Annotated in this window: 48 protein-coding genes (2 of these 48 cut by a window edge); 41 read left to right on the plus strand and 7 right to left on the minus strand. The window is 44.0% G+C overall.

All coding sequences use genetic code 11. The annotated features are described in order from the left end of the window. Positions 1-573 carry the 5' portion of a LysR family transcriptional regulator gene (locus tag ACVFI8_RS19275; protein WP_248711974.1) on the minus strand. Its footprint begins 354 nt before the window's first position, so 573 of the gene's 927 nt are visible here — the first part of the coding sequence; it begins with the start codon at positions 571-573; its stop codon lies beyond the left edge, outside the window. Between the two features lie 334 nt (positions 574-907). Between ACVFI8_RS19275 and ACVFI8_RS19280 the strand changes: the two genes are divergently transcribed. The 3 genes from ACVFI8_RS19280 to ACVFI8_RS19290 all read left to right on the plus strand — a co-directional run bounded on the left by ACVFI8_RS19280 (position 908) and on the right by ACVFI8_RS19290 (position 4,532). Beyond that, the gene (locus ACVFI8_RS19280; RefSeq protein WP_457872367.1) at positions 908-2,878 is read left to right on the plus strand and encodes an alkyl sulfatase dimerization domain-containing protein; all 1,971 of its coding nucleotides are present in this window, start codon (positions 908-910) and stop codon (positions 2,876-2,878) included. 181 nt (positions 2,879-3,059) lie between these two features. Continuing rightward, positions 3,060-3,557 carry a hypothetical protein gene (locus ACVFI8_RS19285; RefSeq protein ID WP_248711972.1) on the plus strand — a complete coding sequence of 166 codons (498 nt, stop codon included), beginning with the start codon at positions 3,060-3,062 and terminating at the stop codon, positions 3,555-3,557. Between the two features lie 294 nt (positions 3,558-3,851). Next, on the plus strand, positions 3,852-4,532 hold the full coding sequence (locus ACVFI8_RS19290; RefSeq protein WP_457872369.1) for a glutathione S-transferase: 681 nt from the start codon (positions 3,852-3,854) through the stop codon (positions 4,530-4,532). Between the two features lie 104 nt (positions 4,533-4,636). Here the strand turns inward: ACVFI8_RS19290 and ACVFI8_RS19295 are convergent, their stop codons facing one another. Next, entirely contained in the window at positions 4,637-6,247 is a 1,611-nt protein-coding gene (locus ACVFI8_RS19295; RefSeq protein WP_457872370.1) for an ABC-F family ATPase, read from the minus strand. A 547-nt stretch (positions 6,248-6,794) separates the two neighbouring features. Between ACVFI8_RS19295 and ACVFI8_RS19300 the strand changes: the two genes are divergently transcribed. The 7 genes from ACVFI8_RS19300 to ACVFI8_RS19330 all read left to right on the plus strand — a co-directional run bounded on the left by ACVFI8_RS19300 (position 6,795) and on the right by ACVFI8_RS19330 (position 11,067). Beyond that, the gene (locus ACVFI8_RS19300; protein WP_457872372.1) at positions 6,795-7,286 is read left to right on the plus strand and encodes an RDD family protein; all 492 of its coding nucleotides are present in this window, start codon (positions 6,795-6,797) and stop codon (positions 7,284-7,286) included. Between the two features lie 2 nt (positions 7,287-7,288). Further along, entirely contained in the window at positions 7,289-7,612 is a 324-nt protein-coding gene (locus ACVFI8_RS19305) for a hypothetical protein (RefSeq protein ID WP_248711968.1), read from the plus strand. Between the two features lie 137 nt (positions 7,613-7,749). Then, complete coding sequence (locus ACVFI8_RS19310; protein WP_248711967.1) at positions 7,750-8,436, plus strand: DUF4336 domain-containing protein; 687 nt, start codon at positions 7,750-7,752, stop codon at positions 8,434-8,436. Positions 8,437-8,462: 26 nt separating this feature from the next. Continuing rightward, entirely contained in the window at positions 8,463-8,777 is a 315-nt protein-coding gene (locus ACVFI8_RS19315; protein ID WP_248711966.1) for a cupin domain-containing protein, read from the plus strand. Between the two features lie 116 nt (positions 8,778-8,893). Continuing rightward, positions 8,894-9,265 carry a SpoIIAA family protein gene (locus ACVFI8_RS19320; RefSeq protein WP_248711965.1) on the plus strand — a complete coding sequence of 124 codons (372 nt, stop codon included), beginning with the start codon at positions 8,894-8,896 and terminating at the stop codon, positions 9,263-9,265. 83 nt (positions 9,266-9,348) lie between these two features. Next, positions 9,349-9,774: a hypothetical protein gene (locus tag ACVFI8_RS19325; RefSeq protein WP_248711964.1), complete on the plus strand. Its 426-nt coding sequence runs from the start codon at positions 9,349-9,351 to the stop codon at positions 9,772-9,774. 216 nt (positions 9,775-9,990) lie between these two features. Then, the gene (locus ACVFI8_RS19330; protein ID WP_248711963.1) at positions 9,991-11,067 is read left to right on the plus strand and encodes a GGDEF domain-containing protein; all 1,077 of its coding nucleotides are present in this window, start codon (positions 9,991-9,993) and stop codon (positions 11,065-11,067) included. Positions 11,068-11,106: 39 nt separating this feature from the next. Here ACVFI8_RS19330 and ACVFI8_RS19335 read toward each other — a convergent pair whose 3' ends face one another. Further along, positions 11,107-11,412, minus strand: a complete 306-nt coding sequence (locus ACVFI8_RS19335) for a chaperone modulator CbpM (RefSeq protein ID WP_248711962.1) — start codon at positions 11,410-11,412, stop codon at positions 11,107-11,109. Continuing rightward, complete coding sequence (locus ACVFI8_RS19340; RefSeq protein WP_457872376.1) at positions 11,409-12,359, minus strand: DnaJ C-terminal domain-containing protein; 951 nt, start codon at positions 12,357-12,359, stop codon at positions 11,409-11,411. Before ACVFI8_RS19340 ends, ACVFI8_RS19335 begins: the two co-directional genes overlap by 4 nt. Positions 12,360-12,877: 518 nt before the next feature. Between ACVFI8_RS19340 and ACVFI8_RS19345 the strand changes: the two genes are divergently transcribed. The 21 genes from ACVFI8_RS19345 (at position 12,878) to ACVFI8_RS19445 (ending at position 42,530) form a co-directional block, all read left to right on the plus strand. Beyond that, on the plus strand, positions 12,878-13,507 hold the full coding sequence (locus ACVFI8_RS19345) for a LysE family translocator (protein WP_248711960.1): 630 nt from the start codon (positions 12,878-12,880) through the stop codon (positions 13,505-13,507). Positions 13,508-13,539: 32 nt separating this feature from the next. Beyond that, entirely contained in the window at positions 13,540-14,712 is a 1,173-nt protein-coding gene (locus tag ACVFI8_RS19350; protein ID WP_457873836.1) for an MFS transporter, read from the plus strand. 264 nt (positions 14,713-14,976) lie between these two features. Next, a complete protein-coding gene (locus tag ACVFI8_RS19355) occupies positions 14,977-15,981 on the plus strand; it encodes a diguanylate cyclase (RefSeq protein WP_248711959.1) in 1,005 nt (334 codons plus the stop codon). A gap of 287 nt (positions 15,982-16,268) precedes the next feature. Next, on the plus strand, positions 16,269-18,326 hold the full coding sequence (locus ACVFI8_RS19360) for a methyl-accepting chemotaxis protein (protein WP_457872377.1): 2,058 nt from the start codon (positions 16,269-16,271) through the stop codon (positions 18,324-18,326). A gap of 130 nt (positions 18,327-18,456) precedes the next feature. Beyond that, positions 18,457-18,627, plus strand: coding sequence for a hypothetical protein (locus ACVFI8_RS19365; RefSeq protein ID WP_248711957.1), 171 nt, complete (start codon positions 18,457-18,459; stop codon positions 18,625-18,627). Positions 18,628-18,837: 210 nt separating this feature from the next. Then, positions 18,838-19,536, plus strand: coding sequence for a VC0807 family protein (locus ACVFI8_RS19370; RefSeq protein WP_248711956.1), 699 nt, complete (start codon positions 18,838-18,840; stop codon positions 19,534-19,536). Positions 19,537-19,896: 360 nt separating this feature from the next. After that, the gene (locus tag ACVFI8_RS19375; RefSeq protein WP_457872380.1) at positions 19,897-20,646 is read left to right on the plus strand and encodes a substrate-binding periplasmic protein; all 750 of its coding nucleotides are present in this window, start codon (positions 19,897-19,899) and stop codon (positions 20,644-20,646) included. Positions 20,647-20,872: 226 nt separating this feature from the next. Next, complete coding sequence (locus tag ACVFI8_RS19380) at positions 20,873-22,303, plus strand: Wzz/FepE/Etk N-terminal domain-containing protein (protein ID WP_457872382.1); 1,431 nt, start codon at positions 20,873-20,875, stop codon at positions 22,301-22,303. A 13-nt stretch (positions 22,304-22,316) separates the two neighbouring features. Then, positions 22,317-23,399, plus strand: a complete 1,083-nt coding sequence (locus ACVFI8_RS19385) for a glycosyltransferase (RefSeq protein WP_248711953.1) — start codon at positions 22,317-22,319, stop codon at positions 23,397-23,399. Positions 23,400-23,418: 19 nt separating this feature from the next. Then, complete coding sequence (locus ACVFI8_RS19390; RefSeq protein WP_457872384.1) at positions 23,419-25,230, plus strand: sugar transferase; 1,812 nt, start codon at positions 23,419-23,421, stop codon at positions 25,228-25,230. Between the two features lie 387 nt (positions 25,231-25,617). Further along, positions 25,618-28,683: an ammonium transporter gene (gene amt / locus ACVFI8_RS19395; RefSeq protein WP_457872385.1), complete on the plus strand. Its 3,066-nt coding sequence runs from the start codon at positions 25,618-25,620 to the stop codon at positions 28,681-28,683. 256 nt (positions 28,684-28,939) lie between these two features. Further along, positions 28,940-29,302, plus strand: coding sequence for an STAS domain-containing protein (locus ACVFI8_RS19400; protein WP_248711950.1), 363 nt, complete (start codon positions 28,940-28,942; stop codon positions 29,300-29,302). Positions 29,303-29,323: 21 nt separating this feature from the next. Next, positions 29,324-30,148 carry an OmpA family protein gene (locus ACVFI8_RS19405; protein WP_457872386.1) on the plus strand — a complete coding sequence of 275 codons (825 nt, stop codon included), beginning with the start codon at positions 29,324-29,326 and terminating at the stop codon, positions 30,146-30,148. A gap of 10 nt (positions 30,149-30,158) precedes the next feature. Next, on the plus strand, positions 30,159-32,294 hold the full coding sequence (locus ACVFI8_RS19410; RefSeq protein WP_457872387.1) for an SLBB domain-containing protein: 2,136 nt from the start codon (positions 30,159-30,161) through the stop codon (positions 32,292-32,294). After that, a complete protein-coding gene (locus ACVFI8_RS19415) occupies positions 32,291-32,989 on the plus strand; it encodes a hypothetical protein (RefSeq protein ID WP_457872388.1) in 699 nt (232 codons plus the stop codon). The genes ACVFI8_RS19410 and ACVFI8_RS19415 overlap by 4 nt, the downstream gene beginning before the upstream one ends. A 43-nt stretch (positions 32,990-33,032) precedes the next feature. Beyond that, on the plus strand, positions 33,033-33,932 hold the full coding sequence (locus tag ACVFI8_RS19420) for a phosphate/phosphite/phosphonate ABC transporter substrate-binding protein (RefSeq protein ID WP_457872389.1): 900 nt from the start codon (positions 33,033-33,035) through the stop codon (positions 33,930-33,932). Positions 33,933-33,963: 31 nt separating this feature from the next. After that, positions 33,964-37,071, plus strand: coding sequence for a PAS domain S-box protein (locus ACVFI8_RS19425; RefSeq protein ID WP_457872391.1), 3,108 nt, complete (start codon positions 33,964-33,966; stop codon positions 37,069-37,071). 14 nt (positions 37,072-37,085) lie between these two features. Further along, positions 37,086-38,516: a sigma-54-dependent transcriptional regulator gene (locus tag ACVFI8_RS19430; protein ID WP_457872392.1), complete on the plus strand. Its 1,431-nt coding sequence runs from the start codon at positions 37,086-37,088 to the stop codon at positions 38,514-38,516. Positions 38,517-38,800: 284 nt separating this feature from the next. Then, entirely contained in the window at positions 38,801-40,921 is a 2,121-nt protein-coding gene (locus tag ACVFI8_RS19435; protein WP_248711943.1) for an LruC domain-containing protein, read from the plus strand. A gap of 4 nt (positions 40,922-40,925) precedes the next feature. Next, the gene (locus tag ACVFI8_RS19440; protein WP_457872393.1) at positions 40,926-41,462 is read left to right on the plus strand and encodes a hypothetical protein; all 537 of its coding nucleotides are present in this window, start codon (positions 40,926-40,928) and stop codon (positions 41,460-41,462) included. A gap of 15 nt (positions 41,463-41,477) precedes the next feature. Further along, positions 41,478-42,530 (plus strand): glycosyltransferase family 4 protein, encoded by a 1,053-nt coding sequence (locus ACVFI8_RS19445; RefSeq protein ID WP_457872394.1) that lies wholly within the window; start codon positions 41,478-41,480, stop codon positions 42,528-42,530. A 147-nt stretch (positions 42,531-42,677) separates the two neighbouring features. On the opposite strand, the gene ACVFI8_RS19450 is transcribed toward ACVFI8_RS19445, so the two are convergent. Further along, on the minus strand, positions 42,678-43,637 hold the full coding sequence (locus ACVFI8_RS19450; protein ID WP_248711940.1) for a GGDEF domain-containing protein: 960 nt from the start codon (positions 43,635-43,637) through the stop codon (positions 42,678-42,680). Then, the gene (locus ACVFI8_RS19455) at positions 43,618-44,679 is read right to left on the minus strand and encodes a response regulator (RefSeq protein WP_248711939.1); all 1,062 of its coding nucleotides are present in this window, start codon (positions 44,677-44,679) and stop codon (positions 43,618-43,620) included. The genes ACVFI8_RS19450 and ACVFI8_RS19455 overlap by 20 nt, the downstream gene beginning before the upstream one ends. A 291-nt stretch (positions 44,680-44,970) precedes the next feature. Here ACVFI8_RS19455 and ACVFI8_RS19460 point away from each other — a divergent pair, with 291 nt between their 5' ends. Continuing rightward, on the plus strand, positions 44,971-45,543 hold the full coding sequence (locus ACVFI8_RS19460) for a DUF922 domain-containing protein (RefSeq protein ID WP_248711938.1): 573 nt from the start codon (positions 44,971-44,973) through the stop codon (positions 45,541-45,543). Here the strand turns inward: ACVFI8_RS19460 and mnmC are convergent. Next, complete coding sequence (gene mnmC / locus ACVFI8_RS19465) at positions 45,529-47,556, minus strand: bifunctional tRNA (5-methylaminomethyl-2-thiouridine)(34)-methyltransferase MnmD/FAD-dependent 5-carboxymethylaminomethyl-2-thiouridine(34) oxidoreductase MnmC (protein ID WP_457872395.1); 2,028 nt, start codon at positions 47,554-47,556, stop codon at positions 45,529-45,531. The two genes, ACVFI8_RS19460 and mnmC, sit on opposite strands and share 15 nt — an antisense overlap. A gap of 114 nt (positions 47,557-47,670) precedes the next feature. Here mnmC and fabB point away from each other — a divergent pair, with 114 nt between their 5' ends. The 9 genes from fabB to ACVFI8_RS19510 all read left to right on the plus strand — a co-directional run. Further along, positions 47,671-48,888, plus strand: coding sequence for a beta-ketoacyl-ACP synthase I (fabB, locus tag ACVFI8_RS19470; RefSeq protein ID WP_248711936.1), 1,218 nt, complete (start codon positions 47,671-47,673; stop codon positions 48,886-48,888). Positions 48,889-49,000: 112 nt separating this feature from the next. Beyond that, positions 49,001-50,125, plus strand: a complete 1,125-nt coding sequence (locus tag ACVFI8_RS19475; RefSeq protein WP_457872396.1) for a 4-phosphoerythronate dehydrogenase — start codon at positions 49,001-49,003, stop codon at positions 50,123-50,125. Beyond that, positions 50,125-51,153 carry an Asd/ArgC dimerization domain-containing protein gene (locus ACVFI8_RS19480; protein ID WP_457872397.1) on the plus strand — a complete coding sequence of 343 codons (1,029 nt, stop codon included), beginning with the start codon at positions 50,125-50,127 and terminating at the stop codon, positions 51,151-51,153. Before ACVFI8_RS19475 ends, ACVFI8_RS19480 begins: the two co-directional genes overlap by 1 nt. Positions 51,154-51,338: 185 nt before the next feature. Continuing rightward, complete coding sequence (locus ACVFI8_RS19485; RefSeq protein ID WP_457872398.1) at positions 51,339-53,600, plus strand: FimV/HubP family polar landmark protein; 2,262 nt, start codon at positions 51,339-51,341, stop codon at positions 53,598-53,600. A gap of 147 nt (positions 53,601-53,747) precedes the next feature. Beyond that, positions 53,748-54,536 carry a tRNA pseudouridine(38-40) synthase TruA gene (gene truA / locus ACVFI8_RS19490; protein WP_248711932.1) on the plus strand — a complete coding sequence of 263 codons (789 nt, stop codon included), beginning with the start codon at positions 53,748-53,750 and terminating at the stop codon, positions 54,534-54,536. Positions 54,537-54,669: 133 nt separating this feature from the next. Beyond that, a complete protein-coding gene (gene accD, locus ACVFI8_RS19495) occupies positions 54,670-55,602 on the plus strand; it encodes an acetyl-CoA carboxylase, carboxyltransferase subunit beta (protein WP_248711931.1) in 933 nt (310 codons plus the stop codon). Between the two features lies 1 nt (position 55,603). Next, complete coding sequence (gene folC, locus ACVFI8_RS19500) at positions 55,604-56,866, plus strand: bifunctional tetrahydrofolate synthase/dihydrofolate synthase (protein WP_457872400.1); 1,263 nt, start codon at positions 55,604-55,606, stop codon at positions 56,864-56,866. Positions 56,867-56,879: 13 nt separating this feature from the next. After that, positions 56,880-57,407 carry an SPOR domain-containing protein gene (locus ACVFI8_RS19505; protein WP_457872401.1) on the plus strand — a complete coding sequence of 176 codons (528 nt, stop codon included), beginning with the start codon at positions 56,880-56,882 and terminating at the stop codon, positions 57,405-57,407. 75 nt (positions 57,408-57,482) lie between these two features. Then, positions 57,483-57,671, plus strand: partial view of a CvpA family protein gene (locus tag ACVFI8_RS19510; protein WP_248711928.1) — the 5' portion only. Its footprint extends 303 nt past the window's final position; 189 of the gene's 492 nt are visible here — the first part of the coding sequence; the start codon lies at positions 57,483-57,485; the stop codon falls past the right edge of the window.

A 57,671-nucleotide genomic window follows, 5' to 3' on the forward strand; every position in this document is an offset into this window, starting at 1 on the left:
CATGTACTGAGACTCACTGAGCTTACCCTCAATTCTAGGGTGGCCCTTACGGCAAACAATCACAAAATCCCCTTCAAATAACTGCAGAGACTCAATGTTGGGATGGCTGGGAGGGAAAATATCAATCATTACGTCAAACTGTTGGGTAAGCAATCCATCGTACATTTTCTCATCGTCATCGGGTTGGTCGAAAATCTCTAAACGGATGTCTTTGTTCTTTTTGTTGGCAAATTGATTGAGTAAAATCCATTGCAGGTGCTCTGGAGCCGTCATCACAAATTGGCGTTTAGATACTGCTGGGTCAAAATCGCCAATAGCCTGAAACACCTGATTGAGCTGCTGAATGGGGTGTTGAATCTGTGCATATAAGCTAGAGGCGTAAGCCGTTGGCACGACTCCTCGACCACTTCGAATAAACAAATCTTGGCCTATTTGTTTTTTCAATCGGCTTAAGGCGGTACTGATCGTAGATTGGTTGGTACTTAAGTGTTTAGCCGCTTTACTTAAGCTACCTTGTTCCATCACGGCAGCAAATATCGCCAGTAAATTAAAATTGGGTATATCGTTGTTCATCGCTAACTGCTCTTAGTGTACCAATGTTGTGTGAACTTAAAAGCTACTCTAATCATCGTAAAAACGATGTTTAAAACTATTCTCACCTTTTTTACTCAGCTCTACAACAAACCATAATTGATTAGCTTTTGAATGAACAATGCTGATTAAGTTAATTATAGCAGGGTGAGAAGGGCAGTGCTGCAATAGAAATAGAAATATAGATAGATATATAACTCATCGTAATTACGATGAATTGAATTCGTTTTAGCCTGTGGTTCCGTTGGTTATAGATGTCTACTATTAGCCCCATTAAAAAATTCTATTGTTTGCAACAAAATATAAGGTCGTCACCATGACTAGTTCGTTCAAGATAATGGCTCTGCCAATAGCCATAGCGAGTACGCTATTTGCGTCAAGTGTTGCTGCCGCAACGCCAGTTACAGAAGCAGCATCAACAGTTGGTCAAGAGCTGCAAACTAGCTCTGCTGCTCAGTACCAAAATATCGATCTTAATGCTCGCTATAAGAGTGAGACGTTATTCGAACATGAATCTAATTTGTTCTGGGGCAAGGGCGAGCGCATTAAAGTGCTGTCTACAACCGGTGAATCTTTGGCGTACACCGCAGAGTCAGAACACGTGCATCCAAGCCTGACTAAACATGGCCGTAAAATGGACCAAGCGATTATCCAAGTCGATCATAATGTGTACCTAGGTTACGGCTTTGGCCTAGATACACCGGTTATGATCGAAGGTGATGATGGCATTATTATTGTTGATCCAGGCGAGTCGGTTCAAATGGCTGAGTCGGTAAAGGCGCAATTCCGCAAGATTACTGATAAGCCGGTTAAAGCTATTATTTATTCGCATAACCACATCGACCACATTTCAGGTGTGCGAGCATGGGCAACCGATGCTGAAGTTGAGTCTGGCGATGTTAAAATTATCGCTCAAGAAGGCTTAACTGCGGCAGTCGCTAACTGGTCTTCTAACCTTGGTACATTGTTTGGGCACCGTACTTCTTATACTGGCGCTAAGCACGTTGAGGAAGGCGAACACGGTACAGTAAACGATGGTTTGGGTCCTCGCTTCATGCAAGGAGATATTTCGTTCATTGAGCCAAACGTAGTACTTAAAGACCGATTAGATATCACCATTGCAGGCGTTAAACTAGAAATTGTTAATGTGCCGTCTGAAACCAAAGATGAAGTAGTGGTTTACTTGCCAGAGCAGAAGATTTTACATGCCGCAGAAGTACTGCAAGGCGAAAACTTCCCTAATCTTCATACTATCCGTGGTACTAAGTTCCGTGATCCTGCGATGTGGTTCAAGGGTATCGATGTTATGCGTGAATTTGATACTGAAATAATGATTAACTCTCATGGCCGTCCGGTAGAAGGTAAAGAAGCCGTCGCTGGCATATTAACCGCTTACCGAGATGCGATTCAGTACACTCATGACCAAACGATTCGTTTCATGAATAAAGGCATGACCCCAGATGAGTTAGTCGAAGTGGTTAAGCTACCTAAGCACTTAGCAGAGCACCCGTGGTTAGGTGAGCATTACGGTACAGTGGCTCATGCTGTTCGTCAGATTTATGTGGGTTACAACGGTTTCTTTGAAGCTGATCCATGGCAGTTAGAGCCAATGGCTTACCAGCAACGCGCTAAAGCATTCGTGGAAATTATGGGTGGCCGCGACAATATTATTCAGACTGCTAAGGCCGCAATCGACGCTGAGAACTACACCTTTGCTGCTGAGATTTTGTCTTATCCAATTACCGTGAATAAAAACGACACAGAAGTTCGTCAACTGAAAGCGTCTGCTTATAAAGCGTGGGCTGCAGATCAAGTAAACATCAACTGGCGTAACTGGGGTCTAAACGCAGCTGCAGAGTTAGAAGGTACTCGTGACTTCTCAAACATGATTAGCTTTGCATCGGTAGATGTACTAACGGCACTGCCAAGCCAGCAAATCTTTGACATGATGACATCTACGCTTATCGCTGAGAACACCTTAGACGTGCAAATGGCAATGACCTACAAGTTTGCAGATACTAAGGAGTCATTTACTATTGAAATTCGTAATGGTATTGCTCAATTGCATGACACTGCAATAAAAGGCGCTGATGTTGAAATTAACACTAGCCGTGCAGTGCTAAACCAAATCTTGATGGCGGGTCCAAACGCGCAACAAGTTATAGGTAAAAATCTACAGACTGGAGACTTTGTATTTAGCAATGGTGACATTCAAGGTTTTAGTCTGTTCATGAGCTATTTTGATAAACCAACGGCACCAAAAGATCTCATGCTTATCGTTCGCTAAATGTCTGTTAGCGATGATTAATTTTAATTGATTAAGCATTGTTAAGTGAAGTTTAAGGCAATAAAGGGGACCAACATGGTCCCTTTTTCTGAGCTTGCAGAGCTTCTTCGACACATCGCTGTTTTACTCTACTTGTAACGTTAACCAAATCCATTAACACCATGCCGCTGAGGTAATAATTATGAAATTACAACACTTACTGCTTATTCTTATGATCGCTTCACCCAATGCTAATGCTTGTGGTATGCATCAGGGCACGGGGTTTAGTTTTGTCTCGGAGCCGGGCTCTTTAGAGGTGTTCGGCAATGTTGTTGATATACGAAAATTTAATGTTTTAGGGAATGTGAATAAGGCTGAAAATGTGGAGTTGTTGTCTTTTAAAAAAGCGCTCAATAAGCCCCATGAAAATAAACAGAACTTTAGTATCTTTGAAGCGACAAAAGGGCACTACAGTGACGTTACAGTTGGAAATGGAGTGCTTATTTCAGCGCGCGAGTCATCGATTACCGAGCAAGATTTATTGTTGATAACAGATTTGGACGTATTGGATGCCTTAGCTTCCAATGTATTGTCATGGCGGCAGGCAAAACACTTTGGCCTAGTAAAAATTAACGGCAGTAGTGATGAAGCCGACGCTTTAGAGCTGTGGTTGACGGCGCTATTTCCAGACTCAGAATAAGTGAGCTGTTTAGGCTGAGCAGTTTGATTACGTGAGCTTCAAGCATACCTTTCACAGTTTATTGGCGGGTCATTTCACTCTGTTTGTTGGTGCCGCTTAGGTTCTTTCTGAATAGCCCTATACTGACGGGTTATTCTAATGGCTGTGTTTATTGAGCTGAGCGCTGTGGAGAGTCAACAATGCGCGGATAAGGCTAAACTGTTAGCATAGGTATTAATAATGCCGTTGAGTTTTATACATGCTATCTGAATAGATGCGTTTACTCAGCGTAAGCGACCTTTTAAGTATTTAATCATGACTCTACCGATTCTATATTCTTTGCAAAATTGCCCTTATGCCATGCGAGCAAGGTTAGCTATTTTGTTGGCTAAACAAGCGGTGTTACTACGGCCAATTGTAATGAAGAATAAACCAGATGAAATGTTAGCTGTGTCGCCCAAAGGCACGGTGCCAGTATTAGTGCTTGAGTCGACCAGCGAATCGCTTGATACTCCGTCGCAGGTTATAGATGAGAGCCTCGACATCATGTTGTGGGCGCTAAGGCGCAATGACCCTGAAAATTTGTTGTATGCCCAGCAAACTGATGCTCTGCCAGAAATGCTTAATTTAATTGCCTATAATGACCAATATTTCAAACCTGATTTAGAGAACTATAAAGACGCAAAACGTTATCATCACCAAGATTTGGAAGCCTGCAGGTTGCGGTGCGAACCGTTCATTCAGCAGCTAGACCAGCGTTTAAGCCAGCAGGACTTTTTAATGGGCCAGCACCCCAGTTTGCTTGACTACGCTTTATTACCGTTTGTTCGGCAGTTTTCTAAAGTGAATCGCCAGCTTTACTTACAAGGTCCGTATACCCATTTACAAGCTTGGTTAAACCGCCACCTACAGAGCCGTTTGTTCTCTAAGGCAATGTTTAAGCACCCTTTGTGGTTAGATACTCAGCAAGCGATAGTATTTGGTGAGTCTTATTAACTGCCACATTAGCCGTTTTGCTGACCATGAATAACAAAAAAGCTCAAGCGAAATGCTTGAGCTTTTTTGTTAGTAGAGCGCGCTACCATTAAGCCAAATAAGGTTTAACCATTGGCGACTTTTAGCTGTTGTTCTTGGCTGGCCAAGTACTCTTCGTAAGTACCCTGAAAATCAACCACTTGCTGATCTTTTATTTCTACTACGCGGGTAGCCAATGATGATACAAACTCACGATCGTGGCTAACAAAAATAAGCGTACCGTCGTAAAGCTCTAGGGCACTGTTAAGGGCTTCAATCGCTTCCATGTCTAAGTGGTTGGTCGGCTCGTCCATCACTAGTACATTGCGGTTTTGTAGCATTAATTTACCAAACAACAAGCGGTTTTTTTCTCCACCTGAGCATACCTTGGCCTTTTTATTAAAATCGTCGGCGGTAAACAGTAGGCGTCCTAACAAACCACGCACCATTAAATCGTCGTGTTTAGCGCTGCGCCATTGTGACATCCAATCAAACAAGTTTAAATTGTTATCAAAATCGCTAGTACTGTCTTGAGGGCAGTAACCAATATCAGCATTTTCTGACCATTTTACTGTGCCGTTGTTAGCTTGAAGTTGCTCGATTAAACAACGTAAAAAAGTGGTTTTGCCCGCACCGTTTTCACCAATTACTGCTAGTTTGGCACCCGCTTCCAAAATAATATTGCCGTTGTTAAATAGGGTTTCATCTTCAAAGCCATGGCCTAGGTTTTCGGTCACTAAGGCTTGGCGATGTAGTTTTTTATCTTGGCTTAGGCTAATTGATGGGGTTCTGCGGCTAGACGATTTAACTTCGTCTAACGTGATTTTCTCCATGCGTTTAGCCCGCGAGGTAGCTTGTTTCGCTTTAGATGCGTTAGCAGAAAAGCGGTTTACAAAGGCTTGTAGTTCATCGATTTCTGCACTCTTTTTAGCGTTCTCGCTGTGCAATTGCTCTCTAATTAATGATGAAGCCTCAATAAATTTTTCGTAGTTACCTGGGTAGACGCGCAACTCGCCGTAGTCAATGTCGGCCATGTGGGTACATACTGAATTTAAAAAGTGACGGTCATGCGAGATTATAATCATAGTGCATTTACGTTGGTTAAGCACCGTGCCTAGCCATTCAATGGTATGAATATCCAAGTTGTTAGTAGGTTCGTCGAGTAGCAAAATGTCTGGGTTAGCAAACAAAGCTTGGGCTAACAGTACGCGCAGTTTCCAACCTGGTGCTACTTGAGCCATTAAACCGTAGTGAAACTCTTCGGCAATACCCGCTTCTAGTAAGATTTCGCCAGCACGGCTTTCAGCGCTGTAACCGTCCATTTCTGCAAACTCAGTTTCTAAGTTGGCTACTTTCATACCGTCTTCTTCTGACATTTCAGGCAGGGCATAAATGCGGTCACGCTCTTGCTTCACTTTCCACAGGGCTGTGTCGCCCATAATTACCGTATCAACGACCGAGTACTCTTCAAAAGCAAACTGGTCTTGGCTTAGTGTGCCTACTGTTTCACCTGGAGTGATAGACACGTTGCCTGAGCTGGGTGCCAGTTCGCCACTAAGGATTTTCATAAAGGTTGATTTACCGCAACCGTTAGCGCCAATTAAGCCGTAACGGTTTCCGTTACCAAACTTGGCTGAAATATTTTCGAACAAAGGCGTAGCGCCAAACTGCATGGTGATGTTTGCGGTAGAAATCAAAAGGTAATCCTGAGATGGTCAATGAAGCCGTGAAGCAAGCACGCAAAGGTATGCGTATAAGGGGGCGCACTATAAAGAAAAGTGTGACCAATGTCGAGTTAAGTTGTACGTTGTTTGAACACTATTTAGCTTTAGTTTCACTATAACAAACAGTTAGTGAAGGATGTTGTACGCCTTTGCTGCCTTCGCTCGGCCGATGGTTTGATAGTGAGTAGGGCGGGCTAATCAACAAGCAGCTGAAATCCCCATCTTGCGATACCTTCTTGTTATTCTGACTTATTTGTCACTTTTAGCGCCAATCAGCTGATTTTCATGGGGCTCAATGTTAATCTTTATCGCTTATTTGAAAGGGATTTTTTTACAAGCGAGGATATTACGCCGCTTTGATTAAGGATAAGTCATGGAGTTCTTGCCGCTAAAAGTAAACAACGATCAAGTTTACGCTGGGTTTTGGAAACGTTTGGTCGCTGCGATTATTGACACCCTTGTTTTCGTTCCATTTCTGGTGATTTTTCATTTTACCTAAGGGATTTCGCTTACGAGTGCCTTGATAACATTGATTATTTCAAGCCTACTTTTTTCAGTGTATTCGATTATTTTTCACTACAAATTTGCTGCAACTCTTGGGAAAATTGCCGTTGGCATCAAAATTACGTTACCCGATGGTGGAAAGATTGGTTTTAAGCAGGTTTTGCTAAGATCTTCTGTGGATTTGCTGTTTGCTTTTTTGATCGTAGTCGCTCATATCGTCGCGCTAACGAAGGTTAACCCAGATATCTATTTGAATGCTGGTTGGATGGAGCGTAATGAGTATATTCTCCTTTCATTTCCCGCATGGCATGGGGCGGTGTCTCTAGCCAGCGAGGGCTGGATATGGTGTGAGTTTTTGGTTTTACTGTGTAATAAACGTAAACGTGCGCTTCATGATTTTATTGCAGGTACCATCGTTATTAAGCAAGAATATACACAACAAGCAACAGTATCGGCTTGTGCCGGTAATGCGGCATTATCACCAGTTAGCGTTCACGCACATGAGTAACTATGAATATAAAAGCCTACATTGATTATTTTAGCGAAATTTCGCATTTAAAAAGAGAACAGCAATTTGATCTACTTGAGCAAGCTCATGATGACGCTTGCTCAGGCTTTAAAATTCTTACTTTCACTAATATAGCCGTATTAATACGTATGATTTTCATATTGTTTTTGCCGGTGGCTAGCTATTTGTTGTTCAGTTATCCAGTGTGGGTGCTGATGGTGACCATTTTCTTAGGGGTACTGATTTCTAGGGTGGCGGTTAGCGAAATTAGCAGTCACTTACTGTTAAAAAGCTTAAAAAAGGTATTACGAGAAAACCCTTTATAGCACCGCGTTAGTGGTTACAGCGCAGTTGTAGTTCACGAGCTAAAATAGCAAGGTAAGGAACAGGGAAAAGCTAGGCCAAACGGGGCGTTAAGCCCTTTCAATGCGCATTGCTAGTGAGAACTTATTGAGGATTTAAAATGGACTGTCTTGCCGATAAGGTATGGATTTTTAATGGTAAAGCGGTGCCGTTTTTGGGCTTACCTTACACCACCAGAATGACAGTGATTCGCTTAGCTAATGGTGACTTATGGGTGCACAGTCCAATTGAACTGACTGAGGATGTTCAAACGCAAGTCGAGCAACTGGGTAGGGTCAGCCATCTTATTGCACCCAATCACTTACATCATTTATTTTTGGCCGACTGGCAAGCCGCCTATCCAAATGCGAAGAGCTATGGAACACCTGAGCTGATCAAAAAACGCAGTGATTTAGTGTTTGATGCCTCTTTTAACGAACAGCCATTGTGGCCTTGGTCGGAAGAGTTAGATCAAGTGCTGTTTACCGGATCACCCTTTATGGAAGAATGCGTGTTTTTTCACCGAGCATCGGGTGCGTTGATAGTGACCGACTTAATTGAAAATTTCTCTGGCGACAACTTTAGTTACTGGCAGCGAGTGCTCGCTAAAGCAACAGGGATATTAGCGCCAAACGGTAAAATGCCGATAGATTGGCGCTTAAGTTTTATGTTTGGAAAGACTACAGCGCGCAAGCACTTATCAGTGATATTCGGCTGGAAACCTACCGTTATTGTGATGGCTCACGGGGTGATAGTAGATCGCGAAGCAATGACTTTCTTAACGCGTTCATTCTCTTGGCTTATTTAGCAGGTCTAATTTAAGAGGCTACTGCCATGTTGAATCTTTTTGCCAACCTTCCTGATGACGTGAGTTGCGAACATTTTAGTGACTTGCTTAGTGGTGAAAATGTTCGAGTAGAGCGCATTGTGTCCTACGGACAGCGTTCACCAGCTCAAGGATGGTATGACCAAGCTGAGAATGAGTGGGTGGTGGTATTAGAGGGTAATGCCATCTTGGTATTTGAAGATGGCACAGCGTTACACTTAGCTAAAGGTGACTATGTCACGATCCCTGCACATACTAAACATAAAGTGGCTAAAACAGCGCAACATGGCGCCACTATTTGGTTAGCGATTTTCTACTGTTAAGTGTTTTAACTCAATCAACTTTCAAACATTCATAACTCTGATCTAGCGCACTATTAGGCTGGGCATTTACGGCTATCTTTACATCATAAATAGTACTTATGCCTTGGAGAATAGTGATGTTTACAGTAACAAGGGTGGCAGATAATCGCTTAGATATAGAGTTCGGCGGCAAGCTAGACAGTAAAGAAATGAAAGCTGCTTTAGATGAACTAAGCATTCAGGCGCAAGGCATTGAAAAGGGTCTAATGCTATATCGCATAAAAGAATTTGCGGTGCCTACTCTAAGCGCACTAGCCGTTGAGTTTTCTCGTATTCCTGAGATGTTTAAGATGATTCGTCAATTTGATCGTGCAGCAGTGTTGTGCGACAAACAATGGGTGCAAACTATCAGCGAGTTAGAAGGTAAGTTGATACCTGGTTTAACCATTAAGGCCTTTGATATGAATCAAGTGGCGTTCGCAGAGCAATGGTTAGTCGGCGATAACTAAACCACTTTACAAGCTTTACTACATAATTCGGTGATTAGCTGCTAGGGTGAAGAAAAGAGTGAAACACTCAATAAGGTAGAGCAATGCGAATTTATTTATCTAAGGTACGCGGTGTGACCTTGGTGGGGGCTTTTCTTTGCAGTGTTTCAATCACTACTGCATTTGCCAACGATGTCACCATTGTGGCCGCCGAATTTACTCAAGATGGCCAGCGTAGCTGGAAGGTAGATGTATCGCTATTACATCAGGATAGTGGCTGGGATCACTATGCAAATATGTGGCGGGTGGTGGATACCAAAGGCACAGTATTGGCCGAACGAGAGTTGCTGCACCCGCATGTTAACGAGCAGCCATTCACTCGCAGTTTAAATAATGTGCCACACCCTGCGCAGGGTTCAATGGTATTCATCGAAGCCCGCGATAAAGTACACGGTTGGTCACCGCAACGATTTGAGGTGGATCTAAGCCAAGCCCAACAGGGACACTTGCGTGTAGAAATGCCCAAGTAGCCAATAATTTATTTTTCTAATTAATTACTCAGTCGCTGCGGTAGTACTTGCTTGTAATTATCTAAAAATCAAAACTTAACGCACTTTACTGACTTTTAACGTAATTATTGGCGACATTGACTGCTTATTCACAGCTCATAAAAACACGACATCAAACATTTTGTCGCCTATTTCTATGTTACGCTGATGGCGCAAAGGGACGTTCAGAAGATTAATATGGATATTAGAACACTTATAAATGTGGGGGCCCAAGGGCGATCATTTTCAGCTGTTAGCCGGATAAAACTCACCAATATTATTAGCTTATTGACGACCGTTATTTCGGGTCTGTATTCAATAAACTATTGGTTATTGCTGGATAATCCCCAGGTTGCTTTAATTAACTTTGGCTTCACCTTGGCCTATTTAACTACCTTAGCTTTTATGCGTAAAGGGCATGTGTCGGGGGCGAAAACTTGGTTCTTTTCGGTATTGATGGTGCATTTATTAATATGCACTAACGTGTATGTTACCAACGCCAGTGGTTTTCATCTTTACTATTTTCTAGTACCAACGGGGGCGTTTTTGTTATTTGAACTTAACCAGCGTCGCGAAATGTTGGCTTTAAGTGCCGCTTCAGTCGGACTATTTTTATACTGTGAAAATACCGTAAACCTAAACCCACTCATCGTATTGGATGAGGCCACTAATCATTTGTTGTATCAGTCGGTTATATTGGTGAATATGATTGAAGTGGTATTCGTATTAACCATCTTCGCGCGACAAATAGAAGCCAACGAGAAAAAACTCACTCAACAGGCCGCAACTGATTCTTTAACCGGTTTGGCTAATCGTCATTGCTTCTTCTCTAAAGGCAACAATATGCTAGAGCAAGCGCAAAAATTACGCCTTGATTTTAGCTTAGTATTACTCGATTTTGACTATTTTAAAAATATCAATGATCGCTACGGACATGTAGTCGGAGATTTGTGCTTAGTCGAAATTAGTAAAGAGATTAAGGCGATTTGTCGGGAGCAAGATTTATTCGCTCGTATCGGTGGAGAAGAATTTGTTATCGCCATGCCCAACACCCATTTAGAGCAAGCTAAAAACGTCGCAGAACGTATGCGAGAGCAGGTATCACAGCATCTAATTCCGATTGTTGGCGAGCGTTCATTTACCTGCACTGCTAGCTTTGGAGTGGCGTCGGCACACCATGAGCAAACACTTAAAGATCTGTTACAGCAAGCTGATAAAGCACTCTACTTAGCAAAGGATCAAGGGCGAAACTGCGTGCAGTTGTATTCCGCTTAGTGTTGGCGGTTTGGTTTATAGCTTTAATGAAGGCCTGCACTATGGCTTTATAAGTCGCGCGAGTTGCCGCTGATAGCTTAGATTTTGTTTAGCTAACGCTTCATTTTCTTTCATTAAATTTACCGCCAAGGCAACGGCTACCCAGTCTACTTCAAGGTCGTGATAGATACGCACGGCCTTTTTAATCCAGTGCACACTGTTGGCGTCAAATACCCAAGCATCTAGCGTATTACCTTGTATTGGTTGAACAATGCCGTATTCAACAAGCTTAATCACCTGGTCACTTTCTAGGCCGTCTACTTGGCAAAGCTCTCTAAAAGAAATATGTAATAAGGTGTTACTCATGAAGAGACCTCCCACTCGGAACGTGGATTGAAATCACTGTTTTTCGCGAGCTCTTGCCATAGATGGCTTTGTTGATTGGCTTCGGAAGGCATCGTTATTTTGACCACTGCGAACAAATCGCCATTAATGTTTTTGGTTTTTAAGCCTTTGCCTTTTATGCGCAGCTTACTACCTGCTTGGGTATTCGGCGGGATAGATAAATGGATTCTTCCTTCTAAGGTTGGCAGGGTGACTTTAGTCCCTAGGGCTGCCTCCCAAGGGGCTAGCGGTAGTGAAACTAGCAAATTATGACCTTGCACATCAAATAAGGGGTGCGGCACTAGGCGAATATGCAGATATAAATCGCCTGCCTTACCGCCGGTGGGGCTAGGCTTGCCTTGACCTACAACGCGGATCCTCTCTCCATCACTTACCCCCAAGGGGATCGTTACCTTTAGGTGTTTATCAATGTGCTCAAGTTGACCATTTCGAATATGCGGCAACTGGTACTCAACCGTTTTTTTGTGCTGTTGAATGGTTTCTTCCAAAAATACTGGAAGTTCAATCTCTACATCTTGACCGCGTTGATGCCCAGACGGGGCTCTTGTATGTTGACGAGAATGGGAAGATTGCTGGCCAAATATCGAGTTGAAAAAATCTGAGAAATCGCCGTCAAACTGCTGCTCATTAGCGTGTGCTTGTTGATTGGTTTGCCAACCAGGGGGAGGGGTAAACTCTTGCTCTGAACGTTGACCATATTTACGCAACTCGTCGTATTCAGCCCGGCGTTCGGGATTTTTTAGTACTTTATACGCCTCGGCGGATTCTTTAAATTTGGCTTCGCTTCCCTCCACCGCGCTCATGTCGGGGTGGTGTTTTAACGCCAGCTTTCGATAGGCGGCTTTAATTTGTTTGCTATCCGCATCAGCTGTTACGCCCAGAATTTTATAATAATCTTTAAATTCCATGCTGTGATCCTTGGTTCACGGGCTGAGGGCGGAGCTGTTATCTGTTAGTTCCTAAGCGCCTATTTACGTAGCTTGGGTTTAATTAGTCGCTAGTTTAAGTGTAGGTGCTTAAGGCTTTTTCTGGAGGCTTTATATGCTCAAATCGCGATATAGTGGCATACAGTATTCGTATTTTTCTAAAGCTTTTCGGGTATTCCAACCAGTGTGGAAGTTAGGCAGGGTGCTGCGGTGTAATACTTCAGGCCCCTGTCGTTGGCGCCTGAGAGTCCATTGAGAGAGCCGTTTTCTTATTATCATTGCTGTCCCAGCGTTTTGATAAACAAACTATCTGGTTTAGAGGGCGTATCTGTAGACAAAATAAGTGCTGCGGCATACCTCTATTTAAGTGTAAAAACGGGTATTGTAAAATATCGCTAGCTAAAAATGTTGCTCTGGCATTTTTTCTTAGTTTGTTTATAAATCGTCATGTTAATCTTGTTGCTTGAGCGAATGGGCGAGAACGCTAACGGAGTCGTGTAATGTTAGGGATAAACGAGTTTTGGTTGTTTGTGGTATCAGGAATATTACTAAACTTAATACCTGGCCCAGATTCATTATATATTGCGGCGCGCAGCGCTAGTCAGGGGTTTAAAGCTGGTTCGGTAGCCGCTTTGGGTATTGGGGCGGGTACATTTGTGCATATTAGCGCGGCCGCCTTTGGTTTGTCGGCCATTCTTGCTAGTTCAGCTATGGCTTTCACCGTTGTTAAAGTGTTGGGGTGTATCTACTTACTGTATATGGGGTTTGCTATGGCTTTGAGTCACAAGCCACATCAGCTGCCAACTAAACTCTCGGCGAGTAAGTACTCAAAAATCTTTCGCCAAGGCTTTCTTACCAACAGTTTAAACCCTAAAGTCGCGCTGTTTTTTTTAGCGTTTGTTCCTCAATTTATCGATGCTGCAGAGCCAAATAAAGCCTTAGCATTTGTCGTTTTAGGTTTAGTGTTTAATCTAAACGCGATGATTTGGGGGCATATTTTAGCTTGGTTAAGTGCGTCTATATCCCAGCGATTACACACCAGCAGGCGAGCCAAAACTTGGTTAAACCGAATATTAGGTGGGGTGTTTGCTGGTTTTGGCGTTCGTTTAGCGTTTTCTGAGCTTAGTTAAGCACGCTTCTTTATTAGATACCAAGGATTATGATGCAACGTTCTAAGAAGCAACTTTTGTTGATGATGGCATTTTTGATGCCATTTAGTTTTTCTATTTGGATGGTCTTACTCAATAACTTTGCTATTGAAGTTGCCCAATTTACTGGTCGTGAAATTGGCATCTTGCAAAGCCTGCGTGAAATCCCAGGCTTTTTGGCTTTTACCGCCATTTTTGTATTGTTGATATTAAAAGAGCAGACCTTTGCCTTACTCAGTTTATTGGTATTAGCCATTGGTATTACCCTGACTGGTTTTTTCCCTAGCGTTTACGGTTTGTATTTTACAACGGTGCTAATGTCGATAGGTTTTCATTATTTCGAAACGGTAAACCAATCGCTCACTTTACAGTGGATCCCTAAAGACGAAACGCCTGCTTTTATGGGGAAAGCACTTGCAGTAAAAGGCGCAGCGGCAGTATTGGCCTATAGCTTGTTATGGTCATTGCTAGAATATGGTCGTTTCGAGTATGTGTCGTTGTATGCGATGTTTGGGGGTATGACGATATTAGCCGTATTGTTTATTGCGCTGCGTTTTCCGCATTACACCGCTGAACATGAACAACATAAACGGTTGATTTTGCGCCAGCGTTACTGGCTTTTTTATACTTTAGTATTTTTAAGTGGCGCTCGTAGACAAATCTTCGTGGTATTTGCTGGCTTTTTGATGGTCGAAAAATTTGGTTATTCGGTGTCTGATATCGCTTTGCTCTATTTAGCTAACCAAGTATTAAACATCTTGTTTGCCGGAAAGATAGGTCAGATGATTGGGCGTATTGGCGAGCGCCGCGCCTTGATGATTGAATACACAGGCTTAGTGTTTGTGTTTGCAGGGTATGCCTTAGTTGAGCAGGCAGAGTGGGCGGCCGGTTTATACATTGTTGACCATTTGTTCTTCGCTATGGCTATCGCCATAAAAAGCTATTTCCAGAAAATTGCTGACCCAGCCGATATTGCCAGTTCTGCGGGGGTTAGTTTTACCATTAATCATATTGCGGCGGTGATATTGCCGGCACTATTGGGCTTGGTTTGGTTGTATTCGCCGTCTTTGGTCTTTTGGCTGGGGGCGGTTATCGCGGTAGCGTCTTTAGCATTTTCTTTTTTGGTGCCTCGTCATCCGGAGCAACACCAAGAAACGACATTAGCCACCAAAACTATACTAGGCTAAAGGCGTTTACATACTTATGACGGGTATAGTGGTTAAGTGAATAAATAAGCGTAAATTTAACAGTATCAGTTTGTTATGGACTATAGCGGTGTTGCTACGTTTGGGTGACGTTATTGTTTTTTAGTTTTGTTTAACTATGCTGTAAAGCACAGTTTGTTATCAATGCTCTACTATAATTTAGTTTCACAGCAGGATAACTGTTACCCCATTAAGACAAGGCTGTCTTACTTGCTGGTAGTTTGAACGTAAAGAAGGATCTAGGTGATGCACCAAAGTTTACTCGGGCGTGTGGAGAAAAAAGCGTTTGGGGTGCCCTCTAATGATATTAAAGACGCCTTGTTAGCGCATCGACGATGGGCTCACAAAATTAGCGCTTCGTTGGTGCTACGCCAGGTATTAGTCGATCCTGAATTTACTGATAAACACGCCCACCATTATTGTAAGTTCGGTCGCTGGTTGTGGCAGCTTTCACAAGATAATTTGATTCAAGCTGATGCCTTCGGACATTTAGATCATGTTCATCAGGGCTTGCATAAATCGGCCGCTAGGCTGTTGTCTTCTTTTGCTCAAAATGACTTAGTGAGTGCTAAAGAACTCGAAGACTTTCATCTAAGCCAAGATGATTTTGTTGCGAGTGTACTAGACATTTTTGAATTTTCTTTGGTGAATAAGTATCAATTTGATACCACTACCAAGCTGATAAACCGACGAACTATTGATGTTGTTTTAGCTAACGAAAAGCGGCGGCTAGAAGGCCTTGAAGATTCCTGCTGTTGTATTGTGCTGGCCGACATCGACAGATTTAAAGATATCAATGACAGTTACGGGCATGATGTTGGCGATGTGGTTTTAGAGCATACTGCAGCTGTGCTTAATGGGTCTATAAGGCGCAACGACACTGTGGCTCGCTTTGGTGGAGAAGAGTTCTTATTTGTTATGCCTGATATGAGCTTGCAAGAAGCGACGCAAGCCGTCGAGAGGATCCGAATAAAGCTCGCTAATTCTGTTATCACCCATTTAGGTAAACCGCTAAGTGTAACGGCTTCATTTGGTATCACGCAGTTGTGCCAAAATTCAGATATTAAGGAATCTATAAAGCGGGCTGATGTGGCTTTATATGAAGCAAAACGGCTAGGGAGAAATTGTACTATTGTGCTTTGCTTAAAAGACTTAATGCAACATTTAGCGCAGGAACCTACAGGGCAATTAAATGCAGAAGAAACTATTCAACAATATTGTAGGAACGTTGAACAAGTATTAAATCAGTAGTTGTCTGTTGCCGAATAAAAGAACGCCCACACTTCTCTTGCTAATAAGCTGGTTTGTTCTATCGGTAGTATTCGTTTAGTTTTCGTCCCCCAAAAAACGCCTGTGTTATTTTTGATCTTTAAAATCAAAAGCTTAAAATATGCTTATCAATTTGTTATCAGTGAATATGTATTTTTTGATCATTAACATAAAAGCGCTTAAATAGGATTGCTTAAAGGAATTTGCATCGCTAAGTTAGCCCTAAATACACTGGGAAGTGTTTTGAATCATCGCTAGTGGAGCGCAATATGTTTAGCAATTTTCAATCATCGGCTTTCTTTGGTCGCCTCAAAACGATATCTATCGCTAGGCAGGTGGTCGCTGTGGTTGCCATTATTGCGACTACCTTTGTGATGGCAATTTTAATCGCCGTTATTGGTTTAAATAATATTCAAAACCGTAATCAAGAGTTGGCTAATTCTTCATTGGTTGCCCTGCAAAATGCCTCTGATGTTGAGGCGTCTTATTTGCAAATGAATTATTTAGTGCTCGCTATTTTAACCTCTAAAGATCAATTACAGTTGGATCAACTTTTTGCACAATGGCAACAACAGCGAGGTAGTGCCCAACACCTGCTAGAGCAAGCGATACAAGCCTCATTGAGCCACGGCCAAAACGGTAATGCTGAGACGTTTACGGCGTCCCTGAAAATGCTTACTCAGCTTGACCAAGAGCTCTCTCAAGTTTATCAAGCCTTAACCCAAAGTTATGTTGAAGATGTAGAATTAACAAAAATTTTTAATCAGTTTGTTTTGCAATCTACCGAGTTATACAACGATATTGGTTATCAAGTAGAAGCTTATGCGCTAGAGGATCAATACATACGAGATATTTATCGCAGCTTCATGGCGACTTCACAACGGGTACAGTTAAAAGCTTTTGAGTTAGCCTCAGTAGATAACCCCGATACTGTCAGTCAACTAATTAGCTATATTCGAAAAAATACCAAGCGATTAGAAGCTGGTTTTTCTGACTTAGAAATTGAAGTGGGCAAAATATCTAGTCATGCCGACATCCAAAGAAACTGGCTATTTATAACTAAGCATATCAAAGAAGATCAAGGCCTGCTGTCACGTATTTTTAGCAATAAGCAAAGTGTTGAGCGAGTAGGACTCAAACGGGTTGTTTTGGAGGCTGAGATAAACGGTCAAATTGATGAATTAAAACAATTAGTCGGGAGAATCGATCTACAAACAAGTGCCATGGTTAATGATGCAGAAATGCTGGTAAACACAGTGAGTTTAAGTGCCACTATTGCAGGTTTAATCGCATTGTTGGTAGCGCTTGGCGCTTGTATTTCGATTAACCGTTTAATTAAGCGGCCCATTGATGACTTAGCTACGGTGACTCGGGCGATGGCTAAAGGTGACTTTACTTTACATATGCAAAATAACTGGAATGGCGAGTTTTCCAAAGTGGCTGGCTGGGTCAATGAGGTAGCAGCCAATACCAATCATTCACTGACAGAAATTGCGCTCGTCACCAACGAGCTAGAAAGCATGGCGACCAGTAATGTTGCCATTACTGGTGAAATTAAAGGTAAAACCGATAATCAGAACACCAGTTTAGAAAGTCTTAGTGCCGCCATTGCGCAAATGGCTGAGGCTAGCCAAGCCATTGCTAGTATTGCCAGTGACTCATTTCATCAAACAGAAAGTGCAGATGATAGACTTAAAAAGGGCCGAACGGTCATGCAAAATAACCAGCAGACTATTCAAGCCTTGAGTCAGCATATTGATAGTACCCATGACGCAATGGAGCACTTGCTCAACGATGTAGAAAGTATAAAAGCGGTGTTGGGTGTCATTCGTTCAATTGCCGATGCGACTAATCTACTCGCCTTAAATGCTGCCATTGAGGCTGCGCGAGCTGGTGAATATGGTCGCGGTTTCTCGGTGGTCGCCGATGAAGTGAGATTGTTATCACAGCGTAGCGCCGAGCAAACCGAACAAATTTCTAAAGTGATGAATCGTTTAGAAAATCAAGCAAGTGAGTCAATGCAATTGATGGGTGAGAGTCGCAGTAAGATGAGTGAAACCTTGCATCTAAACGGTGACTTGTCACAAGCTATTAGCGCGGTTAGTAGCGACATACAAAAGTTGCGAGATATGTCGCACGGTATTAGTACCGCCACCGAGCAGCAACGCGAAGGCGCTGAAAAAATCACCATTGAAATGGGCTCTTTAGCTGCACAAGCAAAACAAAATAGCTTGACCTTAGATGGGTTAGCCGCCGATGGGCAGCGCCTAAATGCGTTATCTAATCAGCAAGAAAACAATGTAGGCAAGTTTAAGCTGGTGAGCTAGAACGGCTATAAGCTAGGGCCTACGTTGGTATCAAAACTAAAAAATACTCAACAACGTTTGGCTCTGGCGGCGAGAGCACTTAAGCTAGAGACCATTGTCTAGACATAAAATAACTTAATGAGAAACACCAATGTCAAAGAAAGTGATAAGGTTTGAAATCGAGAAAGAAACTAAAAACAGCGTTCGCTATAAGGAAGTCCCCGACGAGGGAACGGCGCCTATATTGGGCTCATTGTATGTTCAGAAATGGTTTGCGGGTAATAGTCAAACCATTGAAATCACCCTTGATAAAAAAGACTAGCGGTAACTGATAGTCATTTTTTGACGTAGCTAAGCAGCTGTAGGCTACAGAGAATACCAGCCGTGGGGCATCACGTTTTTCTTTGTCTGTAGCGCAGGATTGCATGACAATGAGTGCTTAAATGAAAAATCAGCCGCTATTTGCTGGTTGTTTCATTGCTCATAATTCGCTATAACCTTTCAACTCAATTTGCAACAACATATAGAAGCCATGAAAAGTTCTCCTACGCATAAGCCTCGTCCTTTAGTTGATCTCATCGTCAGTATCGTTTTACCGTCTTTTATACTCATGAAATTAAGTGGCGACGATGCCTTAGGCGCGAGTGGAGGTTTGATTGCTGCGCTGGCCTTCCCTCTTGGGTGGGGGCTTTTTGAGCTAATCAGATATAGAAAATTTAACTTCATTGCTTTACTAGGCTTGGTGAGTGTTTTGTTGACGGGGGGGATTGGTTTATTTGAGCTCGATACAAAATGGTTAGCGATTAAAGAAGCGGCTATACCCGCGGTAATAGGCATCGCCGTTTTAGTCTCTACCTTTACCCCTTATCCTTTGGTTAAAACCTTGCTGTTTAACCCTGATATTATGGATGTGGAAAAAATCCAACAACGTTTAGCTGAACATAACAGCAGTGCTGCCTTTGAAAGCCGCTTACTAAAGGCCACCTATTTTGTCGCCGGCTCCTTCGCCTTTTCGGCAAGCATGAACTATATCCTCGCCAAATGGCTAGTGACTAGCCCAGCTGGAACGTCGGCATTTAATGAACAGCTTGGCCAGTTAACTCTCTATAGTTACCCGATGATAGCGCTACCCTCGATGGTAATGATGATGGCTATTTTTTATTACTTGTGGCGCACAATTCATAGCCTAACGGGGCTTGAGTTAGAGGAAGTCCTGGCATCTAAGAAATGACTCTATATTGAGGAGTACTGTCGACTCGACTGCTGTGGTATTCGAAGAGATTAGGCTGATGGCCTAACGCTTAACAATGGGGGCCTAATCAATAGGGATAGGTTAGACCCCGCACAAATGATTCAACTCCGTATATCCCAATATGACAAATATCGTGGTGATGTTGCTTAGGGTTTGGTTTGCTGGTGTTACCTATAGTAGGCCGGTCCAAGTGTTATGCTCTCTACCGCTGTAAGGGCCGAAATACCGATTACCAATTGCCCTGTGGTACTCAATTGGCGATGAGCTTGTAAAATCAGTGGTATGTCTTAAAGTCTTTGTATAAGAACATCATTTGTTGGGTGGCCAAAGGCAAACCTCATGTTTAAAGTTCTGCTGTTTGTATTGTCAATGCTACTGATTCATTCTGAAAAGGTTTACGCCGAAAAAATAGTGCTTGCCGCTGCCGCTGGCAGTATCCCAACCTCATATCTAGAAAACGGTGAACAAACCGGTATTTTAGTGGATGTTATAAACCAAGCGTTTACCAGAGCGGGTTACACCGTTGACATTAAGCTAATGCCTTGGGCCAGGTGTTTGAAATCTGCCCAAGAAGGCACTGTTGATGGCATCTTCTCCCTGTATTTAACTGATGAACGACAGAAATACCTCACTTACACTAGCGAAGTACTGATAACCCAGATTCAAGCATTGTTTGTCTCAATTGATTCGACCATCACCTATGATGGTGACCTTCAACAATTGGCAGATAATTCAATCGGCATCATCAATGCAACTAGCTACGGTCCAAGGCTTGATGCTGCTTTAGAGCAGGGCTTATTTAAGACTGTTGATGAAGCTCAAAGCTCAAAAAGTAATCTTAGAAAACTACTGGCTGGTCGAGTAGATTTGATACCCTCATATCGGCATGTGGTTTTTAGTACTGCAAAAACACTGGGCGCAGCGCATAGAATAAAGCAGTTATCACCTCCTATAGAAGCCATTCCTAGTTATTTAGCATTCACTAAAAAACGAGACTTTTCCATCGTCATTAGGGAATACAACAAGGCGCTCGCAGCAATGAAGCAAGATGGCAGCTACGATATGATTTTTGAGAAATACCTTCAATAGTCACCCTCGCGACTATCCGTGAAGCGGCGTATGTAGATTTGTGCTAGGCAAGTCCTCCTTGTCACGCTCATATTTCTTGAATGTACCTTGCGGTTATCGCTTATCTTGCAAATTGCAAAGAGCACTAAATGTTTGCTTAACATTTCCTCTAAGTGTCTGATACTAAGAATAAAAAAATAATGGTACGAAATTCGCACTTCAAGGCTTGAATAAAGTGGAGAATACAATGGGCGAGTTACTACCAAGAATTTATTTAATCGTTGATGCGCTGTGGCGTCGACGTTATTTAATTGCTTTACCAATATTACTTATGCCTATTGCTGGTGCCTTAGTATCACTAATGTCTGATAAGCAATATGCCTCGCATACGAGTATGTTGGTACAGGAAACTGCCAGTTTAAATCCATTTTTAGAAGACCTAGCTGTATCTGCCAACGTTGAAGGACGGATGGAAGCCTTAACCACCTTATTACATAGCCGACATGTTTTAAGTGAAGTGGCCATAGAACAAGGTTTGATGTTTGAGAGTGATAGTCCCTTACGCAAAGAGCAAGTAATTAAGCGATTATCATCAGCACTAACCGTACGCCAAGTGGGTAAAGATTTAATTAGGATCGATTATAAATCAGCTAATCCTCAGGGCATGAGTGAGTTGCTAGAAACAGTCTCAACACATTTCATCGAGCAGTTACTGGCGCCTTCCCGTTCTTCAATCCAAGACTCTGAGCGCTTTTTGCGTGAGCACTTAAGCATTAGCAGCTTAGAACTAGAAAAAGCCGAAGAAGCCTTGGCATCATATCGCACCGAGCACGCCGATGGCTTGCCCGAACAACATGCCGCAAATATGGACCGCTTATCACAAATACGTCAGCGGTTGATTGAGCGCGAAGCTGAATTAGCAGGGGCGAAACAAAGTTTAGGTAGCATAGATCAACAGCTTTCACGGACAAACCCGGTAGTGACGCGTCTTGAGGAGCAAATTGTCCTAAATCGGGCTGAGTTAGCGACCTTAATGTCTCGTTATACCGAGGGGCACTCTAAGGTGCTGGCTATCAAACGTACCTTACGTCATCTAGAAGAGGAGCGTGAACAAGTGTTGGCGCTACCAGAATCGGCGGTGAGCAATACCGACAGCTCGGCGTTACTCCAACAGCAAATCTCGATTACTGAGTCCAATGGTGAAATGTTGATTGTGCAGGTAGAGGCCTTAATGATAGCTCGTCAACGGGTAGACGCTTTGGCCGAAGAGGTATCGCAGTTACGCAGCTTAGCCAATTCATTGCAGCAACAAATTGGTTCAGTGGGTGAGCAAGAGCAGCAGCTTCGTATCTTAAATCGAAATCTGCGGGTGCAACGTAGCCTCTACGAAAACCTGCTCACTCGCTATGAAATGGCCCAAGTTACTGGTGCGTTGGGGGTATTTGAGCAAGCTGACCGGATAAAAATTATTGACCGAGCTTATACCCCTAGTGGCCCAGCAACATTACCCATGTGGATGTTTGTAGTTGCAGGTTTAGCTGGAGGCATTGCCATTGGCATTAGTTTAGCGGTGATTGCAGAGCTAACCGATTCAAGTTTACGCACTATTAAAGACATTGAAGACATTGCGGGAGTATCGGTATTAAGCCGAATTCCACCGCTTAAAGAATCGCATTAAAAAGGATTACATTATGAGCATTTGGATCCAAGTCGTTCAACATTTGCAACCCGGCGGTATTGAAACTATGGCGTTAGATTTACAACGCATGGAAGAGACACATGAGCAAGGGGTGATTATCTCTCTGGAAGGGAACAAAGAACAGGCGCTAGCAGCTTGGCCGCGCTTACGTCCTTATGCCTCCCGATTGATGTTCTTGGATAAAAAGCCCGGTTTTCATTTTGCGACCTTGTGGAAGTTGATAAATTTGTTTCGCCAATGGGCCGTGCCAGTGGTGCATACCCATCATATTGGGCCGCTAATTTATGGCGGCATTGCAGCCCGCTTGGCGGGCGTCAAAGTGCTTATTCATACTGAGCACGACGCATGGCACCTACGCCAGCAGCGTCGCCGTCTTTTACAGGCGCTGGTACTGAAATGGGTCAAACCAATGCTGGTTGCTGATGCCAACCTCGTCGCAGGAGAGTTAAAAGCTGCTATAGGGGTGGATGATGAAAAGGTGCAAGTGATTAAAAATGGCGTGGATACTTATAACTTTACACCCGGTAATAAACTAGCGGCACGTAGGAAAATGGGATTACCTGAAGAGCGTCGAATGATTGGTTGTGCTGGGCGCTTAGAGCTTGAAAAAGGCCAGGCGGTGTTGATAGAGTCTTTAACATTTTTGCCTCCTGACGTTGATCTTGTGTTGGCTGGCGATGGCAGTCAGCGACCACATTTAGAACAATTAGTTCGGTCGTTAAACTTACAGCAGCGGGTTCATTTTTTGGGCGCGGTAGAAGCGATGCCTACTTTTTATCAAAGCTTAGACCTATTCTGTTTGCCGTCTTACTTTGAGGGTTTGTCATTGGTTATCTTGGAGGCGCAATCTTGTGAAATTCCCGCGGTGGTGACAGATGTTGGTGCGTCTACCGAAGCTCTTTGCCCACGCACAGGGACCTTGGTTGAGCCCGGTAGTGCTTTTGCAATGGCCCAAGCTTTAGAAAAAAAACTAGAGATGCCTAATTCTGGTAATCCTCGCCAGTTTGTTAAGCAATGCGGTGATTTACGCACCACGGCGCGTAACTACGCGGCGCTTCGTCACCGTTACTCTTAAGCAGAAAAGGAGAGGGGATATGAATGCATTGATTTGGATTACGTTAATAGCGATGTTTCTGGTGGTCTATCATCACGCGCTTTACCCGCTATTACTTAAGTTACTCAGTAAAGGGAATAAGCAAACAGAAGCTGCAAGCCCTGTTAGTGTGGTACGCAATTATCATCACAGCGAAGCCGATGCGCGATTGCCGACCATTCAATTACTCATTCCAGCTTACAATGAACAAGATTATATTGCGGCAAAATTGATTAATCTGACTACGCTAGATTATCCCGATGACCGCTTAAGCATTAAGGTGATATGTGATGGTTGCAGTGATAATACTGCCGCCGTCGCAAGAGCCTGTTTAGCAGAATTGAGCTTTTGCAGTTTTGATATCGAAATATGCGAACAAACAGACAATCAGGGCAAGGTGGCGGTGCTCAATCAGCATATTAGGCAAAGTCAGGCTGATATTGTGGCTTTATCAGATGTTTCTGCGCTCATCTCGGTTGACGCAATGCTGATTGCCGCAAGTCATTTTAGCCAAGCTGAGGTAGGGGTGGTCTGTGGTTACTACCACCTACTTAGTCCCGGTTCAGTAGGAGAGCAAGCTTATTGGCGTTATCAGCGTGAAGTGAAACGTTGTGAAGCTGACATGGGGGCGCCATTGGGTGCTCATGGTGCGTTTTATTTGATTCGTAAATCGTTATTTCGAGTTATGCCAGAAGACACCATCAATGATGATTTTGTTATTCCAATGGATATTGTGGCACAGGGGTATCGAGCGGTATATGAGCCAAATATTCGCGCGCTAGAGCTTGAACACGCTTCAGATAATCAAGACCGCAGTCGCAGGAAGCGTATTGGCGCCGGTAACTTACAACAGCTTATCCGGTTGCGCCACATGTTATTACCCCGTTTTAGAGGTGTTGCATTTACTTTTTTCTCGGGCAAAGCACTTCGTGTGACCATTCCGGTATTTATGTTAACCAGCTTATTTGGCTCCATGCTGCTAGGCGTGCAGGCTCCATTGTTTGCGGTACTATTTCTATTACAGTTAGTGGCTTACGTATTAGCTATGCTACCGAGAGTTTTACCTCGTCTGGTTTGGCCTAGGGCAATTGCTAGCCTTAATTATTTGGTGGAGGGGCATTTTTCTAGCATGCTTGGCTGCCTTGAGTACCTAGCTAAGAAGGTGAGGCGCCAATACTTGCTTCGATTTGTTAGCCCCACTGTGATGGTGGGTAAACGAGCATTTGATATTATTGGCTCGAGCATATTGCTGGTTGTTTTTAGCCCTTTGTTTCCGTTGGTAGCCTTAGCGATTAAATTAGACAGCAAAGGCCCTATCTTTTACCAGCAAACACGGGTCGGACTGATTTCTGACAAAGTAGTGCAATTATTTGAAATTTATAAGTTTAGAAGTATGCGAGCCGATGCGGAAAAAAACAGTGGTGCGGTATGGGCGAGCAAGCGAGATGATCGAACAACTCGAGTAGGGCGGTTTTTGCGTAAAACCCGTATTGATGAGCTACCGCAACTCATCAATGTACTTAAAGGCGAGATGTCTTTAGTGGGGCCTCGTCCCGAGCGGCCGGTATTTTACCACTCTTTAGAGCAAGCTATCCCTTACTACAGCGAGCGTACCGTAGGCTTAAAGCCTGGCATTACCGGCTTGGCTCAAGTCAACTTGGCCTATGACTCCAGCATTGAAGATGTGAAGCAAAAGTTGGCTTACGATCACTGCTATGCATTAAGTCTGAGCCAATGTGGCACGTGGTTATATCAAGACCTTAGCGTTTTACTTAAAACCGTATGGGTAGTGGTGGCAGGGAAGGGGCAATAGTTTGCGCGGCTAATGTCTACCCTTAGGTAATATAGCCAGTGATTGCTGAACTAATCAGTAAGTATGTGTCACCCTATTTAGTGAAATCGTCGATGTTAACGATGGGCTACCCGTAGAAAAACAGGGTTTTGCTACGGTTCCGAGATAATTGTAGTTGATTGCTCCAATATCGCTTTGTTTGTTCAATGGTTTTACCCATAAAGTTTTAATTATTGTTAGTCTTTACAAACGCTTACCCAATAGGTGTGAAGGTGTTTTGGCTTGCTAAACAGTCTTGTTGTATGGATACTGAACAAACTGTTTTAAAAGACATGGTGTTAAAAATACCAGCTGGAAGCTGTATTTTCGTGTACCTAAAGCAAACATCTTTCTCGATGGGGATATGTAATGGACTACTTATGGTTGCTGATTGCTTCAACCTTAGTGTTTTTAATGCAAGCAGGCTTTTTGTGTTTAGAAAGCGGCAAAATTCGCAGTAAAAACAGTATTAATGTCGCTGCGAAAAACATATCTGATTTTGTTATCGCTGCGCTTATTTATTGGGCGTTTGGCTTTGCGTTGATGTTTGGCGAGTCATCTAAGGGCTGGATAGGCCTGAGCGATTTTTTTGTGGGCGAGCAGCAATCGGCTTTCCAAGTTAGCTTTTTCCTATTTCAAATGATGTTTTGCGGTACTGCAGCAACGCTATTGTCGGGCGCGGTAGCTGAACGTATGTCCTTTATGGGCTACATCGCTGTATGTGTGATTATCAGCGCAGTTGTGTACCCGGTTGCTGGCCATTGGGCTTGGGCGTCGATATACATAAGCACAAACTTGGGCTGGTTGGAACGCTTAGGTTTTGTCGATTTTGCCGGCTCTACTGTGGTTCATTCTGTTGGCGGGTATGTCGCATTGGCAGCGGTACTGATTATAGGCCCAAGAATTGGTCGCTTTGATAGTGCTACATCTTTACCGGTAGGTAATAACTTACCGATGTCAGTGTTAGGTACCTTGCTTATTTGGTTGGGGTGGTTTGGTTTTAATGGTGGTAGCACTATATTGTTTAGTGACCAAATTCCTAGCATTATTCTTAATACTTGCTTAGCGGCCGCTGCTGGTGGGCTGATTAGTTCAGTCTGTCATTATTGGTTTAAACGTTATGTTGATGTGGGCTTTATCTTAAATGGTGTAATAGCCGGTTTGGTCTCTATCACAGCGGGTTGCCATGCCGTATCGCCAAAACAAGCCGTCATGATAGGCATGGTTGCTGGGGTGGTGTTATATGTCGGCACCCGTCTTATTGAACGCTGCAAAATAGATGATGCTTTAGGTGTTGTGCCTGCGCACTTGTTTGCTGGGGTCTGGGGGACTCTTGCTGTGGGTCTGTTTGCTAATTTAGACACCTTAGCTACGGGATTAACGCGTGTTGAACAAGTGACAGCACAGTTGTATGGCATTGGTGCAATTGGGGTGTATAGCTTTGGCTTAAGCTTTATATTGCTGTATACAGTGAATCATTTTTTCCCCTTAAGGGTATCGAGAGAAGATGAGCTAAAAGGCATGAATGTCAGTGAACATAGAGCGTCCACCGAGCTGATTGATTTACTAAGTTCAATGAATAACCAACAACAACAAGGGCGCTTTTCTGAGCCCGTTCCGGTTGAGCCATTTACCGAAGTGGGACAAATAGCCACTCAATATAATCAAGTTATCGAACGAGTCAGCGTGGAAATATCCAAACGTGATAATGCCATAGATGACTTTCGTGCCAGTGAAAAAAGAAAAAGTGCCATTTTAGACTCGTCGATGGATTGCATCATTACCGTAGATCTATTGGGTGGGATTATCGAGTTTAACCCTGCCGCAGAGCGTACTTTTGGTTATCTAAAATCACAAGTTAGCGGTAAGAGCTTTATTCAGCTATTTATCTTAGAGCAAGACCAAGAGCAAGTAAAAGCTAGCCTACAACATCGGTTTTCTACTTCGCAAGGTTTGCTCCGCAACAGGCGAAACGCAATTACCCTGCACCGTAATTCTGGTGACCAGTTTCCTGCAGAAATTGTGATTACTGGGGCCAGCTTGGGCAGTGAGATAAAAAATGAGTTTACCTTACATATTCGTGATGTAACCCGCCAACTTAAACTGCAAGATAAGTTGAAACAACTCGCCTATAGTGACCCCTTAACAGGCTTGTATAATCGAACCTATTTGATGGGGCGTTTACAAGACGTTATTCAACGCGCTACCCATAAAAATGAAGATATCGTTCTATTTTTTATGGACTTAGATCGTTTTAAGAAAATTAACGATACCCTAGGGCATAAGGCTGGAGATGAGTTGCTTTGTGAAGTGGCTAAACGTTTAATTAGTGTAACTAGATCTACCGATGTTATAGCCCGTTGGGGCGGTGATGAATTTGTAGTGTTGTTTTCTGGAGCGGTAAGCATTGAGTTGGCAAGGTCTAAAGCCAACGAGGTTTTAACGGTGATGCGAGAGCCTTTAGAGCTTGAGGGCAGAATGATAAACATTCCTACCAGTATTGGTATTGCGCCAGCAGTTGTTGGCCAAACGACGAGTGAACAGCTAATTCAACATGCCGATATAGCGATGTATTACGCTAAGCAACGGGGCCGAGACAACTTTCAAATTTTTGAAGCCGAAATGGCTCACAAGGCTGCCAGAAACTTCGATTACGAGCAAGAAATGGCCAAAGGAATAGAGTGCGGAGGACAGTTCTCTATGGTTTATCAGCCTAAAGTCACCGCTGATGGTGAGGTGGTTGGCTTGGAAGCCTTGATGCGCTGGTCTCACCCTAAAGAAGGGAGCATTTCGCCCAGTGAGTTTATTCCGTTAGCGGAAGAGTCTGATCTCGTGATCCAGTTGGGTCAGTTCGCTATCACTGAGGTGGTGATCTTGTTACAGCAATGGCAGCAGGAAAACATACGACAAGTGCCCATATCGGTGAATATATCCGGTAAACACTTGGTCTCAGGCCAGCTGGTGTCGTTTATACAAGAGCATTGTCATCGTTATGGGGTGAACCCCAGCCATTTGGAATTAGAAATAACCGAAGGGGTGCTACTCACCGATATTGAACGCTGTATTGAAGTGATGTCGCAACTACAAGCCCTAAACATAAGAATTTCAGTAGACGATTTTGGTACCGGCTACTCTTCACTTAATTACTTAAAACGCTTACCCATTGATGTGCTTAAAATAGATCGTTCTTTTGTTGATGAATGTGCAACCACGATAGAAGATGCTCAAATTTGTTCTACTATTATTAACTTAGCTAATAACCTAGGCTTAAGCACCGTCGCTGAAGGCGTAGAAACTCAAGCGCAGTTAGATTTTCTGAACCGTAATGGCTGCCAAGTTTATCAAGGCTTCTTCTTTTCTAGGCCAGTGCAAGCAAATCAACTGAACCGTTTATTAGCTAAGCCTGAACCGCTGAGCCAAGCAATAATAAACTAGGTTGGCTGCGGGTAATCCTCTTAAATCCTATCAGCGATAGTGCTAGTGTCAGAAAAATCCGCTGATGCGCACTGATCATGCTTAGCGAGACTTTAAACCTAGGCTGTTGCATTTTGCGAAATACGATTTTCTTTTCTGAAAATAAACGTCTTTTTTCATTTCTTACTGTTTTAAGTTATTGTAATTAATCAATATTTTAATGGTGGCATAGATTTGGCTTTATAGGTCTTGATAATCAAGAATTGTGGAGCTAAATATGAATATGCAACTTACTACTTCAGACCTCGGTGACCTTACTGCATCTATTGACGGTAACTTTGATGCCAAGTCATGTGCAGAGCATAAAAACCAATTTGAAAATATTTGCCACAGTGCAGCTAGCAAGCTAGTGATTGTGAATATGCAGCAGGTTGATTTTCTGGACGCCTCAGGAGTGGGGGCCTTGGTATTTATGTTTAAACGTATCAAGTCGGTGGGCGGCCGTTTAATTCTGGTGGGCGCCAAGCAACAGCCAAGAGATTTGCTCACTATGTTACGGGTAAACCACATCATTACCATGATGGATACCCTTCCTCGTCAAACTCAGCACGTTGACTCTTTAACGTCTATTGCCGCTTAAGTGGTATTCAAGGAGCCTATCATGCGTAGCATCATCATCAGCTTATTGTTATTAATGACCTCAGCGTGTAGCAGCTGGCCAGAGCAAGGGCGTGGCGGTTTTGCCGAGCATCAATTAGGTTTATTAGCATGGTTAGACGGCGATACGGGTACCGCTGACCTAAGAGAACTGGGTCCAGAGCATGGCCTGCATTTCGAGTCAGTATTAGTTAAACATCAATTAGATTTGTTAATCCTAGAAGGCGCCGAGTTATGTTTCCCTGCATCGGTCACTCAAGCGCGGATGCAACAGCAGCGAATAGTGCGTGAGTTAGAAGGGGGGTTAACCTTTGATGCTGCCAATGATCTTGAGATTCAACAACACTTTGTAAACATGTTAGAGCAGCGCCTTGATCGGGTTACCGAAAGTGGCGCCTGCCAAACTGATCGTCTAGGTCATATTCAATCTTCGCAGTTGATGGTAAGCATTAGCGACGCCTTAAATAGTAATAACCAGTTTGCTTTTGATTCGAGTGAGCTGACTCCGGCATATAAAGATCAGCTCACTAATCTCACGCCGATTATTGCGGCCAGTAAAGTAGCGCTAATTATTACCGGTCATAGTGATAGTAAAGGTGATGACGAGTACAAACAGCGTTTGTCTCTAGCCAGAGCGCAAGCGGTTGCAGACTACATGACAGAACTTGGTATGAACGAACAGCAAATTAAATTGGCTGCTGTTGCTGACTCTCAACCCTATTCAGAAGGCGAAACCGATGCCATTCGTCACTCAAACCGCCGCGTCACTATTAGTGTTATCGACGCCGAAACCAACATTTTCGCTCAGCGCTTTGAAAGCGCACAGTAAGGAGCAAACCATGAGTACTTCAAAGCTTTGTAAATTTATCGTTGTAGCATGGATGTTTGTGGGCTTGGTAATGAGTATTGTGTTTAGCGTGACCGCGTCGGCAGCGAACCCACAAGTGCAAGCGGGCGATGTGATTAGAATTATCCTACCTGGTGAGGCGTCTTTAGACAAAAATTTTGAAGTGGACCGAAATGGTCGGCTGATATTGCCAGAAGTAGGCCCGATTATGGTATCTGGTTTTACTGAGCAGCAAATGCAGGAAAAAATTAGACGCGAGCTATCTAAAGCGTATCGCGACTTAGCAGGCCTAAAAGTTCTGCTCGATGAGCGACGTATTCGGATTAGTGTATTAGGTTTTGTTGGCCAACCCGGTGAAGTAGTATTAGCCGAGGGTGCTGGCGTACAAATGGCTATTCAAGCTGCTGGAGGTTTACGCTCAGGGGCACAACTTGATCGCATGCAACTGCGCCGCGGCGATGATGAAACAGAAGTGTTCAATTACAAGCGTTACTTGGATTCTGGTGATTTAAAGGTACTGCCAAGGCTGGAGTCTTTGGATGTATTGTTTGTTCCGGCATCACCCAAGATAGGTAATGTAGCAGTCGATTTTGATCCTAAGGCGCTTAATGATAAAGGTGATGCCGCCGAAGATCGCACCGCTGTAAAAGTATTTGGTGAAGTGTATAACCCTGGCAGCTTTTCTTTTAAAGAGTCAGCGACATTGGTAGATATGTTGATGCGTGCCGGGGGCGTGACGCGTTATGCCAGTGTTGAACAAATTCGCGTTATTATTGATGGTGAGCCTAAGCTTTTCAATTTAAAGCGTTATCTGGACACTGGCGATAGCGATATGATGCCCCGCTTAACCGTTGGCACTACAGTTTTTGTGCCTAAGCAAGAAGAAGAGATTAAAGCCGGTGCTAACACCGTTTATGTAATGGGTGAAGTATTTAAACCTGGTGCTTATGAAGGTAATAAAAATGCTGGATTTTTAGATGTGTTAGCTAATTCGGGTGGCCCAACGCGGTTTGCTGAAACTCGTCAAATTAGAATTATTCGGGCAGGCGGTTCAGTAGAACGTTTTGATTTACAGTCTTTTACTGAAGGTCGCAGCGCCAAATTGCCAAAAATTGCCGCTGGCGACGCGATTTTCATCCCAGAAAAAACCGATTTAAATGAGAAATCATGGACCAAGGTTTCACCTAATCGTGCAGTAAAAGTCATGGGAGAGGTAAACCGTCCAGGCCGTTTTGAATGGGCCAACGAAATGAATCTCATGGATTTGTTAGCGCACGCTGGCGGCCCTAAACCTAACGCTGATATGGCGAAAATAACCGTATTATTTAGTGATGCAAACGGCAGTACTCGTTCGGTTAACTTTGACTTAAATGCGTATCTAAACGGCGAAATTAGTAATACACGTATGCCCCGTATCGTAGCTGGTACAACCATTATGGTGCCGCAATTGCCTGATGACCCAAGTGATAATAAATCTCAATGGGTGCGCCAGCGTTCAGAAGACTCTATTTATGTATTTGGTCAAGTAGTCGCCCCCGGCCGCTACCGCTTTGACCCCAGCATGCATTTCCTCGATATTCTTGCTGCAGCCGATGGCCCTTCGGAAAAAGCTGATATTAGCAATGTGCGAATCAGCCACCGTAATGGTAAGCATGCGCAAGTCTCAAAATTAGATTTAGCGATGTATTTTGAAACGGGAGATGAATCTTTGTTACCTAATGTGGTTCCAGGGGATTCGATTTACATCCCTGAAAAAGACCGTAACTGGTTGTCAGAGAAAAAAGAACGCACTGTTCGAGTGTTAGGTTCAGTGAACAAACCTGGTCGTTACCGCTTTAACGATGATATGACGCTATTAGATTTGTTAGCTGAAGCCGGCGGTGTCGACAATGATGGATTTCCTGAAAAAATCACCGTGGTTAACTTATCTTGTTGTAAAGACCAAGCTCGTACGTTTAATTTGCTCGAGTTCTCTAAAACCGGTGACTTTGGCATGCTGCCGGTGATTAGAGCTGGTGACACGGTGTACATCCCATCACGTGAAGAAAGTGGTTGGCATAAGGCTCGCCAAGGTATGGAAGATGTATTCAGAATTGTAACAATTAGCGCACTGTTGGGGTTTTTATGATTAGTTTACCTTCGAATTACCAAGAGTTAGAGCGAGTGTATCAACGCTTACCAGTGGCACAAAGCTCTTGCATTGGAGTGAGTTCAGCGCAACCGGAAGAAGGTGTGTCAACCCTTGTCGATGCCATAGCGAGGCGGGCCGCAGCGGCTAATCGCAGGGTATTGGTGGTCGATTTCAATCTGCATCACCCTCGACAATTCGATATACCGCTATTTGATTTAGGCTGGGATAGGGGAAAGGTACAAGGAGTGATTAAAGACCCTCACACTGGGATTGATTATTTACCTAGTCCAAACGACAAAGCTTCATTGCTTTCCCTTAAAGAGCCCGGAGTGATTGAGCAGTGGGTTGAGCGATGGAAAGAAAGCTATCAGTTGGTGCTGGTTGATACATCTGCGGTTAATCAAAACAATGGCGGTAATATCTCTGCTCAGCGAGCCTTATCAAGCTGTGATGCCAGCATTATAACCATGATGGCTGGGTTAACCTCACGGCCGGCTTTTGAATCGGCGATTGCTGACTTACGTACTGATGACGTGAGGTTGATTGGGGTTGTGATGAACGATCGCTTTAACCCTAGTTTGAAATCAGAATTATTGAGAGAAACCTCACGTATTACTGTTTTGTTTCCTCGTTTCAAGCGATATGTACAAAGAATACTTATTAACTCTCAACTACTTTCAATAAGGGTGTGATATGTTTTTTACTATACAAGCGTTAACTGGAGTAAGGAGCAAATTGAGCAAGCAAAAGCCGGATATTGAAATACTGGAGCTGAAAAGTAAAAAATACAAAGCTCGGCGAAGAACACAGATAAAGGCAACCCTGCTTATTGTCATCGCGCTACTGCTTATTTTTGTGGTTTTACAAGTGAAAGCAGCGCCAAAAATTTACACTTTTGGGGTGGTGCCTCAGCAATCGGCGACGCGTTTGGCTGTTCTATGGAGCCCTTTTTTGGATGCGCTTAGTGTTGAAAGCCATTACCAAGTGGAATTTAAAACCGCACCGAGTATTCCTGAATTTGAGAAGCGTTTAGCCAGTGGAGAATACGATTTTGCCTACATGAACCCTTATCATTATCAGGTCTATTCCGCGCATCCTGGTTATCGGGCATTTGCGAAATCTAAAGACAAACGACTAAATGGTATTATAGTGGTAAGAGCTGATAGTGATATTAATGTCACTAGTGTTCAGCAGCTCAATGACCAAACGTTAGCCTTTCCTGCACCTCGAGCGTTTGCCGCGAGCGTGGTGACTAGAGGGTATTTGATTCAACAAGGGGTCGACTTTACGCCCAAGTATGTGGGGTCTCATGATTCGGTTTACAGAGTGGTAGCGGCGGGTTTATATCCAGCTGGTGGCGGGATCCCTCGCACTTTTGCTAATAGCGATTCGACCATCACTGAGCAGCTAAAAGTGTTGTGGAAGTCGCCTGATTTTACACCTCATGCTATTGCTGCTCATCCAAGGGTGCCTGAAGCGGTGGTGCTCAGTGTGCAACGAGCAATGCTTGAAATGGACAGCAAACCAGAACAGCAAGTCTTATTGAAAGACTTAAATATGAAAGGTTTTGTATTAGCCAAAGACAAAGATTGGGATGATGTGAGGCAACTTAAAATAGGTGATACTCATCATTGACCAGCCTTGTTAACAAGGATGAATAGGCGCGATGAATCTTAGCTTTAAAGCGAAAACGGTAGTGGGTATAGCGCTGATAGAGTCAGTGCTTTTGGGCGTACTGGTTTATAGTAGTATTGGCTGGTTATATGACTCTAACGAGTTACAGGTCGAGCAACATGGCCGCATGATGTCTTCACTGTTTGCCTCTACAACTAAAAACGCCATTATTACTACCGATTTAGCGACTCTCGATAGCCTTACCGAAGAATTTTCTGCTCAGAAAGATGTCGCTTATGTCATCATTACTGACCAGAACCAACGACTACTCTCTAAAGGTGGCTCAGAGCCGCCCGCTAACACTGAACAACACGCCGACTTTGATAATGCGCACAAAATTTTTGAAACCGACACTGAAGTCATCATTGGCAACAAGCTATATGGTCACATACAAATTGGTATTTATGATCACGGTTTGCCTGCTTTAATTTCGGAGGCTAGCTCTTTTGGGGTGAGCATTGCTCTGTTAGAGATTACGTTAGTCGCGCTGTTTTCTTTTCTGTTAGGCACTTATTTAACTCGTCAGCTTGCTGGCCTTAGAGATGCTGCCAAAACCATCACTCAAGTCGGCCCTGGTTTTCAGCTCGCGGTAAAAGGCCGAGATGAAATATCGGAGGTATCTCGCGCCTTTAATAAAATGTCAGCGGCTTTAGAGCAATCGCATATTGAGTTTAGAGAAGCGATTGAAGGGCAAGAGAAGTTAGCGCTTGAGCTGGAGCAAAACCAATCTATCTTGAAAGCTACCATTAGCTCGGCCATGGATGCGGTAATAACTACCGATCGACATGGCTATGTGCTGGAGTTTAGCCAAAGTGCAGAGCGCATCTTTGGCTTTTCTCGAGATGAAATTGTTGGCCAAGAACTGGCTAGTTTTATTGTGCCTGAAGCCTTTAGAGAAATGCATCGAAAAGGCATGCAGCATTATAGAGATACCGGTGAAGCTCCCGTACTAGGGCAACGACTTGAGCTACCCGCATTACACAAAGAGGGGCATGAGTTTTTATCTGAGTTGACCATAAGTTCGGTAGAGGTGGGAGATGATACAATCTTTACTGCCTTTATGCGGGATATCTCCGATAGAAAGCGTACTGAGCAAGAGTTGAAGCTGGCCGCAGAAGCGTTTGATGCCAATGAGGCTATTTTTATCACTAACCATAATGCTCAAATCGTGCGAGTTAATCACGCATTTACTCGAATAACCGGTTACACAGAAGCAGAAGCTATCGGTCAGAAACCTTCCATTTTAAGCTCAGGCGAGCACGGCAAAGACTTTTATGACGACATGTGGGACAGCCTTAGAGAGCGCGGCGAATGGTCAGGAGAAATTGTTAATCGACGTAAAAATGGTGACTTATTACCTGAGTGGCTAAGTGTCTCATCAGTCAAAGATAACGAGGGTAAGCTGAGCCATTATGTCGCTCATTTTACCGATTTAAGTGCCCAAAAAGCCGTTGAAAAATCACTTGAGCGCGCTAAGCATGATGCCGAAGCGGCTAGTCTGGCTAAAAGCCGGTTTTTAGCCAGTATGAGTCACGAGATTCGCACCCCACTAAACGCTATCATCAATATGTATCAAATTCTTAAAGAAACTGACCTTAGCCTTGAGCAACAAGGGTTTGTTGATACAGGTAATGAAGCAGGCCATACCTTAATGGCTTTAGTGAACAATGTGCTTGATTTTTCTAAAATTGAAGCAGGGCAACTTGAATTTAATAATGAATGGTTTTCGGCATCAGAAACGCTTAATAGTATAGTCAAATTGTTTAGTACTTCCGCTCAGCAAAAAGCTTTGCAGTTTGAACTGCACATTGATGATGACATCTTGCCTGAGTACTTTGGAGAGCCGCTCCGCTTTAGACAAATTGTATTTAACCTGATGGGGAATGCGATTAAGTTTACCCAAGAAGGAGGGGTGACTTTAGCCTTAAGCTCCACCCATCCTTATGGTATCGAATTGTTAGTAAAAGACACGGGAATTGGAATTGAGAAGGAAGATAAAGAACGCCTTTTTGAGGAGTTTTTCCAAGTAGAAAGTGGTGTCAGTAAACGCTATTCTGGTACAGGCTTGGGTTTAGCCATTACTCGTCAATTGGTTGAGAAAATGGGGGGCGAGATTCATGTGGACAGTGAGGTAGGGCGGGGAACAACATTTACTGTTAAGTTTCCATTTAGAGGGCGACATGCCCCTGCAATTCAACTTGATGAGGCGTTCGAACAACCCGTGCCGAGTGACCGTTCGGCTAACAACGCAACCGTGTTGTTAGTGGAAGACAGCGCGATGAATCGGACGGTAGTCACCCAGGTGTTAAAGGATTTTGTTAAAGAGTTGAGTTGTGCTGAAAACGGTCAAATCGCCGTCGAACTTTGTGCTGAGAACCACTATGATGTCATCCTTATGGATATGGCGATGCCAGTTATGGATGGTTTATCTGCCACCCGAAATATTCGGGAAATGGAAGGGCCTAATCAACATACTCCGATCCTAGCGATGACCGCCAACGCCTTTGCCGAAGATAAGCAAGCCTGTTTTACTGCAGGTATGAATGATTTTATCACCAAGCCTATCGACATTCCTTTACTTAGGGCTAAACTGGTTCAGTGGTTTAATGATAAACCACAAATATTAGCGCCAGTTCAACCTCGTTTAGGCAGTGATGATGGATCTGAAGCTATTGAACTTAAAGATGAACAGATGCTTATCGCGTCATCTTCTTCAGACTTGGTGTCGGTTGAACCCGAACAAGATTTATCGTTGCTACTTGATAGGCAGGTACTGAATCAACTGGTTAAAGATGCTGGCACCGAAGCATTGCCATTAATGCTATCGTTGCTGTATCAAGAAACCGAGCAGCAGTTAAGCAGTATTCAGCATGCACATCAACGGCGGGCTTTTAATGATATAACGCTAGCCGCACATACCATGAAAGGAAACGTGGCGACCTTTGGCGGTGAACGTTTACGCAAATTAGCGTTGGTCATAGAGCTTGCAGGCAAAGCGTCTGACCTGAAGGCCTTAGATGAACAAATACCAAAATTAGCTAACACCGTAGAGCAAACTATTGCCGCGATTAAGCAGTTTGAAAAAACAGTAATAGCATAGCCTAGGGAGATACTATGGGAACTGAGTTAAAAGCCTCGGTGTTGTTGGTAGAGGACAGTGAAACATTAGCCGCTACCTATAAAGCGTATCTTAGTAAAGAAAACTTAAAGTTGGAACGTGTCGCCACTGGCGGTGCTGCCATCGAATTTTTGTCTAAGCAGTCACCACAAGTGATGCTACTGGACTTAAACCTTCCTGATATGGGAGGCATGCAAGTTCTAGAATGGATGGTGGAACGTAGCCTGCCTACCTCGGTGATTATTATTACCGCGTATGGTTCGGTAGATATAGCGGTTGATTCTATGCGTTTGGGCGTGGTTGATTTCATTGAGAAACCCTTCGATGCGAGCCGCTTAAAGGTAACCGTTAATAATGCGCTCAACTTACACAAACTCAAATCTCTAGTCGAAGACTACCAAGCTGACGCTGGTCGCGACAGTTTTCATGGTTTTATCGGTGCGAGCTTGTCGATGCAGAATGTTTACCGAATGATTGAAGCGGTAGCACCTAGCAAAGCCACAGTGTTTATTACCGGTGAAAGTGGCACTGGTAAAGAAGTGTGCGCTGAAGCAATTCACAAACAAGGAGAGCGTGCTGAAAAGCCGTTTGTTGCGATCAACTGCGGTGCGATACCTAAAGATCTAATGGAAAGCGAAATTTTTGGTCATGTTAAAGGCGCCTTTACCGGAGCGTCAGCACAGCGCGCAGGGGCCGCTTCACAGGCCCATGGCGGTACCTTGTTCTTAGATGAAATCGGCGAAATGGACATGGATTTGCAAACCAAGCTGTTACGTTTTGTGCAAACGGGGCGTTTTCAAAAGGTGGGTGGAAGCCAAGAAGAGCAGGTGGATGTACGCTTTTTATGCGCCACAAACCGCGACCCATGGGAGGAAGTGCAAGCAGGGCGTTTTAGAGAAGATCTTTATTATCGTTTATACGTTGTGCCGATCCATCTTCCCCCTTTGCGCGAGCGCGGTTTAGATGTGCCAGGCATCGCTCAAAAGTTCTTACGTCGTTATGCCAAAGAAGAGGGGAAACAGTTTCGTCGTTTTTCTAGTCTTACCGCCACCGTGATGAGCAATTATGATTGGCCCGGTAATGTACGCCAATTACAGAATGTTATTCGTAACATCTGCGTATTACATGATGGAAAAGAGGTATTGGCCAGCCAGCTTCCCCCTCCTCTTAATGTACTTGTACCCGAAGGTACCATTGGCAAAGATGGTCGCCATGCAGAAGAGTTAGAGGACCTAAGCAATAATGCGCAACTCGCCGGGACTAGCCAATATCAAATTCAACCTTTATGGATCACTGAAAAAGAGGCGATAGAGCATGCCATTGATCATTGTGATGGCAATATCCCCAAAGCCGCTGAGTTATTAGATGTAAGCCCTTCAACCATTTATCGTAAGAAACAAGCTTGGGAAGAGGCTGAAGTATCATAAGCCCTATGGCGAGTAGTCATCTGTAAATAACGCCCTTTAATAGGGCTTTTTTGTAGGTCTAACATGGTTAGCGTTAGGCTGATGAGTATGGCTGGTTTTTACTTTAAGCCTTGCTCTTTTCGAGAATACCTCACTGTGTCATCACCTATTTGCAACTTGCGAATGGGCGCTTATTTCATTCTTTACCTATCTAATAGTTCATAAAAATCATATGGTTATATTTTTGGCCTAGCTTTTGCTGAGTAGGAGTAATTGGCACTGTCCCCTAAACGATAGGATTGATTATGAAACTATGGAAACCACTGGCTTTTGCCGTTATCTGCTCGCCGTTGAGTAGTTACGGTGCTGCATTTTCAAGTTGCCCCACTCAAGCATTTTTAGTTCAACAAAATGTCGCTCAGTTATTTGGTGTAAACCTCGCCACTGGTTTTTATCAAACATTATCTACCGATATGGGCACCAGCGGTAAGCTAAATGCTATTGGTTTTAACCTACATGATGACTACTTATATGCCTGGAGTTATCAGCATGGAACCTTGGCAAGAATCGGTAACGACTACCAAGTAGAGCCCTTAGCATTAAACTGGAATGGCATTGATAGCAATGTGAACTTCTATGTGGGTGATGTGGCAGTAGACAATAATGCCCACTATCTCTATAGCAGTGGCTCTTCGCGTGGCTTATATCGTGTTCCGCTTGATGAAGGTGCTCCTGATTATCTTCAAATGGAGAGGGTGGTTGATGGTAGTACTTTAAATCTACGCATCTTCGACATGGCGTTCCATCCAGATAATGGGATGTTATATAGCGTAGATAACCGAGGCATATTATGGAAAGTGAATCCCAGTACAGGGGCCAGTGAAAACTTAGCCAATGTAGGGCAAACCGGCACCTTTGGCGCCGTATATTTCGATGTAGACGGTAACTTGTATATAAGCCGTAATAACGATGGGCTAGTATTTCAAATTGATATTGCTCAAGCCCAGCCCACGGCTGAACTGTATGCTCAGGGGCCAGCTTCAAGCAATAACGATGGCGCGCGTTGTGCCATTGCACCGATTGTAGCTGTCGACGATGCCACGATTGATTTTGGTGATGCCCCCGATAGTTTTGGCACGTCTTTAGCCAGCAATGGAGCGAGGCATCAATTGGTGGAAGGTGGCATTCGCTTAGGCAGCTACGTCGATGGTGAAGCTGATGCTTATGTTTACCCCAAAAGTGATGACAGCTCGCGGCTATTTGATGATGAAGATGGCATAGCTTTTGTGACTGATGTGCAAGTAGGCTTAGACTTTGTGATTCAAGTTGATAGCTCGGCCAGCGGTTACTTAAGCGCCTGGATTGACCTAAACGGTAACGGTGTATTTGATCTAGACGAACAGCTTATCACTGACCAAGCCGTCGTCGCTGGGGTTCAATCATTGTTAGTGACGGTGCCTGAAGGCTACGAAAGTGGAGACCGTTGGGCGCGTTTTCGAATTAGCTCGGCGGGTGGCAATGCCGCAACGGGCGGTGCACCTGACGGTGAAGTGGAAGATGTTCAGATATATGTAGGTGACTCGGCAACGCAAGTGAGTTATTACCCCAGTGCCGATGGTTATGCCACCGTAGCGTTTGAAGACAATTGGCCAGCAGCTGGCGATTACGACCTCAACGACTTAGTGGTTAATTTGCAAACCAAAGTACTCAGCTTTAGCAATGGCGATGTCGCGCGTATTGAGTTACAAGGCGAAGTAAGAGCGGTGGGGGCTAGCTTCCATAATGGCTTTGCTATACGCATACCAGGTATTGATAAATCTTTGGTAGACAGCGCCGCCATTCGTTATGAAATCAACGGCGAGTTGCAGCCAAGTAGTGTGCTAGACGCGAATACTAGCGATATAACCGCCATTATTGCTAGTGATGTACGTGACTATATTAATGATCAAAACCAATGTGATTTTTATAAAACGCAAGCAGATTGTCGTGGCGTTGGTCAATTACATTTTAAAGTACTGTTACCGATGTTGGAGGGGCTAGCTTCAAGCTCATTACCCAGTGCTCCTTTTGATCCCTTTATTTATGCTACCGAGCATAGTCGAGCGCCTTATTTTGCAAGCTCTCCGGGTCGTGGCTTAGAAATCCACGTTAAGAATCAACTGCCTACAGCTATGGCTAGCGATAGCTTGTGGGGCAGCTTTGATGATGTCTCCAACCCGTCGGCGAGCAGTTACTACCAAAATGAAAATGGCTTACCTTGGGCAATCATAGTGCCTTACAACTGGCAGTATCCTTTTGAACGAATCAGCATTGGTGATGCCTATCCGCTGTTTTTGGAATATGCGCAAAGTGAAGGCCAAGAAAATAGCCAATGGTATCTATTAGAAAACGCTCGTAGCGATTTAATCTACCAAGAACAGGACTAAAACCATGAACAAGAATCTAATAAATCCGATTAAGAAAACAGCATGTTGTATTGCACTTATGACCAGTTGTTCATTGTTATTGGCCTGTGGTGGCGGTGGCAGCGGTGCGGCAGAAATAATTGATAGTACCGAATCAAACCCTGTGCCAGATACACCGCCGATTGAAGAGATCGTTGTAGCGCCGAGCCCAGAGCCAGTGGTCACTCGACTGGAAGAGCTTCAAGTCGCAGAAAGCTTTACCTTTTCTAATCAACAAGAGATACAACTTACGGTTTATTATCCTTATCAAGCTTCTGAAAGAGCCTACCTAAATATCTGTACTCAGTGGAAAAATGCTGAACAGAACGCGGTGGATTATGACTCTTGTTTGTGGCGTGGCCAGATAAGCCAAACGCAGTCAGACGTGTATTTTAGCTTACCCGCTCATGCCTCCTATTTGGTTGCAGAGGTATGGCAGGTTTCATCCGGAGATATGAGCAGCACTAGACAAACGCTCGATCTGAACGGTAGTAACTTGCAGGCGTTGACCTTTAGTTTTTAAATTGAGAACAGATTTATGCGTCCATATACCACCAGTGTTGCCCTCCCAAAGCCGCAGTGCATTTGGCTTTTTATAGACTCGCAAGCGGTTGGGGGGATAGAAACCCATGTTGCCAATTTGGCTCTGGCTTTAGCGAAAAGAGATCACTCTGTGTCTGTGGTTTTTTGGCAGTCGTACCAAGTACAGCACCCAATGATAGAATTGTTAAACCAACATCACATTGCTTGGGTGATGTTAGATGGAAGCATCGGTTCAATCATGCATGCTATGAACGACTATCCACCATGTTTAATTCATAGCCATGGCTATAAAGCGAGCATCATTAGTAGAATGCTTAGATTAATTAAACCCTTAAAATTGGTGTCTAGTTTTCATGCGGGTGAGATAAGCAAAGGGCGAATGGCACTTTATGATTTTATAGACCGTTATAGCGCGTTACTGTCGCATAAACGGGTCGCGATAAGTACAGATATCGCGAATAGGATTGGCGCGCCTAGTAAGGTTATCGATAACTTTATTGATGTTCCTGCGAGTGCAGTATGCCAGTTGTCTAAGCGAGAGAAACCTACCATTGCTTTTGTCGGAAGGTTAACAGCAGTTAAGGGGCCTGACCGATTTTATCAGTTAGCTAAGCGCTTACCACAGTTTGATTTTGTGGTGTTTGGTGAAGGCGAGATGCGACCCAAAGAAGATGTCCTCGCGCTTAACAATTTGGTATTCCATGGGCAAAAAAATAGCATGGAATTACATTGGCGAAACATAGACTTATTGTGTATGCCGTCGCGTAATGAAGGCTTACCTATGGCGGCTTTAGAAGCGATGGGCAGAGGTATCCCAGTAATCGCGACTAATGTTGGGGGGCTGAGCCGGCTAATTGAGCACCAAGTTAATGGCTTTTTATTTAGTGGTTTTAATCTTGATTGCTGGCAAGCCTGTATCGTTGATTGGCATCAAGATAGATCTATGCAGGCTGCCATTGCGCGGCAAGCAAAGCGAACGATAAAGCAGCGCTTTTCGGCAGACGCAGTGTTACCGCAATTTGAGTTACTTTATCAGCAGCTGATTTAAACAGAAACAATCCAAATGAAGGTGAGTGACTCTTCTCTGGCACAAAATTCAACACGCGATACATGTGTAGATGTTCGAGTCACTTCTCAGCTTAATACCCTGCCTATATAGGCTCTATTTTAGCCCCCCTATAGAGCCAACGCATTATTAGGGTTGGTATAAACTGGTTTGATTACGTCCATTATGCTTACTTTTATATAGCGCTTGATCTGTTTTAGCTAACCACTCTTTGGCACTGGCCGTTTGCTCGTTTAGTTCTGCGCTGCCTAAACTAATAGTGAAGGGGATTTCAACACCGTCGATTACCGGTTTAAGTTGCTCAATACTGACTCGCAAGCGCTCGCAAAATATGCTGGCATGTTGAGAATCTGTATCTGTGAGAATAACCCCGAACTCCTCACCGCCGTAGCGTCCAGCGATGTCAGTTTTACGCATCACCTTGCGTAAGGTATCGCCCACTAAAGAAATAATGACATCTCCGGCAGGGTGGCCATAGGTATCATTGACTTTTTTAAAGTGGTCAATATCGAACATCACTAAAGAGCTTGCTCTGGTATTACGTACCGAGCGATTAAATTCTTGCTCTAACCGATCTTGCCAGTAGCCTCGGTTATAAAGCTGAGTTAGCTTGTCGGTGCGGCTCAGAACTTTTAGCTCTTCGTTGACTTTTATCGCTTCGAGTTTGTTAACCGCGTTATCGGTAACATCATAAATGATTAAACTAATATGAGTGACAATACCGGTTAATGAGGTAAGCGGTATAATAGTGATATTTTGATACATAAAATCTACCGTGCCTGTAATAGGGCGGTAGTTTTTAAATGGGAATACATGGGGGCGTTGCTCCCAAGTAGTAAAGGCTCGATTCTTTAAGAAAAAAACCGAATCAATCTTATGTCTCAGCCAGTCTTCAGGTAAGTTGGGGAATAAGGTAAACAAGCCTTTACCTTGAGCTTGGTCAGGTCGCAAGCCGCTATGCGCTTCCATGAAATTGTTCCAAACTTGAACCTGATAGTTTTTATCTAGCACCACTAAACCGACATCGATAGTTTGTATCATGTCTAGCATCCAGTGGAACTCATTCATTTCATTTTGGTGTTGGCTCATGATGCTCAAATAAGTAAGAAATTTTATTATTAAGTGTTGGCAAAGAATCTTCGGTAATCAACAGCAATAAATCACATTGAATATTGTGCTTTTCGATAGTGTAGTTGATTTCAATTGCTAAGGTTTTCTGCCAACGATGGGTATTATTATTGATTAAGTCGCCAATGTTACAGTGTTGCCCTAAAACAACGGGATGCCCTTGAGAGAATGAAAGATCAAGTTGGTCAGAGACGCCCTTCAAACAAGCCCCTATCAGAATATTGGCAATATCCATTAATACTTCTAACTGACCGTTATCGTCTAGTTCACCTTGATAGTTCATTAGCTTAGACATATCGCTAAAGCTAGAGTCATGGAAAAGTAATAGGGCTTCGCCGGCGATCCCTGAACCGATAAAACCTTGGCAAACCGCAGACATTTGTTCGTTTTCTTCGACTGAACTCAGTGCCATATGTAATTCACTGGTTTCAAGGATATTTACATTAGGGATGGGCAACACGATAAACGTATCTAGTAAACGCGCCAGTAAATCTGCCGCTCTACCCATAGCAACGTTAGCGATTTCTTGATAATGGTCTCGATAATCGACAATTTTAGGGCTAAGCGTATCGTTGACTGGTGCAGGCATTTTATCGAGAGCGGCTAAATCATTCTCGAGTTCGAGTAATTGCTGTGACTCTACGATGCCATAAGCAACCAAAATTTCGCCGATTTTTGCTTTATTGGTTGGCTTTTTAATAAAATCTAAAGCGCCCAGTTGTTTAACTCGCGCGTGAGCTTCAGGTTGGATATCACCAGACACGACAATGACAAGTGCCGGAAGGTCGTTACTTTGTACTTGTTCAAGTACCTCGTAGCCGTCCATAACGGGCATGTTTAAATCAAGAAAAACCACATCCCCTTTGCCTTCTCGGATCAAAGCTAGACCTTCCTGACCATTCTCAGCAAAGCTTATCTCCACGTCCCATCCCGGAGGGAGGCTTCGTGCCATTTGTTTTCTTGCGAGATTAGAGTCATCGCATATTAGAATCGGTAAGGGCATAATTTACTAGTAACTCTCCTTGTAGAGTGCATAGTATGAAGGTAAACCGCTGTGATGCTAAGAGTTAATAAAAAATAATCACTTTTCGTCTACGGCGCTTTGAGGTAATTCACAAAAACAGTTTTGTTATTAACCATAAAGGTAAGTTTAGTCGAGAAGTCATTGATTATTCGTTAAAGTTCATTGCAGATTACGTTATCCGCAAACTGCGAAATCAAATTACAATTCAGTATATAATAAACCTAGCTCAAGCTAGCTGAAAACGGAAATGGATTATTCAGAGGGTCGAATGTGAAACCAGGTAAATGGACTAAACACGGAATAATGCTTGTTTGCGTGTTGTTTTCGACCATTGGCCAAGCGGCGTCAGTACAAAGTCGAATTGAGTATTATGATGTGGGTGCTCATGATATGGGCCAACTTAGGGCTCAAATAAATAATCAAGGTCCCGAAAAGCAAGGGCGCCGATACAGCATCGCAGCTGAATATAGCTTCACTTGGACAGCAAGAGTTCAAGTGAGGGATCAGCGTTGCGAAGCCTTAGAACCAGATTTAGAATTGACGGCTGATTTAATCATGCCGCGCTGGATAAGCCAAAGCAAGGCTGAGTTTGGCGCTCAGCAGTCTTGGATCTCTTACATTGCTGCCGCTCAGCAATATCACCAACAAATTACCCGCCTTATTGAGCAAAGCGCTGGCAGGTTTGTGCAGCAGACTAGGGGCTTGAATGCCCCTGAATGTGAAAAGCTGGAAGCTCTAATTAATGCCAAAGGGCGCGCTGCCTTGGCGAATGCGCAGCAAAAAATACGCACTTACCAGCGTAAAACTCGTTATGGTCGCTCACTAGGCTTAACGGTACCTTAACTCTAAGGGGCGGTTTTTGATCAATCGTCGGTTCCAAAATCGATGCGGATGTAAGCTGTCTAAGCTAGATTGTTTTAGCGGGATTGCTTCTCCGCAAAGCTGAGCTGCCAATAGTTCGGTTGCAAACGGCGCGCTGCAGATACCGCGCGAGCCAAAGCCTACGGCAATAAAGCAACGCTCATAATAGGGCGGTGTTTGCTGTTGCCATTGCTGTAAATACTGTGGGGCATAAATGTTTTCAATGTCAGGCAGTGCTCCCAACAAAGGGAAATGGTCTCTTACGGCACAACGGATCGCAACTCGGCCTGCCACTTTGGCAAAACTGAGTTGTTGATTCCAAGCTTGAGCTTGGCAGTTTTGTAAGGATTGTAGATTGTCTAACCCTTCTTGCTCATCCATTATTTTACTGACCCCATTTCTTACGTAACTAGCTCCAATACAGTGTTGTTGTTGACTTGCAGGGGTTAAGTACCCTTCATAACAGAGCACTTTTGTTAGCGCGCCTATTTTCGGGTTACTGTCTATATGGCTGACTTGTCCACGCACCGGCGTTAGCGGTAAATGCTTAGCTTGCTCGAGTTCTAGTAGCGAATGTGATTGACAGAAAACCACGTTGTCGTGTTGCTGAAGACCCTCTTTAAAGGTTAGCTCTACATGATGTTCAGTAGTATTCATAGCAACTAACTGCTGTTGATACTGGATGTCAAGTAAGCCGCTAAGGCTGGCGACCTTGAGTAAAGTATTTACAAGCTGTTTGGGGTTGACCCAACCAGCGAGAGGGTAATACAGGGCCTCATTGCTTAAGCTTACCCCCGCCAGTGAGCTGGCTTGTTTGCTGCTGACTAAGTGCACCAGTTCTACTGGGTAGGCTGCATCCAGTATGTTTTGATTTTTTTGCGCCGCTTTTTGATTGTAACTTAGCTGCAGTAAGCCACAGCGTTGCTGATCTAGCGGATAGCCTTGTTGTTCTAATTGGTCAGCAAGATGGCGGTGGTAATTAAAAGCATGTTGAAAAAACTCGCTAACATTGGGTTGGTTTGGGCTAAGAAGGGGATAAACCGCCCCTTGTTTATTGCCCGATGCCTCGGCCGCAGCGGCGCAAGCTTGATCGTATATGGTGACCTTTATACCGCGCTTAACCAGTGCATAAGCGAGGCTAGCACCGGCAATTCCAGCCCCGATAATAGCAACACTTTCACCGGGTCTTATCGCCACTCGATGATATAAACGTTGATGTAACTCTGCCGGTTGCTTCGGCCCTATAAATTGACCCACTAACATTTCGCGTTTTCGGCCAAAGCCCTTGGCTCTTTTGGCTGCAAATCCTGCGCTGATTAATCCCCTTCGAACAAAGCCTGCAGCAGTGAAAGTGGCTACACTGGCATTGGCGGCTGATAGTTTTGCCATACCGTCGAACAGTTGTTGTGACCACATGTCGGGGTTTTTACTGGGGGCAAAGCCATCAAGGAACCAGCTATCTACCAAGCCGCTTCGAGTATTTGGAACTTCAGGCATATTTTCATGCACATCACCAATCCATAGGTCGAGTGTTATAGGTAGTGGCGAGTGAAAAGTTATGCGATGACACCCGAGTGTCATAATCGCGGGATAAAATTGAATCAATTGTTTTGAATATTCCGCCAATTCGGGCCACTGTTTGAGTGCTTGGCTTAGATCTTTTAGTGCTAAGGGGTGTTTTTCAAAACTAACAAAGTGCAGTCTTTTAACTGCTGAATTGGGGTTGTCAGCTAAGTGCTGTTGGTAATGCTGCCATGTTGCAAGAAAGTTTAAGCCGGTGCCAAATCCAGTTTCAGCTATTGTGTAGCAAGGGCTTGGATGGTTTAGCCATCTTTCAGATAATTGATTTTGTTCAATAAATACATAGCGACTTTCAGCTAAACCATTATCCACTGAGAAATATACATCGTCGTAATCGGTCGCCACAGGCGTACCTTCAGGGTTCCAATGTATGGTGGCGGTTGTGGCATTATTCACATTATCCGTTGAAGACAAAATTTAACCTCGAGTTTTACTAGAAAATTTAAGCGTACACGTGTACTCTCATCCGACCAGATTAGGCTGCAAAATCGGTAACATAGCAGCAAATACAACCCGTGAGACCATCTGATGAAAAGAGCAGTTATCACCGGGCTAGGCATTATATCTAGTATCGGTAACAATAAAGAAGAAGTATTAGCATCCCTTAAAGCAGGTAAATCGGGAATTACCCATTCGCCTGAGTTTGCAGAGCTAAAACTCCGCAGCCAAGTGTGGGGTGATCTCAAAATCAACCCTGCAGAACATGTCGACCGCAAAACAATGCGCTTCATGGGTGATGCCGCGGCGTTTTCTTATCTTTCAATGCAGCAAGCTATTGACGATGCAAACCTTGCCGATGAATTAGTATCCAACGAGCGAACAGGCTTGGTGGTTGGTTCAGGTGGCGCATCGTCTAAAAACCAAGTTGAAGCTGCAGATATTTTGCGTGCAAAAGGTGTGCGTCGTGTTGGGCCTTATATGGTACCAAGAACGATGTCGAGCACTACCTCTGCGTGTTTAGCTACTCCGTTTAAAATCAAAGGTGTCAATTACTCAATTAGTAGTGCTTGTGCTACAAGCGCACACTGTATTGGCCATGCGCTTGAACTTATCCAACTGGGTAAGCAAGATGTTGTATTTGCGGGTGGTGGTGAAGAGTTGCATTGGACTTTAGCGATGGAATTTGACGCTATGGGTGCTTTGTCTACCAAGTATAACGATAACCCAGAACTTGCCTCACGTACTTATGATGCTGATCGTGATGGTTTCGTCATCTCTGGCGGCGGCGGTATGGTTGTAGTTGAAGAACTAGAGCATGCCTTAGCTCGCGGTGCTAAAATCTATGGTGAAATTGTAGGTTACGGCGCAACTTCTGACGGTTACGACATGGTGGCACCATCAGGCGAGGGCGCAGTTCGTTGTATGCGTCAAGCCATGCAGGGTTTGAAGGGTGATATCGATTATGTGAACACTCACGGTACCTCAACACCAGTGGGCGACGTTAAAGAATTGGGCGCTATTCAAGAAGTATTTGGCGGAAATAGCCCATTAATCAGTGCCACTAAAGCGATGACGGGTCATGCCTTAGGAGCTGCTGGTGTGCATGAAGCCATTTATTCATTGTTGATGATGGAAAATGATTTTGTTGCGCCAAGCATTAATATCGACAACTTAGATGAAAAAGCGGAAGGTTTAAACATTGTGGCTAACCAAGCCCAAACGGCTAAACTGGACCGCGTAATGTCTAACAGCTTTGGTTTTGGTGGCACCAATGCCACGCTGGTTATTGAACGTTTCCAAGACTAAATCAAGTTTGTTTAAAAAAAGCTGCCTTTAGGCAGCTTTTTTTTTATCGAATTTGTTACCCGTGTTAAGATTGCCGACCTTGAAATTCAGCATAGCTTTTATCACCTAGCCTATGAAAATAGTTGTAGACGAAAATATTCCCTTTGCCCAACAAATCTTAAGCCAACATGGCGATGTTATCGCTGTGGATGGCCGAACGATGTCGCCAGAACAACTGGTGGGTGCTGACGCTTTGTTAGTGCGTTCAGTGACAAAAGTGAACGCTCGGCTATTGGGTCAAGCCCAACAATTAAAGTTTGTGGGAACGGCTACCATTGGTACCGAACATATCGACCAAGCCTACCTCACCAGCCATCACATCGCTTTTGCTAGCGCGCCTGGCTGTAATGCCGTTGCAGTGGGGGAATATGTCACAACCGCATTGTTGGCGGCATCTGAACATCAGCAATCTAGTTTAGTCGGTAAAAGCATCGCCATTGTTGGTGCGGGTAATACAGGGAGCCAAGTGGCCAAGCGGGCCTCCGCTTTAGGTATGAACGTTATGTTGTACGATCCCCCTTTAGCAAAGCAGGGCTTATGTGACGGTTCTGTCAGTTTCGAGCAAGTATTAGCCGCAGATGTGATCAGTTTACATGTACCTTCAACCAAAGGTGGTGAACATGCTACCTACCATTTATTCGATAAAGCCGCTTTAGCTCAGTTGTCGGCAGAACAAATTTTGGTTAATGCTTGCCGTGGCGAAGTGATCGATAACAACGCTTTGTTAGCCTTGGCCGAGTCGGGCAAAGCACCGCTGCTGATATTAGATGTGTGGGAAGGCGAGCCGACGATAGTTAAGCCTCTGGTTCAGTATGCGTTTATCGCGACTCCACATATTGCCGGCTATAGCCTTGAAGGAAAAATGCGTGGTACCAGTATGATTTACCATGCCATGTGTCAAGCGTTGGGGCTTAACAGCAATGATATTAGCCAGCAATTGTTACCTGTGGCTGACTTCTCTGAAATAAGCCTTAATGGTGAGCTAAGTGAAGCGCAACTGACTAAACTCACTCAACTGGTATATGACATATTTGCCGACGACCGACGATTTAGGTTGTACGGTTCAAACCCTCAGGGCTTTGATAAATTAAGAAAATTTTACCCGCAACGCCGAGAATTTAAGGTGTTACAGGTGGTCAACCAACATAATCAAGCCGCTTTAAGCCAGCTTGGTTTCAACCTTCGAGAGAACAAATAATGCAACAGTTTCATCATGTCGCAATCATTGGCGCTGAGAGTGAACAAAGCCAGCAACTTTTAAGCTTGTTAGAGCAGCGCGAGTTTCCGGCAGCTCAGATATTCCCTATTAATATTGACATTGTTGAACAAGATGATGATCAAGAGGATTTAGGCGGGGGGCTAAAATGGCAAGGCGAAACCCTTGATTCAGCCGATGCAACGATGCTTAATTGGTCAGAGGTGAGTGTGGCTTGGCTACTATCAACTGAACAAGCAGCCATCGATATCGCTGAGCAGGCTCGCCAGTTGGGTTGTGTTGTGATTGACATGGTCAATGCTAATGAAAACGCGCTAAGCTGGGTTCATGCAGAGGTAAACCCAGAGCAAATTGCAGAGGGTTTAACCGAGCGTTGGTTGAATTGTCCAATTAGTCTAGCTGGCCAGTTGTCACTTCTGTTGCATATTATTCAGCAAGACGTTGAGCTAGAACGGGTTGAAGTGAACGCCATGCTAAGCGCTGCGAATAAAGGTAAGCCCGGTGTGGATGAACTTGCAGGACAGACGGCTAGATTACTTAATGGCTTGCCGGTAGAGCCCAAATTATTTAGCCAACAATTAGCGTTTAATTTGTTGCCCGAGCAAGGAGAAGAGTCTCTTCACGGAACGGGGAAATTTGAAGCCGATTTAGCAGAGCAATCTAAAGCCATGCTGCAAAGTCCTGAGTTAAACATAAATGTGAGTGCACAGCATGTGCCGGTTTTCTATGGCGATAGTTTAGCGCTGCACCTCTATGCGACATACTCCTTAGACCTTCTCAGTATTAAAGAGTGGTTAAGTAATCATCCAGCCTTTGAATTGGTTGAACAAGATATGGTTACTCCAGTGAGCAATATCGCTAACAATGACACAGTGGTATTAAGTCGACTACGTCAAAATCCAAACACTGAAAGTGGTGTTAATTTGACCTTGATGGCGAATAACCCGCTCTCTGGGGTAGTGGCAAACGCAGCCAAAATCGCAGAAACGTTAGTGAAACAATACATTTAAGCGAATTAGCGGTTTAGATTATTGGAGAGATGCCGATACTTTAGCTGAGGAAAAACGCAATAAAATGCGATCTACGTGTAAACTGTTAATAGTTTAGCTAGATCGCAATTTGTTAGCTGGTTATATTACAACAATAACAACGGATTGAAGTTATTCAGTCTAACGGAAGAACACAAGGAAAAACTATGGGGCGTAAGATTTCCCTCGTTGCGTTGTCAGCTGTTATATCGCTCACTACTCTCAACCCAGCAATTGGTCAAGAAAATGGAACCTTTTATGTGGAGCTTGTTGGGCCAGACGAAGTGGTCGGTGAGCCCGAGCAGCAGGTCTATGGGCCAGTTAGAAGTAACGACACGTTATGGGCTATTGCTAGTTTAAACAGACCTTCTCGCTCGGTTAGCGTATATCAAATGATGTATGCGATTTTGCAAAAAAATCCTCAAGCCTTTAATAACGGTAATGTAAACTCGGTTATTAATGGCAGTTATCTTACCTTACCTACACTTGATGAAGCTCAGTCGGTAAGCCATCAGATGGCCGTAGCAGCTATTGCACCGAAGAAAAAGGCGGTGGTAGCGACAACTCCCCCAGCAACAACTACTGCGACGACGGTGGTTGCTGTAGCGCCAGCTGCCACACAAGCAGTGACTAAACCTGCTGATGCTGCGGCATTAGAACAAACTCAACAAAATTTAGATACGCTTCGCGATAGGCTCGAATCGAGAATCGATGAATTAGAGCAGTTAAAACGTCAAGAGTTTGATGTGTTAAAACAGCAGATGGACGAGTCTAGCCAACAAATGGTAGGACTGGCTGAAGTCAACCATCGAATGAAAATGCGTATTCAAGAGTTAAGCGATGAACTGGCCAGTATTCGCGATGAGCTCAACGAAAACAGACGTAATCAAACCCAAATATTGCAATTATTGGAAAAACCAAAGCTAGAAGAATCTGAAATGAATAAAGATGCTTCTGGATTATCTAGTTTCTTGTCATCGCCATTGAACATTGGTTTAGCAATCTTTATCCCTCTATTGCTTATTGCCCTAGTCATTACTTTGATGTTTAGGCGTAAGGCGAAGCGTGAGCTAGAAGAGCAAGATAAAGAAATGGCAGAATCGACCCTCAATTTGATGGACGATGAAAATGATGAATTCTCACAGTTGTTTAGTGACAACCTAGAGCCTGAAGATGAACAAGCTCCAGACTTGAATGAGCAATTTGAAAATGACCAATTCGACAGTGAACCGGACCTAAGTCTTGACGAACCCCTCGCCGAAACCAACAGCTTTGAAGATGACGTCGATGATCTAGAGCCCGAGATTGAAGAAGCAAGTTTCGAAGATTTTGCCGCTATTCAAGAAGACTCAATACCTGAAATCTCATTGGATGACAGTGAGATGTCAGCATTAGATGCCTTTGAGTCCGATGATTTAGTGCCATCTTTAGATGATGCAGAACCGGCTGGTAATGAACAAGTCGAAGACGATCTTAACTCGGTGATTAGTGCCGATGATTTAGCCGCTGCATTGTCGATGGACGATGAACAAGACTTGTTTGAAGTATCCAGTAGCGATGACATTGATGATGCCGATGAGCTTTCATTTGAAGATGCTTTGAAGCAGCAACAAAACATGGAAGCTGAGTTATCAGAGGTCAGTCAACAAGAGAAATTTGACCTCGACAATATCGACTTGTCAGATTCAACAGAAGACGATGATTTTGACAGTTTATCGGCTGATGAAAGTAGCCTTGAAGACCTCACTGCAGAACTTGAAGATACCATTGAAAGTGCCTCTAGTAGTGACGAGAATGAGTCAGCAAGCTTTGATTTAGATGACGATGTCGTTGATTTATCTAGCATCGAGTTAGACGATCCGAGTGCGGTAGCTGATGATTTTGCTAGTCAGCTTGACAATGAAGAACCTACAACCGAACCCGATGTGTCTGAGCTTCATTTAACACCGAAAGATGACGACACCGCCGAGCTAGCAGAGCTTGAAAAAGCCAATGAAGACGATTCAGCCCCCGTTACTGATGACGACATTGACAGTATGTTTGCCAGTTTTGGCAGTGATGCATTTAATGAATCAGCCGAACCTAATGCATCCGATGACCTTCCTTCGCGAAGTGATATAGAAGAGCGAGAGTTTGTTGATATCGATATGTTATTAAATGAAGCCGACGAAGGGGCTAGTGATGATTCCGACCCTTACGACCAACCCAGCTTAGATGTTGAGCTTGACTCGTTCCCAGATATTTTACCTGAAGGCAAGTCTGTGGACGTTGATATGAATGCCGAGCTGGCTTCAAAATTGGATCTCGCCAGAGCCTATTTAGAGATCGACGACCAAGATGGAGCTAAAAAAATTCTCCAAGAAGTGTTGGTTAGTGACGATCAAAAACTGAAACAAGAAGCAGAGGAGTTATTAGCTCGTTTTAGTTAATTGTTATTGCTGTGGTCAAATCGTGGCCACAGCAAGCTCCTTTCACTATTTCTTTTCCTTGTAAAACGCTCACCTAAAGATAAAGCGGTGACTTTATACCGCCATTTTTTTATCATGTGCGGCAACAGACATTATTAGTGGTTTTTTATGCGCATCGCTTTAGGCATCGAATACGATGGTGCCGATTATTATGGTTGGCAACGTCAGTTAGACGTTCGCTCTATTCAGCAAGAGTTAGAGTCAAGTTTATCTATTGTGGCCAATTGCCCGATCCAGGTTCAGTGCGCAGGTAGGACCGATGCCGGTGTGCATGCTACCGGTCAAGTTGTCCACTTTGACTCGCCAGTTGAACGTAAAATGGCAGCGTGGACCTTAGGTGTAAACGCTAATCTCCCCAAAAATGTTGCAGTACGTTGGGCTCAGCCAGTGGGTGATGAATTTCATGCGCGCTTTAGTGCAACAGCACGTCGCTATCGTTATGTGATTTATAACGGCCGTTTTCGGCCTGCTATTTTAGGCCAAGGCTTGAGTTTCTATCATCAGCCTTTAGATATAGAATTGATGGAGCAAGCAGGTAAGGCCTTGTTAGGTGAGCAAGACTATACCTCATTTCGGGCTCTTCACTGCCAAAGTCACAGCCCTCGCCGTCGAATGGAGCACCTTACAGTAACGCGTTATAACGACTACGTAGTGGTCGATGTTAAAGCCAATGCTTTTCTTCATCATATGGTGCGAAATATAGTGGGCAGTTTAATTAAAATTGGCCAAGGAGATCGCCCGGTAGAATGGATAGCGGAGCTACTGGCCCTAAAAGACCGCTCTCAAGCTGCAGCAACCGCTAAAGCCGGGGGCTTGTATTTAGTGCAAGTCGATTACCCTAGCGAATTTAATTTGCCACAGTTGCCTATTGGCCCGCTATTTTTGCCAGCGAGTTAAAAAAACTGTACGAGAATTAAGGGTTAGACCAGTTTTAAGTAAAAAAGTGTGGCCAATTGTGGTTTAATTGCGGCCATTCAATGCATTCTGTTATTACGGCGTTATGAACGCCTACTGAGAAGTAAGGTTCCCGATGAGTTGGTTAGAGAAAATTCTTCCTAAAAGCAAAAGTGCTTCTGTTAAGCGACGCAATATTCCAGAAGGTGTGTGGACTAAGTGTCCATCATGTGAGCAAACCTTATACCGTGCAGAGGTCGAGCGTAATCATAATGTTTGCCCTAAGTGTGACCATCATATGCGGATTGGTGCGCGTGACCGTTTAGAAGCTTTCCTCGATCAGGATGGCCGTGAAGAGTTGGCCGGTGATTTAGAGCCGCGTGACAAACTTAAATTTAAAGATAGTAAGAAATATAAAGACCGTATCGCTGCTGCACAGCGTAATACCGGTGAAAAAGATGCCTTAGTGGTAATGAAAGGTGAATTGAAAGGTTTACCGGTTGTTGCTTGTGCCTTCGAATTCGCCTTTATGGGCGGTTCTATGGGGTCAGTTGTAGGGGCGAGATTTGTTGCTGCGGTTGATAAGTGCTTAGCCGAAGATCGTGCGCTTATTTGTTTTTCAGCAAGTGGTGGTGCGCGCATGCAAGAAGCCTTGTTTTCGTTAATGCAAATGGCTAAAACGTCTGCTGCTTTGGCTAGAATGCGCGAAAAAGGCTTACCTTATTTCTCTGTGTTAACCGATCCTACCATGGGTGGGGTGTCTGCTAGTTTTGCTATGTTGGGTGATATCAATATTGCCGAACCAAAAGCCCTCATTGGTTTTGCTGGCCCGCGTGTGATTGAGCAAACCGTGCGTGAAAAATTACCTGAAGGTTTTCAACGCAGTGAGTTTCTTTTAGAAAAAGGCGCTATCGACATCATCATTGACCGTCGCAATATGCGAGATCGAATTGCTGGCTTGGTGTCAAAAATGATGGGCATTGTTGAGGCTGAAGTAGAAGTGCTGGTAGCAACTGCGGAACCTACCGAAGATTTAGGCAAAGCGCTATCGGCTAACGAAAAAGAATAACATGCCAGAGTCAACACCTGCACAAAGCCGGTCTCTTACAGACTGGCTTTGTTATTTAGAAACTCAGCATCATAGTGCTATAGATTTAGGGCTTGAAAGAGTGGCTAAGGTAGCCAGTAGCGGGCAGTTATGTCATTCAAAGGCCACCGTCATTACCGTTGCGGGTACTAACGGCAAAGGCTCAACTTGTGCACTATTAGAACAAATACTCTTAGCCCAAGGCTATAAAGTCGGTGTTTATAGTTCTCCACATATCTTGGATTACCGAGAGCGAGTTCGTATCAATGGTCAGTTGCCAGAAGAACGCGAATTTTGTCGCTCTTTTACTGCGATTGAAGCGTTACGCGAAGATACCAGCCTAAGCTATTTTGAATTTGGCACTTTAGCCGCTATTTGGTTGTTTGCTGAATATAGTCTCGATTACGTTATTCTGGAAGTTGGCCTCGGTGGCCGCCTAGATGCGACCAATATTGTTGAACCTGACGTGAGTGTAGTGACCACCGTTGCCATCGATCATATTGACTGGTTAGGTGATGATTTAGCCCAAATAGGCAGAGAAAAAGCCGGTATCTTTCGCCAGAATGGCAAAGTGGTTATTGGTGATACAAATATCGTGTCTAGCGTACTAGAGTGCGCTCAACAACTTCGGTGTCAGCAATTGGCTGCGGGCATAGACTATAACGTTGAGTGTTTAGCTAATAGCTGGAGTTATACCAGCCAGGCATTGAGTTACCACAATTTACCTTATCCTTTATTGCCGCTCAGTAATGCGGCGACAGCAATAGCCACCTTGGAACAGCTAGGCCTTGATCTTGATATCGCATCACTTCAGCGCGCAATCAGTCAGTGGCAGTTAGCTGGGCGCTTACAAACCTTATCACAGCAACCTTTGGTTATCGCTGATGTTGCTCATAACCCTCAATCAGCAGATTATTTAGCCAAACAATTAACCCTTTTAGCCAAAGGGCGAAAGATTGTAGCGTTGTGTGCGATGCTCAATGATAAAGATATGCAGCAAACAGTGAGGCCGCTGTTATCGCTGGTTGATCATTGGTATGTCAGTGGCTTATCTGGCCCTAGAGGGGACGATGGCTCAGCATTGGCTGCCTGTTTAACGTCAGCGGCTAATGTGGTGCGGTTTGAAACCGTTGATATGGCTTATAATGCAGCATTGAGTGATCTAGATGAGCAGTCAATGTTAATTGTATTTGGTTCTTTTTTTACCGTAGCAGAAGCGATAAAATTGTCTTCAGCTCAAGCATAGCAGAGAGTATCTTTTGACTGCACAGTTTAAAAATCGTTTAGTGGGCACGATTATTTTGGTCGCATTAGGCGTGATCGTCATTCCTGATGTTCTGGACGGTAAAAAAAATCGTATCGAAGAAGAGTTTAATGCGATTCCTTTTGCGCCAAAGGTTGATTCTCTGCCTCCGCTATTAATTGACTTGCCTAGCGAACAGGGCCAAAAGGACAACTCATCTGAGTCAAATAATGGTGAAAAAGCGGCAAGCAACCAACAGCTTGAGCCCGGGGTGATACGCACTATAGACTTTGATAAACCGGCCTATATCGTGCAACTCGGTACCTTTAAGAACGCTGATAACGTCAGCCGTTTGGTGGCCAAATTGCGAGATGCAGGTTTTCAAGCCCATTCTTACCCCGAGCCTGCGGTAGAAGGGGAGTTGAACCGAGTGTTTGTTGGGCCAAATGTGTCTCAAAAAACACTTGAACAGCAGCAGGCTAAATTAAAAGAACTCACCGGGCTGAGCGGCACGATTCGCCAATTTGACCCTTTATTCAAATAAGCCGGGAAATACTTAGACGCATTTTATTTTTGTTTCTGGTAGAATTCGCAGCGTTTTTCAACAAGTAGAAAATTTATGGCTTGGGTAGACTACGTCATTATCGGCGTAATAGTATTGTCGGCATTAATCAGCTTGGTTCGAGGCTTTGTCAAAGAGGCGCTTTCTTTAGTCTCTTGGGTAGCCGCGTTCTTTGTCGCTAGTCAGTTTTATCACGATTTATCCAGTTATTTTACTCTCATCGAAAATCCCTATTATCGCAGTGGC

The organism is Agarivorans sp. MS3-6 (assembly GCF_054112545.1).

Coding starts and splice junctions, on each gene's coding strand:
- ACVFI8_RS19430 (WP_457872392.1), top strand. CDS start 37,086: ATGGGAACTGAGTTAAAAGCCTCGGTGTTGTTGGTAGAGGACAGTGAA.
- ACVFI8_RS19375 (WP_457872380.1), top strand. CDS start 19,897: ATGTTTAAAGTTCTGCTGTTTGTATTGTCAATGCTACTGATTCATTCT.
- ACVFI8_RS19325 (WP_248711964.1), top strand. CDS start 9,349: ATGCGAATTTATTTATCTAAGGTACGCGGTGTGACCTTGGTGGGGGCT.
- ACVFI8_RS19440 (WP_457872393.1), top strand. CDS start 40,926: ATGAACAAGAATCTAATAAATCCGATTAAGAAAACAGCATGTTGTATT.
- ACVFI8_RS19410 (WP_457872387.1), top strand. CDS start 30,159: ATGAGTACTTCAAAGCTTTGTAAATTTATCGTTGTAGCATGGATGTTT.
- ACVFI8_RS19365 (WP_248711957.1), top strand. CDS start 18,457: ATGTCAAAGAAAGTGATAAGGTTTGAAATCGAGAAAGAAACTAAAAAC.
- folC (WP_457872400.1), top strand. CDS start 55,604: ATGCCAGAGTCAACACCTGCACAAAGCCGGTCTCTTACAGACTGGCTT.
- amt (WP_457872385.1), top strand. CDS start 25,618: ATGGACTACTTATGGTTGCTGATTGCTTCAACCTTAGTGTTTTTAATG.
- accD (WP_248711931.1), top strand. CDS start 54,670: ATGAGTTGGTTAGAGAAAATTCTTCCTAAAAGCAAAAGTGCTTCTGTT.
- truA (WP_248711932.1), top strand. CDS start 53,748: ATGCGCATCGCTTTAGGCATCGAATACGATGGTGCCGATTATTATGGT.
- ACVFI8_RS19280 (WP_457872367.1), top strand. CDS start 908: ATGACTAGTTCGTTCAAGATAATGGCTCTGCCAATAGCCATAGCGAGT.
- ACVFI8_RS19405 (WP_457872386.1), top strand. CDS start 29,324: ATGCGTAGCATCATCATCAGCTTATTGTTATTAATGACCTCAGCGTGT.
- ACVFI8_RS19330 (WP_248711963.1), top strand. CDS start 9,991: ATGGATATTAGAACACTTATAAATGTGGGGGCCCAAGGGCGATCATTT.
- ACVFI8_RS19400 (WP_248711950.1), top strand. CDS start 28,940: ATGAATATGCAACTTACTACTTCAGACCTCGGTGACCTTACTGCATCT.
- ACVFI8_RS19415 (WP_457872388.1), top strand. CDS start 32,291: ATGATTAGTTTACCTTCGAATTACCAAGAGTTAGAGCGAGTGTATCAA.
- ACVFI8_RS19305 (WP_248711968.1), top strand. CDS start 7,289: ATGAATATAAAAGCCTACATTGATTATTTTAGCGAAATTTCGCATTTA.
- ACVFI8_RS19455 (WP_248711939.1), bottom strand. CDS start 44,679: ATGCCCTTACCGATTCTAATATGCGATGACTCTAATCTCGCAAGAAAA.
- ACVFI8_RS19320 (WP_248711965.1), top strand. CDS start 8,894: ATGTTTACAGTAACAAGGGTGGCAGATAATCGCTTAGATATAGAGTTC.
- ACVFI8_RS19335 (WP_248711962.1), bottom strand. CDS start 11,412: ATGAGTAACACCTTATTACATATTTCTTTTAGAGAGCTTTGCCAAGTA.
- ACVFI8_RS19480 (WP_457872397.1), top strand. CDS start 50,125: ATGCAACAGTTTCATCATGTCGCAATCATTGGCGCTGAGAGTGAACAA.
- ACVFI8_RS19370 (WP_248711956.1), top strand. CDS start 18,838: ATGAAAAGTTCTCCTACGCATAAGCCTCGTCCTTTAGTTGATCTCATC.
- ACVFI8_RS19355 (WP_248711959.1), top strand. CDS start 14,977: ATGCACCAAAGTTTACTCGGGCGTGTGGAGAAAAAAGCGTTTGGGGTG.
- ACVFI8_RS19390 (WP_457872384.1), top strand. CDS start 23,419: ATGAATGCATTGATTTGGATTACGTTAATAGCGATGTTTCTGGTGGTC.
- ACVFI8_RS19485 (WP_457872398.1), top strand. CDS start 51,339: ATGGGGCGTAAGATTTCCCTCGTTGCGTTGTCAGCTGTTATATCGCTC.
- ACVFI8_RS19445 (WP_457872394.1), top strand. CDS start 41,478: ATGCGTCCATATACCACCAGTGTTGCCCTCCCAAAGCCGCAGTGCATT.
- ACVFI8_RS19290 (WP_457872369.1), top strand. CDS start 3,852: ATGACTCTACCGATTCTATATTCTTTGCAAAATTGCCCTTATGCCATG.
- ACVFI8_RS19350 (WP_457873836.1), top strand. CDS start 13,540: ATGCAACGTTCTAAGAAGCAACTTTTGTTGATGATGGCATTTTTGATG.
- ACVFI8_RS19435 (WP_248711943.1), top strand. CDS start 38,801: ATGAAACTATGGAAACCACTGGCTTTTGCCGTTATCTGCTCGCCGTTG.
- ACVFI8_RS19340 (WP_457872376.1), bottom strand. CDS start 12,359: ATGGAATTTAAAGATTATTATAAAATTCTGGGCGTAACAGCTGATGCG.
- fabB (WP_248711936.1), top strand. CDS start 47,671: ATGAAAAGAGCAGTTATCACCGGGCTAGGCATTATATCTAGTATCGGT.
- ACVFI8_RS19345 (WP_248711960.1), top strand. CDS start 12,878: ATGTTAGGGATAAACGAGTTTTGGTTGTTTGTGGTATCAGGAATATTA.
- ACVFI8_RS19285 (WP_248711972.1), top strand. CDS start 3,060: ATGAAATTACAACACTTACTGCTTATTCTTATGATCGCTTCACCCAAT.
- ACVFI8_RS19450 (WP_248711940.1), bottom strand. CDS start 43,637: ATGAGCCAACACCAAAATGAAATGAATGAGTTCCACTGGATGCTAGAC.
- ACVFI8_RS19310 (WP_248711967.1), top strand. CDS start 7,750: ATGGACTGTCTTGCCGATAAGGTATGGATTTTTAATGGTAAAGCGGTG.
- ACVFI8_RS19315 (WP_248711966.1), top strand. CDS start 8,463: ATGTTGAATCTTTTTGCCAACCTTCCTGATGACGTGAGTTGCGAACAT.
- ACVFI8_RS19425 (WP_457872391.1), top strand. CDS start 33,964: ATGAATCTTAGCTTTAAAGCGAAAACGGTAGTGGGTATAGCGCTGATA.
- ACVFI8_RS19360 (WP_457872377.1), top strand. CDS start 16,269: ATGTTTAGCAATTTTCAATCATCGGCTTTCTTTGGTCGCCTCAAAACG.
- ACVFI8_RS19385 (WP_248711953.1), top strand. CDS start 22,317: ATGAGCATTTGGATCCAAGTCGTTCAACATTTGCAACCCGGCGGTATT.
- ACVFI8_RS19380 (WP_457872382.1), top strand. CDS start 20,873: ATGGGCGAGTTACTACCAAGAATTTATTTAATCGTTGATGCGCTGTGG.
- ACVFI8_RS19475 (WP_457872396.1), top strand. CDS start 49,001: ATGAAAATAGTTGTAGACGAAAATATTCCCTTTGCCCAACAAATCTTA.